Annotated in this window: 55 protein-coding genes and 2 pseudogenes (1 of these 57 cut by a window edge); 30 read left to right on the forward strand and 27 right to left on the reverse strand. The window is 37.5% G+C overall.

Going from position 1 to position 57,671, the window contains the following annotated elements; translation table 11 throughout:
- Nucleotides 1–490 carry the 5' portion of a hypothetical protein gene (locus KYH19_RS06860; protein ID WP_219078097.1) on the reverse strand. Its footprint begins 53 nt before the window's first position, so 490 of the gene's 543 nt are visible here — the first part of the coding sequence; the start codon lies at nt 488–490; its stop codon lies beyond the left edge, outside the window.
- A gap of 271 nt (nt 491–761) precedes the next feature.
- On the opposite strand from KYH19_RS06860, the gene KYH19_RS06865 reads away from it, so the two are divergent.
- Nucleotides 762–1,712 carry a GNAT family N-acetyltransferase gene (locus KYH19_RS06865; protein WP_219078098.1) on the forward strand — a complete coding sequence of 317 codons (951 nt, stop codon included), beginning with the start codon at nt 762–764 and terminating at the stop codon, nt 1,710–1,712.
- Between the two features lie 94 nt (nt 1,713–1,806).
- On the opposite strand, the gene kdsB is transcribed toward KYH19_RS06865, so the two are convergent.
- From kdsB to KYH19_RS06885, 4 genes and pseudogenes are all read right to left on the reverse strand, one after another.
- Nucleotides 1,807–2,586, reverse strand: coding sequence for a 3-deoxy-manno-octulosonate cytidylyltransferase (kdsB, locus tag KYH19_RS06870; protein WP_219078099.1), 780 nt, complete (start codon nt 2,584–2,586; stop codon nt 1,807–1,809).
- An 83-nt stretch (nt 2,587–2,669) separates the two neighbouring features.
- The gene (locus KYH19_RS06875) at nt 2,670–3,284 is read right to left on the reverse strand and encodes a deoxynucleoside kinase (RefSeq protein WP_090500686.1); all 615 of its coding nucleotides are present in this window, start codon (nt 3,282–3,284) and stop codon (nt 2,670–2,672) included.
- Nucleotides 3,285–3,362: 78 nt separating this feature from the next.
- Complete coding sequence (gene trpS, locus KYH19_RS06880; protein ID WP_132397380.1) at nt 3,363–4,361, reverse strand: tryptophan--tRNA ligase; 999 nt, start codon at nt 4,359–4,361, stop codon at nt 3,363–3,365.
- A 270-nt stretch (nt 4,362–4,631) separates the two neighbouring features.
- Nucleotides 4,632–5,989: pseudogene (locus KYH19_RS06885) on the reverse strand (IS3 family transposase).
- 264 nt (nt 5,990–6,253) lie between these two features.
- Here KYH19_RS06885 and KYH19_RS06890 point away from each other — a divergent pair.
- The 6 genes from KYH19_RS06890 to KYH19_RS06915 all read left to right on the forward strand — a co-directional run bounded on the left by KYH19_RS06890 (nt 6,254) and on the right by KYH19_RS06915 (nt 9,442).
- Nucleotides 6,254–6,979 carry a 1-acyl-sn-glycerol-3-phosphate acyltransferase gene (locus KYH19_RS06890; protein ID WP_219078100.1) on the forward strand — a complete coding sequence of 242 codons (726 nt, stop codon included), beginning with the start codon at nt 6,254–6,256 and terminating at the stop codon, nt 6,977–6,979.
- A 3-nt stretch (nt 6,980–6,982) separates the two neighbouring features.
- Entirely contained in the window at nt 6,983–7,273 is a 291-nt protein-coding gene (gatC, locus tag KYH19_RS06895; RefSeq protein WP_116250954.1) for an Asp-tRNA(Asn)/Glu-tRNA(Gln) amidotransferase subunit GatC, read from the forward strand.
- Nucleotides 7,274–7,418: 145 nt separating this feature from the next.
- Nucleotides 7,419–8,177 (forward strand): ABC transporter ATP-binding protein, encoded by a 759-nt coding sequence (locus KYH19_RS06900; RefSeq protein ID WP_121283302.1) that lies wholly within the window; start codon nt 7,419–7,421, stop codon nt 8,175–8,177.
- An 82-nt stretch (nt 8,178–8,259) separates the two neighbouring features.
- Nucleotides 8,260–8,808 carry a cob(I)yrinic acid a,c-diamide adenosyltransferase gene (locus KYH19_RS06905; RefSeq protein WP_219078101.1) on the forward strand — a complete coding sequence of 183 codons (549 nt, stop codon included), beginning with the start codon at nt 8,260–8,262 and terminating at the stop codon, nt 8,806–8,808.
- 85 nt (nt 8,809–8,893) lie between these two features.
- On the forward strand, nt 8,894–9,115 hold the full coding sequence (locus KYH19_RS06910; protein ID WP_010603503.1) for a DUF2795 domain-containing protein: 222 nt from the start codon (nt 8,894–8,896) through the stop codon (nt 9,113–9,115).
- A gap of 168 nt (nt 9,116–9,283) precedes the next feature.
- On the forward strand, nt 9,284–9,442 hold the full coding sequence (locus KYH19_RS06915; RefSeq protein ID WP_109924584.1) for a lmo0937 family membrane protein: 159 nt from the start codon (nt 9,284–9,286) through the stop codon (nt 9,440–9,442).
- Nucleotides 9,443–9,921: 479 nt separating this feature from the next.
- On the opposite strand, the gene KYH19_RS06920 is transcribed toward KYH19_RS06915, so the two are convergent.
- Together KYH19_RS06920 and queA are read right to left on the reverse strand one after the other, a co-directional pair.
- Nucleotides 9,922–10,587, reverse strand: a complete 666-nt coding sequence (locus KYH19_RS06920; protein ID WP_219078102.1) for a 2-C-methyl-D-erythritol 4-phosphate cytidylyltransferase — start codon at nt 10,585–10,587, stop codon at nt 9,922–9,924.
- Between the two features lie 75 nt (nt 10,588–10,662).
- Nucleotides 10,663–11,712, reverse strand: coding sequence for a tRNA preQ1(34) S-adenosylmethionine ribosyltransferase-isomerase QueA (gene queA, locus KYH19_RS06925; RefSeq protein ID WP_219078103.1), 1,050 nt, complete (start codon nt 11,710–11,712; stop codon nt 10,663–10,665).
- Between the two features lie 200 nt (nt 11,713–11,912).
- Between queA and KYH19_RS06930 the strand changes: the two genes are divergently transcribed.
- Together KYH19_RS06930 and KYH19_RS06935 are read left to right on the forward strand one after the other, a co-directional pair.
- Nucleotides 11,913–13,157, forward strand: coding sequence for an ABC transporter permease (locus KYH19_RS06930; protein ID WP_219078104.1), 1,245 nt, complete (start codon nt 11,913–11,915; stop codon nt 13,155–13,157).
- A gap of 368 nt (nt 13,158–13,525) precedes the next feature.
- Nucleotides 13,526–14,883 (forward strand): annotated as a pseudogene (locus KYH19_RS06935) (IS3 family transposase).
- A 321-nt stretch (nt 14,884–15,204) separates the two neighbouring features.
- Here KYH19_RS06935 and KYH19_RS06940 read toward each other — a convergent pair.
- Nucleotides 15,205–16,401: a pyridoxal phosphate-dependent aminotransferase gene (locus KYH19_RS06940; protein WP_219078105.1), complete on the reverse strand. Its 1,197-nt coding sequence runs from the start codon at nt 16,399–16,401 to the stop codon at nt 15,205–15,207.
- A gap of 113 nt (nt 16,402–16,514) precedes the next feature.
- Here KYH19_RS06940 and KYH19_RS06945 point away from each other — a divergent pair, with 113 nt between their 5' ends.
- Genes KYH19_RS06945 through bioA form a run of 3 tightly spaced genes read left to right on the forward strand, consistent with a single transcriptional unit; the run spans nt 16,515 to nt 19,246 of the window.
- Nucleotides 16,515–17,501, forward strand: a complete 987-nt coding sequence (locus KYH19_RS06945; RefSeq protein WP_219078106.1) for a cation diffusion facilitator family transporter — start codon at nt 16,515–16,517, stop codon at nt 17,499–17,501.
- Nucleotides 17,488–17,940 carry an NUDIX domain-containing protein gene (locus tag KYH19_RS06950; protein ID WP_219078107.1) on the forward strand — a complete coding sequence of 151 codons (453 nt, stop codon included), beginning with the start codon at nt 17,488–17,490 and terminating at the stop codon, nt 17,938–17,940. The genes KYH19_RS06945 and KYH19_RS06950 overlap by 14 nt, the downstream gene beginning before the upstream one ends.
- A 1-nt stretch (nt 17,941) precedes the next feature.
- Entirely contained in the window at nt 17,942–19,246 is a 1,305-nt protein-coding gene (bioA, locus tag KYH19_RS06955) for an adenosylmethionine--8-amino-7-oxononanoate transaminase (protein WP_255562577.1), read from the forward strand.
- A gap of 71 nt (nt 19,247–19,317) precedes the next feature.
- Here the strand turns inward: bioA and KYH19_RS06960 are convergent, their stop codons facing one another.
- The 5 genes from KYH19_RS06960 to KYH19_RS06980 form a co-directional block, all read right to left on the reverse strand.
- Nucleotides 19,318–19,734, reverse strand: a complete 417-nt coding sequence (locus KYH19_RS06960) for a VOC family protein (RefSeq protein ID WP_193424397.1) — start codon at nt 19,732–19,734, stop codon at nt 19,318–19,320.
- A gap of 230 nt (nt 19,735–19,964) precedes the next feature.
- Nucleotides 19,965–21,338 (reverse strand): exonuclease domain-containing protein, encoded by a 1,374-nt coding sequence (locus tag KYH19_RS06965; protein ID WP_219078108.1) that lies wholly within the window; start codon nt 21,336–21,338, stop codon nt 19,965–19,967.
- Between the two features lie 126 nt (nt 21,339–21,464).
- The gene (locus tag KYH19_RS06970; RefSeq protein ID WP_219078109.1) at nt 21,465–22,094 is read right to left on the reverse strand and encodes a hypothetical protein; all 630 of its coding nucleotides are present in this window, start codon (nt 22,092–22,094) and stop codon (nt 21,465–21,467) included.
- Nucleotides 22,095–22,104: 10 nt separating this feature from the next.
- On the reverse strand, nt 22,105–22,458 hold the full coding sequence (locus tag KYH19_RS06975; protein WP_255562634.1) for a PleD family two-component system response regulator: 354 nt from the start codon (nt 22,456–22,458) through the stop codon (nt 22,105–22,107).
- Nucleotides 22,459–22,579: 121 nt separating this feature from the next.
- Complete coding sequence (locus tag KYH19_RS06980) at nt 22,580–23,338, reverse strand: LytTR family DNA-binding domain-containing protein (RefSeq protein ID WP_219078111.1); 759 nt, start codon at nt 23,336–23,338, stop codon at nt 22,580–22,582.
- 395 nt (nt 23,339–23,733) lie between these two features.
- Between KYH19_RS06980 and KYH19_RS06985 the strand changes: the two genes are divergently transcribed.
- From KYH19_RS06985 to idi, 4 genes are all read left to right on the forward strand, one after another.
- Nucleotides 23,734–24,009 (forward strand): hypothetical protein, encoded by a 276-nt coding sequence (locus KYH19_RS06985; RefSeq protein ID WP_219078112.1) that lies wholly within the window; start codon nt 23,734–23,736, stop codon nt 24,007–24,009.
- Between the two features lie 760 nt (nt 24,010–24,769).
- Entirely contained in the window at nt 24,770–25,675 is a 906-nt protein-coding gene (locus KYH19_RS06990) for a MerR family transcriptional regulator (RefSeq protein ID WP_219078113.1), read from the forward strand.
- Nucleotides 25,659–26,495 carry a phytoene/squalene synthase family protein gene (locus tag KYH19_RS06995; RefSeq protein ID WP_193424385.1) on the forward strand — a complete coding sequence of 279 codons (837 nt, stop codon included), beginning with the start codon at nt 25,659–25,661 and terminating at the stop codon, nt 26,493–26,495. Before KYH19_RS06990 ends, KYH19_RS06995 begins: the two co-directional genes overlap by 17 nt.
- Nucleotides 26,496–27,038, forward strand: a complete 543-nt coding sequence (idi, locus tag KYH19_RS07000; RefSeq protein ID WP_219078114.1) for an isopentenyl-diphosphate Delta-isomerase — start codon at nt 26,496–26,498, stop codon at nt 27,036–27,038.
- A 197-nt stretch (nt 27,039–27,235) separates the two neighbouring features.
- Here the strand turns inward: idi and KYH19_RS07005 are convergent, their stop codons facing one another.
- The 3 genes from KYH19_RS07005 to KYH19_RS07015 are packed head-to-tail and all read right to left on the reverse strand — an operon-like array spanning nt 27,236 to nt 28,604.
- Nucleotides 27,236–27,973 (reverse strand): DNA-formamidopyrimidine glycosylase family protein, encoded by a 738-nt coding sequence (locus tag KYH19_RS07005; RefSeq protein WP_219078115.1) that lies wholly within the window; start codon nt 27,971–27,973, stop codon nt 27,236–27,238.
- Nucleotide 27,974: 1 nt separating this feature from the next.
- A complete protein-coding gene (locus KYH19_RS07010; protein ID WP_219078116.1) occupies nt 27,975–28,178 on the reverse strand; it encodes a KTSC domain-containing protein in 204 nt (67 codons plus the stop codon).
- 45 nt (nt 28,179–28,223) lie between these two features.
- A complete protein-coding gene (locus KYH19_RS07015) occupies nt 28,224–28,604 on the reverse strand; it encodes a hypothetical protein (RefSeq protein ID WP_193424379.1) in 381 nt (126 codons plus the stop codon).
- A gap of 112 nt (nt 28,605–28,716) precedes the next feature.
- On the opposite strand from KYH19_RS07015, the gene KYH19_RS07020 reads away from it, so the two are divergent.
- The 4 genes from KYH19_RS07020 to KYH19_RS07035 all read left to right on the forward strand — a co-directional run bounded on the left by KYH19_RS07020 (nt 28,717) and on the right by KYH19_RS07035 (nt 32,780).
- Complete coding sequence (locus KYH19_RS07020) at nt 28,717–28,905, forward strand: hypothetical protein (protein ID WP_090987306.1); 189 nt, start codon at nt 28,717–28,719, stop codon at nt 28,903–28,905.
- 621 nt (nt 28,906–29,526) lie between these two features.
- Complete coding sequence (locus KYH19_RS07025) at nt 29,527–30,339, forward strand: HipA family kinase (RefSeq protein WP_370630294.1); 813 nt, start codon at nt 29,527–29,529, stop codon at nt 30,337–30,339.
- Nucleotides 30,317–30,700: a DUF3037 domain-containing protein gene (locus tag KYH19_RS07030; RefSeq protein WP_121283321.1), complete on the forward strand. Its 384-nt coding sequence runs from the start codon at nt 30,317–30,319 to the stop codon at nt 30,698–30,700. Before KYH19_RS07025 ends, KYH19_RS07030 begins: the two co-directional genes overlap by 23 nt.
- A 166-nt stretch (nt 30,701–30,866) precedes the next feature.
- Nucleotides 30,867–32,780, forward strand: a complete 1,914-nt coding sequence (locus KYH19_RS07035) for an AAA domain-containing protein (RefSeq protein ID WP_219078117.1) — start codon at nt 30,867–30,869, stop codon at nt 32,778–32,780.
- Nucleotide 32,781: 1 nt separating this feature from the next.
- On the opposite strand, the gene KYH19_RS07040 is transcribed toward KYH19_RS07035, so the two are convergent.
- On the reverse strand, nt 32,782–34,635 hold the full coding sequence (locus tag KYH19_RS07040; RefSeq protein WP_121283323.1) for a DNA topoisomerase 3: 1,854 nt from the start codon (nt 34,633–34,635) through the stop codon (nt 32,782–32,784).
- A gap of 201 nt (nt 34,636–34,836) precedes the next feature.
- Here KYH19_RS07040 and KYH19_RS07045 point away from each other — a divergent pair, with 201 nt between their 5' ends.
- Nucleotides 34,837–35,289: a hypothetical protein gene (locus KYH19_RS07045; RefSeq protein WP_219078118.1), complete on the forward strand. Its 453-nt coding sequence runs from the start codon at nt 34,837–34,839 to the stop codon at nt 35,287–35,289.
- Here KYH19_RS07045 and KYH19_RS07050 read toward each other — a convergent pair.
- A complete protein-coding gene (locus KYH19_RS07050) occupies nt 35,286–36,071 on the reverse strand; it encodes a murein L,D-transpeptidase catalytic domain family protein (protein WP_219078119.1) in 786 nt (261 codons plus the stop codon). The two genes, KYH19_RS07045 and KYH19_RS07050, sit on opposite strands and share 4 nt — an antisense overlap.
- Before the next feature lie 211 nt (nt 36,072–36,282).
- Between KYH19_RS07050 and KYH19_RS07055 the strand changes: the two genes are divergently transcribed.
- On the forward strand, nt 36,283–37,731 hold the full coding sequence (locus KYH19_RS07055; RefSeq protein ID WP_219078120.1) for an SDR family oxidoreductase: 1,449 nt from the start codon (nt 36,283–36,285) through the stop codon (nt 37,729–37,731).
- 229 nt (nt 37,732–37,960) lie between these two features.
- Here KYH19_RS07055 and KYH19_RS07060 read toward each other — a convergent pair whose 3' ends face one another.
- Together KYH19_RS07060 and KYH19_RS07065 are read right to left on the reverse strand one after the other, a co-directional pair.
- Nucleotides 37,961–39,868 (reverse strand): DUF3857 domain-containing transglutaminase family protein, encoded by a 1,908-nt coding sequence (locus KYH19_RS07060; protein WP_219078121.1) that lies wholly within the window; start codon nt 39,866–39,868, stop codon nt 37,961–37,963.
- Nucleotides 39,869–41,842 (reverse strand): DUF3857 domain-containing protein, encoded by a 1,974-nt coding sequence (locus KYH19_RS07065; protein WP_219078122.1) that lies wholly within the window; start codon nt 41,840–41,842, stop codon nt 39,869–39,871.
- 182 nt (nt 41,843–42,024) lie between these two features.
- Between KYH19_RS07065 and KYH19_RS07070 the strand changes: the two genes are divergently transcribed.
- From KYH19_RS07070 to KYH19_RS07085, 4 genes are all read left to right on the forward strand, one after another.
- Nucleotides 42,025–42,978 (forward strand): 3'-5' exonuclease, encoded by a 954-nt coding sequence (locus KYH19_RS07070; protein WP_219078123.1) that lies wholly within the window; start codon nt 42,025–42,027, stop codon nt 42,976–42,978.
- A 56-nt stretch (nt 42,979–43,034) separates the two neighbouring features.
- Nucleotides 43,035–44,894: a M1 family metallopeptidase gene (locus KYH19_RS07075; RefSeq protein WP_219078124.1), complete on the forward strand. Its 1,860-nt coding sequence runs from the start codon at nt 43,035–43,037 to the stop codon at nt 44,892–44,894.
- 38 nt (nt 44,895–44,932) lie between these two features.
- Nucleotides 44,933–45,757 carry an AraC family transcriptional regulator gene (locus tag KYH19_RS07080; protein WP_219078125.1) on the forward strand — a complete coding sequence of 275 codons (825 nt, stop codon included), beginning with the start codon at nt 44,933–44,935 and terminating at the stop codon, nt 45,755–45,757.
- 69 nt (nt 45,758–45,826) lie between these two features.
- A complete protein-coding gene (locus KYH19_RS07085) occupies nt 45,827–47,512 on the forward strand; it encodes an alpha/beta hydrolase-fold protein (RefSeq protein WP_219078126.1) in 1,686 nt (561 codons plus the stop codon).
- On the opposite strand, the gene queG is transcribed toward KYH19_RS07085, so the two are convergent.
- Complete coding sequence (queG, locus tag KYH19_RS07090) at nt 47,509–48,447, reverse strand: tRNA epoxyqueuosine(34) reductase QueG (RefSeq protein WP_193424403.1); 939 nt, start codon at nt 48,445–48,447, stop codon at nt 47,509–47,511. The genes KYH19_RS07085 and queG overlap by 4 nt on opposite strands.
- Nucleotides 48,448–48,583: 136 nt before the next feature.
- Between queG and KYH19_RS07095 the strand changes: the two genes are divergently transcribed.
- The gene (locus KYH19_RS07095) at nt 48,584–48,790 is read left to right on the forward strand and encodes a hypothetical protein (RefSeq protein ID WP_132397318.1); all 207 of its coding nucleotides are present in this window, start codon (nt 48,584–48,586) and stop codon (nt 48,788–48,790) included.
- Between the two features lie 63 nt (nt 48,791–48,853).
- Here the strand turns inward: KYH19_RS07095 and KYH19_RS07100 are convergent, their stop codons facing one another.
- The gene (locus KYH19_RS07100) at nt 48,854–50,362 is read right to left on the reverse strand and encodes a bifunctional GNAT family N-acetyltransferase/carbon-nitrogen hydrolase family protein (protein ID WP_219078127.1); all 1,509 of its coding nucleotides are present in this window, start codon (nt 50,360–50,362) and stop codon (nt 48,854–48,856) included.
- Between the two features lie 121 nt (nt 50,363–50,483).
- On the opposite strand from KYH19_RS07100, the gene KYH19_RS07105 reads away from it, so the two are divergent.
- Nucleotides 50,484–50,867, forward strand: coding sequence for a GxxExxY protein (locus tag KYH19_RS07105; RefSeq protein WP_132397314.1), 384 nt, complete (start codon nt 50,484–50,486; stop codon nt 50,865–50,867).
- A 143-nt stretch (nt 50,868–51,010) separates the two neighbouring features.
- On the opposite strand, the gene ruvB is transcribed toward KYH19_RS07105, so the two are convergent.
- The 3 genes from ruvB to pdxH all read right to left on the reverse strand — a co-directional run bounded on the left by ruvB (nt 51,011) and on the right by pdxH (nt 53,708).
- On the reverse strand, nt 51,011–52,033 hold the full coding sequence (ruvB, locus tag KYH19_RS07110) for a Holliday junction branch migration DNA helicase RuvB (protein WP_121283333.1): 1,023 nt from the start codon (nt 52,031–52,033) through the stop codon (nt 51,011–51,013).
- A gap of 31 nt (nt 52,034–52,064) precedes the next feature.
- Nucleotides 52,065–52,958 (reverse strand): 3-hydroxyacyl-CoA dehydrogenase family protein, encoded by an 894-nt coding sequence (locus KYH19_RS07115; RefSeq protein WP_219078128.1) that lies wholly within the window; start codon nt 52,956–52,958, stop codon nt 52,065–52,067.
- A 99-nt stretch (nt 52,959–53,057) separates the two neighbouring features.
- A complete protein-coding gene (gene pdxH, locus KYH19_RS07120) occupies nt 53,058–53,708 on the reverse strand; it encodes a pyridoxamine 5'-phosphate oxidase (RefSeq protein ID WP_132397310.1) in 651 nt (216 codons plus the stop codon).
- Nucleotides 53,709–53,754: 46 nt separating this feature from the next.
- Between pdxH and KYH19_RS07125 the strand changes: the two genes are divergently transcribed.
- Entirely contained in the window at nt 53,755–54,318 is a 564-nt protein-coding gene (locus tag KYH19_RS07125) for a YqgE/AlgH family protein (RefSeq protein WP_219078129.1), read from the forward strand.
- 120 nt (nt 54,319–54,438) lie between these two features.
- On the opposite strand, the gene purE is transcribed toward KYH19_RS07125, so the two are convergent.
- Entirely contained in the window at nt 54,439–54,939 is a 501-nt protein-coding gene (purE, locus tag KYH19_RS07130) for a 5-(carboxyamino)imidazole ribonucleotide mutase (RefSeq protein ID WP_132397306.1), read from the reverse strand.
- A 78-nt stretch (nt 54,940–55,017) separates the two neighbouring features.
- Nucleotides 55,018–56,157, reverse strand: a complete 1,140-nt coding sequence (locus tag KYH19_RS07135) for a 5-(carboxyamino)imidazole ribonucleotide synthase (protein ID WP_219078130.1) — start codon at nt 56,155–56,157, stop codon at nt 55,018–55,020.
- A 54-nt stretch (nt 56,158–56,211) separates the two neighbouring features.
- Between KYH19_RS07135 and KYH19_RS07140 the strand changes: the two genes are divergently transcribed.
- The gene (locus KYH19_RS07140; protein WP_219078131.1) at nt 56,212–57,402 is read left to right on the forward strand and encodes an NAD(P)/FAD-dependent oxidoreductase; all 1,191 of its coding nucleotides are present in this window, start codon (nt 56,212–56,214) and stop codon (nt 57,400–57,402) included.
- Nucleotides 57,403–57,671: the final 269 nt, after the last annotated feature.

Below are 57,671 nucleotides of genomic sequence, written 5' to 3' on the forward strand. Positions count from 1 at the left end.
TGTAAATGTTGTTTTCTTTACCTAGACGGTATTTAAAGCCATTTAAACCTGATTTTTTTAGTTCCTCATAAAGGGCTTTATCGGGAGTATATTTATCAGCTTTATCTTCAGGCATTACTGCTGGCTCCAGAAAATTATCATCACTGAAAAAGTCGTCTGCAATGGTTTTTAAGAAAATAACCTGGTCTTTTTCTTTCGAAAGGTCAACATTGGGATCGGTATTGTTAACCAGTTCTGTTCCCTTGATTTTAGCATTGTAAATCTCTTTTCCATCGGCATTTTTGATTGTGAAATTCAATATCATTTCCTCTGGTTTTCTGCCGGTAAGTTCTATCCTAAAAGTGTCCAAACGTTTTAAATCGGAAAAAGATTTAGCCAGACTTTGGTTCACATTTTTAAACTCAATGGCATTGGTCTCTTTTTTGCCATTCGAATTACAGGCAACAAGTGCTAAAAGACAGATAGCAAGGAGGAGCGACGTATTTCTCATATTTCAAAACTACAAATTTTATCATGTGGTTTAAAATTAAAAGGAGTGGCCACCTGACAACCACAATTGAAAATCGAAATATCGATTGTGCAATTTGCTTTTTAAATTATTCTGAACAATAAAATAGTTTCAATAGCCTAAAGGTAATGAAGCGTGTTTGCTTTGTCATAGATAAACTAAAATACAAAAATATTAGCGATGCCATTAAATGTATTGCATTAGATCATTTTGTTATTATATTTGCGTAACTGATTACGTAATTAATATTATTATGGACTTTTTTGAAGAAGTAGGTAAAGTAGCTATTGGTAGCAGGTTAAGGATGTTGACCGATAAGGTGACTGAAGATGCCGCAAAAATTTATAAGTTGTATCATATTGACATGCAGCCCAAGTGGTTTCCTGTATTTTATGCTTTAGTCCGGGAAAAAGAAAAAACTATTACCGAACTGGCTAGAGATATTGGCCATTCCCATCCATCTGTCAGCAAAATTATCAGTGAGATGCTGAAAAAAGGTTATATTAAAGAAAGTAAAGACAAAGCTGACGGACGTAGAAATGTAGTGAGCCTTTCTAAAAAAGGAGTGGAGATCTCGAAAGAAATAAAAGATCAGCTCATTGATGTAAATGCCGCTATTGAAGAGATCTCGGCACAAGCACAGCATAAACTTTGGGAAGCAATAGGCGAATGGGAATTTTTATTGGAGCAAAAAAACTTATTGAGAAGGGTAATCGAAAAGAAAAAGGAAAGAGATAGTTTAAAAGTTGAAATTGTAGATTACCTGCCTAAATACCAGGAAATATTCAGGTCGCTGAATGTAGAATGGATTTCAACGTATTTTACTATGGAAGAATCTGATTATAAAGCTTTGGATGATCCTCAAGGCTATATTTTAGATAAGGGAGGTTTTATTCTTGTTGCGCTTTACGAAGGTGAACCCTTAGGCGTTTGTGCATTAATTAAGATGGATGATGACGAATATGATTTTGAACTGGCCAAAATGGCCGTATCGCCAAAAGCCCAGGGGAAAAATGTTGGGTTTTTACTGGCGAGTGCCATTGTTGAAAAAGCCAGGTCATTAGGTGCCTCTAAAATTTATTTAGAAAGCAATACCATTTTAAAACCAGCCATAAATCTTTATCACAAATTGGGTTTTAAAAAAGTGGCAGGCAAGCCTACGCCTTACGCACGATGTAATATTCAGATGGAACTAGTGCTTTAGTTTGGAGTAGGGCGTTAAGCGTTTGGAGTAATTACTAGCGATGATTTAACTATAAATCAATCTATAAATGAAGGGCTAATGAACTTCAATAACCTTAGTCGTGCTTCAGTGCCTCCAATAGATTATTTAATTTCAATAAGTCTTCAGGGGTATCAATAGCAACAGTTTCAAGGTCGGTAACTTTGGTTTGGATATAAAATCCATTTTCAATCCAGCGCAGCTGTTCCAAACTTTCGGCAATCTCTAAAGAGGATGGAGGAAGTTTGGTAATGACTTTTAACGACTCCGTGCGGTAACCGTAAATCCCGATGTGTTTATAAAACTGGTGTTTCTCTGCCCATACACCCGGTTCACCATTTCTGATAAAAGGGATTGGACTGCGGCTAAAATACATCGCCCTGCCATTCACATCAATCACTACTTTAGGGCTATTGGGATTGTATACACTTTCCTGACTTTGAATAGATTTGATTAATGTTGCTAGCTGTACTTTTTCTTCAATAAAACAGCTTGCCAATAAATCGATCTGGGCAGGTTCGATAAAAGGTTCATCGCCCTGGATATTGATCACGATATCGTATCCCGTTAAAGTTTCAATCACTTCTGCGCACCTGTCCGTTCCGCTTTGGTGATTAGAGGAGGTAAAGATAAATTCTCCACCAAACCTGGTCACTTCATCCGCAATCCGTACATCATCGGTGGCAATTACTACTTTTGATAAGCTTTCGGCTTTCGATGCTTGCTCATAAACCCTTTGGATCATGGTTTTTCCGGCAATATCTACCAAAGGTTTTCCCGGAAAGCGGGTAGAGGCATATCGCGCCGGAATAATGCCTATGATCTTCGCATTTACTGATGAATTTTTATCAATCATATGTTATTCAGGTAAAATTGATGAAAAGTAAATATAAATATTCAACCATTTACCACAATTTAACTCCACTTCAGAGGATTAGATTAAAATAAACCATTAATCTCCGCCTCAATAGATTGGATTACCGTTCCTAAATCTTCCGGATTATTGGTGAAATCTAATTTATCCTTATCTAAAATTAATAATTTTCCGAGTTTATACCCTTTAATCCAGGCTTCGTATTTTTCGTTTAGTTTAGAAAGGTAATCGATACGGATACCTGCTTCGTATTCACGGCCACGGCGCTGGATATTGTTAACCAATGTAGGTACCGATGCACGCAGGTAAACCAATAAATCTGGTGGTTTAATAAAAGAGGTAATATTGTCAAAGATAGCCCTGTAATTATCGTGATCGCGGGTGGTCATTAAGGCCATATCGTGGAGGTTCTCTGCAAAAATATGTGCATCCTCGTAAATGGTTCTGTCCTGGATTACATTACGTTTATTAACCTCAATATCAGTGATTTGCTGAAAGCGGCTGTTCAGGAAATAAATCTGAAGATTAAAGCTCCAACGTTTCATGTCGCTGTAAAAATCTTCCAGGTAAGGGTTATTGTCCACAGCTTCGTATAAAGCTTCCCATCCATAATTCTTAGCCAATAAGCCTGTTAAGGTAGTTTTACCGGCACCTATATTTCCTACAATTGCTATGTGCATATTTTTTTTCGTTTTGCGGTGAGCGTTTTGCGTAAGGCGATTATAGCGCCAACCGCCAGCCGCTTACCGTAATATTAATTAAAAACTTTTAAACCCGATTAAACTGCGAACCTCTCTGATGGTTTTTTGAGCACTTTCACGAGCCTTTAATGCACCATGTTTAGCTACTTGCCTTAAATAAGAATCATCTTTGGCAATGTCCTGAATGCGTTCACGCATAGGCGCAGTAGCAATAATCATGTCTTCTGCCAGTTGTTTTTTGAAATCACCATAACGAATCTGCATTTTGTTGTACAGGTCGTCAAAATGCTGATGAGTATCTACACTCGATACCACTTTCATTAAATCGAAAAGGTTCTGGATCGGTTCAGGTTTTGGTTGGTTTTCTTCCGTCGGACCACCATCACTAACCGCTCTCATTACTTTTTTACGAATGGTTTCAGGGTCATCAGACAGGTATACAGCATTGGCTTCGCCTTCTGATTTGCCCATTTTTCCTTTTCCATCTAAGCCTGGTACTTTAACCAGTTTATCAGAGTAGCTAAAAGCGTATGGTTCAGGGAAATATTCTGTATTATACAATCTGTTGAAACGGTTTCCGAAAGTACGTGCCATCTCTAAATGTTGTTCCTGATCTTTTCCAACAGGTACTTTGGTCGCCTTATGGATTAAAATATCGGCTGCCATTAATACCGGATAGGTTAATAAACCTGCATTTACGTTATCGGGGTTGGCACGTACTTTATCTTTAAAAGAAGTACTACGCTCTAATTCACCCATATAAGCGTTCATATTTAGGTATAAATATAGCTCCGCAATTTCGGGAACATCACTTTGTATATAAATGGTGCTATTTTCTGGATCGATTCCACTTGCCAGGTACTCAACCAAAACATGTTTAATATTTCCATGTAAATCGGCTGGAGTTGGATGTGTAGTTAAAGAATGTAAATCGGCGATAAAAAAGTAGCAGTTATATTCGTTCTGCATTTGAACAAAATTTTTAACTGCACCATAATAATTACCCAAATGTAATTTTCCTGTTGAGCGAATGCCGCTCACCACTGTTTCTTTCATAATGGCACGAAATTAAAAATAAAATACAAGCAAATCATAAATCGCCTCGATTTTAATGATAAGATTTTTAGTGTAGTCGTCCTCTCGACCGTAGCACAGCGCAGAGATTTGCATATTAGGTTTCCCTCTAATGGTTGATGTCTCACCAACCACAAGAATTTATTTAATAGATTTGAAAATGAAAGTCAGCATTTCATCGGGGGTTTCAGTCCTTCTTTCCGTTGCAAGTCCTCGCTGCGTGGACTGCCCCCAAAAAGTTGGACAAACTTATTAATTATTTAAGACTTGTGTCCGGTATTCAACCGGGCTCATTCCATTTAAGTTCAATCTTATCCTTTTATTGTTATAATAACTAATATACTCATCAACATCACCCTTCAGCTCCTCCACCGACAGGTATTTTTTGCGGTAGAACATCTCAGACTTTAGCGTACCAAAAAAGTTTTCCATTACAGCATTATCCAGGCAGTTGCCCTTTCTCGACATACTCTGTATAATTCCATTCTTGAGCAGGATTCCCTGGTAACTCTTCATCTTATATTGCCATCCCTGGTCGGAATGCAGCATGGGTTTGGCATTACCTGGCTTTTTTTTCAATGCCTGGTCCAGCATATCAGTAACCTGCCCGAAGTCCGGCCTTAGGGATTGCGAATAACTTATAATCTCTCCATTGAACAGATCAATTATGGTAGAGAGATACAGTTTCTTACCGGTTACATTGAATTCTGTGACATCGGTCGCCCATTTTTCAAACGGCCTGTCAACGTTAAACTCCCTGTTGAGTATATTTGGGACTGTTTTGTTCTCTTCTTCTTTATATGATCTGTATTTCTTAAGTCTGACGGCACTTTTCAGGCCCATCTCTCCAGTCAGCCTCAATACCGTCTTATGGTTGATGATGTGCCCTTCCTTTTTCAGCTGGAGCAGCATCCGCCTATAGCCATATCTACCTTTATGCTGCTTGTAGAGTTCATTGAGGCGGCCCCTAACCACTCCGTACCTGTCGGCCGTACCATTACATTTCATATGGTAATAAAATGAGCTCCGTGCCATACCGGCCACCTCTAAAAGCACTGGCAGGTCAAACATATTCCTTAATCCGTGAATGATCAGCGCTTTTTGTTTTTCTTTGATTCTTCTTTCTGGATTAAGGCCCGTAACTTTTTTAAAAACGCGACCTCCGCACGTAAACGATTGTTTTCTTCCAGGACCTGTTCATGATCTGTCAACAGGGAAGGTGCTTTTTTCGGAATCTTTGGCTTCATGAGTCGATGTTTTCCTCTTGTTGTTTCAGACAGTCCCTCGGCTCCAGCAGATTCGTATATCCTTAACCAATTGGATAGGACACTGTTACATCTGATGTTAAAATGAAGGCATGCCGCCCTCAAAGATACCTTATTGGAAATAAAGTAACGGATAACCTCAAGTTTGTTTTCCAGTGAATAGTCTGTCGACTGGGGGATTAGTCCGGCCTCGCCAAAACGTTGATAGAACTGTACCCACTGATAGGCCATACGCCGTTCGATACCATTTTCCCTTGAGATTGAAACCAAAGGTTTTTCTCTACTTAAGACCTGGCCGATGATAGCCAGTTTAAATTCAAGGCTATATTTAATTTTTCTGCTCATAAAATGCTCCTCTTAAAGTGTCCAACTTTTTGGGGGCAGTCCATCGCTGTGGGCTTTACACTTCAATAAGGTTTATAAACAGAGGTTTCTGCAAGCATGAGCCGTTTTAACCTGCTAGCATCATGGAATCGAGAATCCTCATCAAGCGGTCGTCCTCTCGATCGCAGTGCAGCGTAGTGGAGAGATCTGTGAATTGGCTGTTCCTCACCGCAATCTTGATCTTTAGTTTGAAATATCAAACTATTTTATATTTTTGGTATAGCTATGACCAACTTTCTAAGGCAAGTACACCGGGTATGGTTTCTATTCTGGATACTGTTTTTTTTCGCACTCTTTTATCCCTTTTACTACATTACTTCACGTAATGAAAAATATTACGGTATTTTAAACTTTTTCCGTAAAGCCAATAGTTTCTTATGCAGTTTGTTCTCAGGTGTTTTTTTTCGTTATCAATATGAAGAAAAGCTTAATCCTAAACAAACTTATATTTATTGTGCCAACCATACCTCTAATCTTGATATTATGATTTTTTGCATCATGGGGCATGGTAAATTCCATTTTATGGGAAAAGATGAGTTATTGAATAATCCTGTATTAGGCATTTTTTTTAAAACCATCGATATTTCTGTAAACCGCGACAGTAAGATTTCTGCTTTTAAAGCATTTAAAAAAGCTGGCGAAAACCTTGAAAAGGGGATGAGTCTGGTCATTTTTCCAGAGGGTAAAATTGATGACCATTATCCACCGAAGTTAGGCGAATTTAAAAATGGTCCGTTTCGTTTAGCCATTGATAAAAATATTCCTCTGGTACCTGTGAGTATTACCAATATTTGGAAAATTAATTGGGATGATGGCGCAAAGTATGGAAGTAAGCCGGGAATTTGCGATATTTACGTTCACAAACCCATAAACACCTCAACTTTGGCTGATGTTGATTCTGATGTATTGAAAGAAAGGGTTCACAGTTTGATTGAGAGCAAGTTAATTTAGAATATGAATTTAGACGCAAAAACCATCCATAAAATAGCCGATCTGGCCCGAATTCATATTGATGAAAAGCAGGTGGATACACTGATTCCTGAAATGAATAAAATTTTATCATTCATGGAAAAGTTAAATGAATTGGATACTTCGAATGTAAAACCTTTGGTTTATATGAACGAATCGGTAAATGTTTGGAGGGAAGATGTAGTTAAGCAGGAAATAACTACAGCTGATGGTCTGAAAAATGCAGCAAAGCATACTGACCAATTTTTTATGGTACCAAAAATTATTGAAAAGTAATGGTGTAATCGTCATGCTGACCTGTAGCGCAGCGGAAAGCTACGCAGTAAATTTAATTCAGCATTTTTAAGCTTAACATTTGTGTGGTAATTTTTATCCCTCTTGTAACATCTTACCCTTTACGCTTGTCTAAAAAAGAAAAAACATGGAGAAACCACTCATCACTATAAAAGAAATTGGCCGTAAATATGTTATTGGATCTGAAGTGATTCACGCTTTAAAATCAGTTTCTTTAGATATCAATAAAGGCGAATTCGTAGCATTGATGGGCCCGTCTGGTTCTGGTAAATCAACCCTGATGAATATTTTAGGCTGTTTGGATACGCCGTCAAGCGGAACATATATTTTAAATGGAACGAATGTAAGTCAAATGAGTGATGATGCCTTGGCAGAAGTACGCAACCAGGAAATTGGCTTCGTTTTCCAAACTTTTAACTTATTGCCACGATCAACATCTCTTGATAATGTTGCTTTACCTTTAATTTATGCCGGAACAAGTAAAAAGGATCGGGATGCGAGGGCAGCTAAAGCATTGGAAAATGTTGGTTTAGGCAATCGTATGGATCATAAACCCAATGAACTTTCAGGTGGTCAACGTCAGCGTGTGGCAGTGGCCAGGGCTTTAATCAATAATCCTTCTATTATTCTGGCCGATGAGCCTACCGGTAACTTAGATACCAAAACATCAATAGAAATTATGGGACTGCTTGAAGAAATTCACAGTAAAGGAAATACCATTATTTTGGTTACGCATGAGGAAGATATTGCGCAGCATGCCCACCGCATTGTACGTATGCGCGATGGTTTGATTGAAAATGATTATTTAAACACTGATATAAAAAATGTATCTCCACGCTTGCAGGCATTGAAAGATAACGGCAGCGATTGGGAGAAAATAAACTAGCATTAAGGTGTAAGGCTTAGGGCGTAAGGTTTAAGGCTTTTAAAACCCTATACCTTAAACCTTTTGCCTTTAACCTTTCTAAATGAAAATCTACACTAAAACTGGCGATAAGGGCCAAACATCACTTATTGGTGGTACGCGTGTACCTAAATATCATTTACGTATCGAAACCTATGGTACTGTTGACGAGTTAAATTCGCACATCGGTTTAATTATGTGTCAGGATATTGAGGCGTACGACCAGAAACTGCTAAAAGAGATTCAGGATAGGTTATTTACCATTGGTTCATCGCTGGCTGCAGACCCGGAAACATCTAAAATGAAGATCCCCGATCTGCACGATACTGATATTACCCTGTTGGAAAATGAGATGGACCTGATGAACGAAAAGTTGCCTGCCTTAAAACATTTTGTGTTACCTGGTGGAAATACTGTTGTTTCTTACTGTCATATTGCACGCTGTGTTTGCAGAAGGGCAGAACGTTTGACAGTCGCGCTTGCAGAAAATAGCTTTGTGGATGAGCGGGTAACAGTTTATCTGAACCGTTTAAGTGATTATTTATTCGTTTTGGCACGAAAACTGACAGTCTATTTTGAAGCTGAAGAAAACATTTGGATTCCTCGGGTATAATAGTGGAAAAATAAGTTTGTTTTGCTCAAAAATTTTAATATACTTTGCGCAATAATAAGAATAGGAATTTAATTGAATTGACGATATGTATTGGACATTAGAATTAGCATCGCACTTGGAAGACGCACCATGGCCTGCAACTAAAGACGAATTAATTGATTATGGTATCCGCTCTGGTGCCCCGGTAGAAGTAATTGAAAACTTACAGGCATTAGAAGATGATGGCGAGCCTTATGAAACTATTGAGGAAATTTGGCCTGACTACCCAACTAAAGAAGATTTCTTCTTTAACGAGGACGAATACTAGGATTTTAAAACAGATAAAAGAACCTTTCAGTAAAACTGGAAGGTTTTTTTGTTTATTATTTTAATGGTGTAAATCAGTTGGATAAGCAAAATATTTACATTTTTTAAACAAAATCTAAAAGCCGTGTGTTAATAATGCAAAATGTAACTTACTAAAAAAATTAACACTATGGGAAATTTATTGTATTTAGTCGCAGTAGTATTGGTAATACTATGGGTGATCGGATTTGTATTTCATGGCTTCGGCGATGTTGGTGGTATCATCCACGTATTATTGGTAATCGCAGTAATTGCCATCTTATTAAAAGTAATTGGCAGGGCGGCGTAAAAATATATCGCACCGACATTCATTCGTTCAGAAGTAGGGAACACTTTGAAAATAGATGGATTAAAAAAAGGAGTTTCATTTTTGGAACTCCTTTTTTTTGCGATCATCATTCTAGTTCCTACAAGTTAAAAATATTGTTATCAATTGGATTGTATCTACTGCATGGTCACGTATTTTTTATATAATAGACCCTGAAATGAATTACCTTTGGTAGACCGCTAAAGTTCTGCTATTAATGACAGATTTAAAAAATCGCCGTCATTTCGACTGAAGCGCAGCGAAATGGAGAAATCTTTAACATAGTTCAAAGATTTCTCCACTACGGTCGAAATGACGATACTTTGGAGCTGTTTATCTCCTTAAAATCCACTATTATTTATATTGATTTTTACAAAATAAATTATTCACCGTGGTTAGGGCAAGTGTTTAAAATAACAGCAGAACTTCTCTTTAAGGGTATGCTTTTTCGAACTTAAACTTTAACTCTTCAATAACAGTTCTGCCAGCTCAAGATCAATTGGGTAGGTGATTTTAATATTTCCTCTTTCTCCTTCAATGATATTAATCTCATACCCGATAGATTCTACCACACTTGCATCGTCGGTGAAATGAGCTTTAAACTCCTGGTTGTAGGCTTCTTTAAGAATATGATGACTAAAAGTTTGAGGTGTTTGAACCAGAAAGATTTCATCACGATTTAATGCCGTTGTTTTGTCGTTTCTAAGCAAGCGTACGCTATCGCTGGATTGTACTGCGGCAATAACATTTCCCTGTAGCTCTGCTGCTTTAAAACAGGCATCTATAAGAGATTTGGAAACGAGTGGACGCACAGCATCGTGAATGGCAACATAACTTTCCTCTTCAATAGCAGAGATTGCATTTTTTACAGAGTAAAAACGTTCTGTTCCGCCGTCAATAACCTGGTGCGGAATATGGAAGTTAAATTCTTCGCATAACCTGGACCAGTAAGCCTGTTGATCTTTGTTTAGAACTAATAAAATTTTAGGTTGAGTATCGCTTTGTGCAAAAGCTTTTATGGTATGCATTAAAACCGGAAGGTTTTTGAGCAGTAGAAATTGTTTTGGGGTTTCTGTTTGCATCCGATTGCCAGAACCGCCTGCTACAATTATAGCGTAGTATTTCATTTTTGAAGATATGAGATGATAGATTTGAGATATGAGACTTGATTTAACTCAAATCTCATATCTCAATACTCAAATCTATATAATTAGCATGGCATCGCCATAGCTGTAAAATTTATATTTTTCTTTTACTGCAACTTCGTAAGCATTCATCACATTCTCATATCCGCCAAATGCACTAACCATCATCAATAAAGTAGATTCCGGGGTGTGGAAATTGGTAATCATTGAGTTAGCAATACTAAAGTCGTAAGGAGGGAAGATGAACTTACTGGTCCAGTCGTTAGCTGCTTTTAAGGTTCTGTTAGCAGAAACAGCCGATTCGATAGCACGCATTGAAGTTGTTCCTACCGCACATATTTTTCTTTTCTCCTCTAAAGCTTTGTTTACAATGTTCGCATCTTTTGGTTCGATGATAAACTGCTCTGAATCCATTTTATGTTTGGTCAGGTCTTCAACCTCAACCGTTCTGAAAGTTCCTAAACCAACATGCAAAGTTACTTCTGCAAATTCTACACCTTTAAGCTCAAGGCGTTTCATTAGCTCACGACTAAAGTGTAAACCAGCAGTTGGAGCTGCTACTGCACCCTCGTGTTTAGCGAAAATAGTTTGATAACGTTCTTTATCCTCGGCGGTAGCTTTACGTTTGATATACTTAGGAAGAGGAGTTTCACCTAAAATTTCAACGTTTTTTCTGAATTCTTCGTCAGTTCCTTCAAATAAGAAACGGATAGTACGACCACGTGATGTGGTATTATCTACAACTTCGGCAACCAATAAATCGTCGTCGCCAAAGTATAATTTATTGCCTACGCGGATTTTACGTGCCGGATCTACTAAAACATCCCATAAACGTAATTCCTTGTTTAATTCACGTAGTAAGAAAACCTCGATGGTTGCACCGGTTTTTTCTTTATTACCATATAAACGGGCTGGGAAAACCTTGGTGTTGTTTAATATCATTACGTCTTTGTCATCGAAATAACCTAAAACGTCTTTGAAAATTTTATGTTCAATTTTACCGCTGTCTTTGTGTAAAACCATCAGGCGAGCTTCATCGCGTTGTTCTGCCGGATTGTTGGCAACTAATGATTCAGGTAAGTTGAATTTGAATTGTGATAATTTCATTCTTGATGAATTTTTTGAGGTGCAAAAATACGAATTTAATTTTTCTTTTTCGTATTTTATCAAACGCAATTTGTGTATATTATGTTTTGAACATTTTAAATCAAATAATACAGTGCGATTAATGCATTGTAGACGTAAAATTAATTAGTTTTGAAGATAAGCTGTAACCTTTTGAGAGGCTTTGCATCTAACCTTTAATTATGATAATCTTTAGGCTAATAGGCGAGAGTTTCCGTTTTGCATTTGATGCATTGCGCCAGAATAAATTACGCACCATGTTATCGCTTTTGGCTATAACAATTGGCATTTTTACCATTATTGCCGTATTTTCTGCAGTAGATACTTTTCGTGGTAAATTGCAGGCCAGTGTAGATAAATTAGGTTCTAACACGATTTATGTTCAAAAATGGCCCTGGAGTTTTGGTGATAATTACCCTTGGTGGAAATATATGAACCGTCCTCAGCCTTCGTTACGCGATTTTGAAGCCCTGCGGGAACGAATTGAAAATGCACAAGGCGTTACCTTCGAAATATCGACCAGCGATAGAACCATCAAATATAGAAGTAGTTCGGTTGAAGGGATTTCAGTATGGGCGGCGTCTCACGATTTTAATAAAACCTGGAATTTCGAGCTTCAGGATGGCCGGTATTTTACTGAAAATGAAAGTAAAAACGGATCTCCGGTTTGTATTTTAGGTTCTGATATCGCCGACGGACTTTTTGATGGAGATGCGGCGGTAGGTAAACAGGTTCAGATTTTAGGAAGAAGATTGACTGTTGTTGGCGTTTTTAAAAAAGAAGGGGAAGATATGTTGGGTACTTCTCTTGATAAAAATGTAAATATTCCCATTGCTTTTGCAAAAGGTATTTTAGATATCCAGAGTGAACGTTATGGTCCGCAAATTACCGTTCGTGGTAAGGATAATGTGAGTTTAGAAGAAGTGGAAAGCGAATTGAAAGGCTTAATGCGCTCCATCCATAGAATTAAACCTGGCCAGGAAGAAGATTTTGCGTTAAATAAAACGACCATTATTTCCAACCAGTTAGATTCGATGTTTAAAATGGTAAATATTGCCGGTTGGGTTATTGGTGGGTTTTCGATTTTGGTTGGTGGTTTTAGTATCGCCAATATCATGTTTGTATCAGTTAAGGAGCGTACTAATATTATCGGTATCCAGAAATCATTGGGTGCGAAAAATTATTTCATCCTGCTTCAATTCATATTCGAATCCATCTCGTTATGTATTTTAGGTGGTTTGCTGGGTTTGTTACTGGTCTTTCTACTCTCGCTGGGGATTGGTGCAGCCACAGATTTCCATATTATATTGGGCTTGAATAATATTGCCTTAGGTATTGGAATATCGATCATTATTGGCACTATCTCTGGCTTTTGGCCTGCATATTCAGCATCAAGATTAGATCCTGTGGAGGCGATTAGAAGTTAATTCAGTTGGCAATTTTTAGTTCGCAATTTGCAGTTATCTGCACTTACCGTAGTGAATAAACCTTATTGAAGTGGAAGCCCGCAGCATAGCGAGGAATATAACGGAAAGAAGGACTGGATTCTCCGATGGGATGCTTGCTTTCATTTTCAAAGTATAAAGAAATACTCTTATGAGGTCTGAATTAAATAAGAAGATTTCTGGCGATAAAATCGCCTTTCTCATTAATCCTCGTTACAAACGAGGACTATAGTAGTTGACAGTTTTTAGTTTTCAGTTGCAATGCCCATTGTTCATAAACCTTATTGCAGTGGAAAGCCCACAGCGTTGGACTGCCCCCAAAAAGTTGGACACTTTAAGAGGAGCATTTTATGAGCAGAAAAATTAAGTATAGCCTGGAATTTAAACTGGCTATCATCGGTCAGGTCTTAAGTAGAGAGAAACCTTTGGATTCAATCTCAAGGGAAAATGGTATCGAACGGCGTATGGTCTATCAGTGGGTACAGTTCTATAAACGTTTTGGAGAGGCCGGACTAATCCCCCAGTCGACAGTCTATTCATTGGAAAACAAACTTGAGGTTATCCGTTACTTTATCTCCAATAAGGTATCTTTGAGGGAGGCATGCCTTCAATTTAACATCAGATGTAACAGTGTCCTATCAAATTGGTTAAGGATATACGAATCTGCTGGCGCCGAGGGGCTGTCTGAAACAACAAGGAAAAAACATCATCCCATGAATCCAAAGATTCCGAAAAAAGCACCTTCCCTCCTGACAGATCATGAACAGGTCCTGGAAGAAAACAATCGTTTACGTGCGGAGGTCGCGTTTTTAAAAAAGTTACGGGCCTTAATCCAGAAAGAAGAATCAAAGAAAAACAAAAAGCGCTGATCATTCACGGATTAAGGAATATGTTTGACCTATCAGTGCTTTTAGGAGTGGCCGGTATGGCGCGGAGTTCATTTTATTACTGTATAAAATGCAGTGGTACAGACGACAAGTATGGAGTGGTCAGGAACCGCCTGAATGCGCTCTACAAGCAGCATAAAGGCAGATATGGCTATAGGCGGATGCTGCTCCAGCTAAAAAAGGAAGGGCACACCATCAACCATAAGACAGTATTGAGGCTTACTGGAGAGATGGGCCTGAAAAGTGCCGTCAGGCTTAAGAGATACAGGTCGTATAAAGCAGAAGAGGGCAAAACAGTCCCCAATATACTCAATAGGGAGTTTAATGTTGACAGGCCGTTTGAAAAATGGGCAACCGATGTCACAGAATTCAATGTAACTGGCAAGAAACTGTATCTCTCTACCATAATTGATATGTTCAATGGAGAGATTATAAGTTATTCGCAATCCCTAAGGCCGGACTTCGAGCAGGTCACCGATATGCTGGACCGGGCATTGAAAAAAAAACCAGGTAATGCCAAACTCATACTGCATTCCGACCAGGGTTGGCAATACAAGATGAAGAGTTATCAGGTTATCCTGCACAAGAATGGAATTACACAGAGCATGTCCAGAAAGGGCAACTGCCTGGATAATGCTGTAATGGAAAACTTTTTTGGTACGCTAAAGTCTGAGATGTTCTACCGCAAAAAATACCTGTCGGTGGAGGAGCTGAAGGGTGATGTTGATGAGTATATTAGTTATTATAACAATAAAAGGATAAGATTGAACTTAAATGGAATGAGCCCGGTTGAATACCGGACACAAGTCTTAAATAATTAATAAGTTTGTCCAACTTTTTGGGGGCAGTCCACGCAGCGAGGACTTGCAACGGAAAGAAGGGCTGAAACCTCCGATGAAATGCTGGCTTTCATTTTCAAATCAAAAATATTATTCTAGTGGTCAGTGAGGAACCAAACACAAAGGGATTTGTTGTTATAGATCTCTCTACTACGCTGTGCTCCTGTCGAGATGACGGCCTGGAGATGGGGAATGCATTCAAGATGATGATCATACTATAGAAAATAAAACCCCTCGCTAAATTTAATAACGAGGGGTTTCTGTTTACATAACTCTTAACTGAAAACAGCCAATTGCAAAAGACTAGGCTAATTTACCTAAAGCTTCTTTAATTCTTCTTAATGCTTCAACTAAACTTTCGTCGGATGCTGCATAAGATAAACGGATGTAGTTATTGTTTCCAAACGAATCGCCACCAACGGTTGCTACGTGGCCAACATTTAATAAATATAGAGCTAAATCTGATGAGTCTTTAATTACGTTTCCATCTGCATCTTTTTTACCAAAGAAAGAACTGATTTCAGGGAAGAAGTAAAATGCCCCATCCGGAAGATTTGTTTTTACCCCTGGGATTTCGTTTAACAAATTGTAAACCAATTCTCTACGACGCAAAAATGCTTCTTTCATTTCCAAAACACTTGCTAAACCTTGCTCGTAAGCAACAATTCCGGCTCTTTGTGCAATAGAACATGTTCCGGAAGTTGTTTGTCCTTGCAATTTATCGTTAGCGGCTGCAATTTCCTTATTGGCTGCAATGTAACCTAATCTCCAGCCTGTCATGGCGAAAGCTTTAGAGAAACCATTAACAATGATTACGCGGTCTTTAATGCTGTCGAATTGAGCAATAGACTCATGTTTATCAACAAAGTTGATGTGCTCATAAATCTCATCAGATAAGATGTAGATATTTGGATGTTTTTCGAACACGGCAACCAGTGCTGCTAATTCTTCTTTGCTGTAAACTGATCCTGTTGGGTTACAAGGCGAAGAAAACATAAATAATTTCGATTTCGGCGTAATGGCTGCTTCTAATTGTGCAGGAGTAATTTTGAAATTACTTTCGATATCCGTATCAATAAAAACAGATTTTCCTTCTGCCAACGTTACCATTTCTGAGTAAGAAACCCAGTAAGGTGTCGGGATAATTACTTCATCTTCCGGATCAATCAAAGTCAGAATAACATTTGATAAAGATTGTTTTGCACCTGTTGAAACAACGATCTGCGAAATATCATAATCCAGGTTGTTTTCTGTTTTTAACTTGTTTACGATTGCCTGGCGCAGGTCTGGATAGCCCGGTACCGGCGAATAACGTGTATAATTTTCGTCTAATGCCTGTTTAGCAGCATTTTTGACGTGATCGGGTGTGTTGAAATCGGGTTCGCCAACGCTTAAACTAATGATGTTAATGCCCTTAGACGCTAATTCGCGACCAAGTTTAGTCATTTTAAGGGTTGCAGATTCGGAAAGGTTGTTGATTCTTTTGGATAAGGTGCTCATGGTTAATTACTTTGAGCGCAAATATATAAACCAAATATTATTCTGCACTAAAAAAGACATAGTTTTTCTTATTTAATTTATTCGATAAGCGTATTTTTGAAAAAAATATCCTTGTGTCGGTAAAAAAGAAAGCGATAATAATTTCTCTGGTGGTGAGTGTGGTACTGATGCTGGCCAAGTTTGCAGCGTATTTTATTACGGGATCAAATGCAATCTTAACAGATGCAGCAGAAAGCATTGTAAATGTAATAGCCGGGAGTTTTGCTTTTTACAGCATCTACCTGAGTACCCGACCCCGCGACGAAAATCATCCTTACGGACATGGTAAAGTTGAATTTTTCTCGGCTTTTGTTGAAGGAATATTGATTTTGATAGCTGGAGTGGTTATTATTTTCAAATCGTCGTATAACCTGATTTATCCTCATGTAGTAGGTGAGCTTTTAACCGGAACGCTGATCATTGGCATTACGGGCTTGATTAATCTGATTGTTGGCTTGTACCTTGTAAACGTAGGTAAAAATGAGCATTCGGTTACTTTGCAGGCTGATGGCGAACATTTATTGACGGATACGTATACCAGTGGAGCGATTGTGATTGGATTGATCTTAATTCAGTTGACAAATATTATTTGGCTGGATAGCTTACTCTCTTGTTTAGTAGGCTTTTACATTATTTATTCTGGTTATAAACTCACGCGTGGTTCGGTGGGTGGTTTAATGGATGAAAGCGATTTTACACTGGTTGAAGAGGTCGTTGAAGTGTTGCAAAAGAACAGACATAATCCCTGGATTGATGTACATAATTTACGTACTCAGCAATATGGTCCTGAATTTCATATCGATTGCCACGTAACGTTGCCTTACTATTTTGATTTAAATAAAGTTCACCGCGAAATCTCTCAGATTGACGAACTGATCAATAAAAATGGCTTTCGTAAAGCAGAGCTTTTTATACATGCAGATCCATGTTTACCTGAATGCTGTAATTATTGCCACATGAGCGAATGTCCGGTAAGGGCAGAGGCCTTTAAAAAAGAAATTGTGTGGACGCCTGAAATAGTAATCAAAAATAAAAAGCATTTCGAAAATGAGCTACTTTAATGTTAGGGTTTATGGTTTGTTAGTTAACCAGCATAATGAGGTTTTGGTGAGTGATGAAGAAGAATATGGTTTTCGTTTCAGTAAGTTTCCTGGTGGTGGTTTAGAGTTTGGTGAAGGCTTAATTGATGGATTAAAACGTGAGTTTATGGAAGAGTGTAATGCTGAAATTGAAGTATTGTCTCATTTTTATACCACAGATTTTTTTGAAAAATCTTCATTTAATGATAGCCAGGTGATTAGCGTGTATTATCTCGTTAAAGAAAATGCTCCCTTGCAGCTGGCCTTTAAGGATACAATTTATGATTTCGATGGATCAGGCGAAATTCTTCAGGCTTTCAGGTGGGTGAAAATTGAAGATTTAAACATTGAAGATATCACCTTTAAAACAGATAAAACTGTAGCTCAGCTTTTAAAAAATCAATATTCAGTAAAAGTATAATATGATGCCCGATAATTCTCAAGTTTCCACTTCTTTCTCCGAACTTAATCTAACAGAACGCGATAAAAAGGTAATCTGGCATCCTTATACCCAAATGAAGAATGCGCTGCCACACATCCCGATTGTGAGGGGTGAAGGGGTGTACGTTTTTGATGAGAATGGAAAACGGTATATCGATGCGGTTTCATCCTGGTGGGTGAATATTCATGGCCATTCGCATCCTCACATCGCACAAAAAGTAGCCGAACAGCTCACTATACTCGAACATGTAATTTTTGCAGGTTTTACACATGAGCCCGCTGTACTACTTGCAGAAAGGCTTTTACCCATATTGCCTGGCAAACAAGATAAAGTTTTTTATACGGATAACGGATCGACAGCAGTAGAGGTAGCCTTAAAAATGTGCCTGCAGTACTGGGACAATAAAGGCACTCCAAAAACGAAGATTTTAGCTTTTAAAAATGCCTATCATGGCGATACCTTCGGCGCTATGTCGGTAAGTGGCCGCAGTATTTTTACAGATGCTTTTAATAGTTTATTATTCGATGTAGAGTTTATCGATCTGCCTGATGAGAGCAATATCTCAAATTTAACCTCCCATATCTCAAATCTTACAGATACCGCTTGTTTTATCTTCGAACCACTAATTTTAGGTTCAGGTGGTATGTTGATGTACGAGGCGAAATACCTTGATGAATTGGTTGCTGCCTGTAAAAAAGCAGGTATCTTGATTATTGCTGATGAGATAATGACGGGCTTTGGCCGGACAGGCACTTACTTCGCCTGTGAGAAATTAGACCATAAACCTGATATTATTTGTTTGAGTAAAGGTTTAACCGGCGGAACAATGCCTTTAGGCGTAACTACTTGTACGGACGAGATTTTTGAAGCCTTTTTAAGTGACGATAAATTAAAAACATTATACCACGGGCATTCTTTTACTGCGAACCCAATTGCTTGTGTTGCTTCTTTAGCAAGTTTAGATATTTTATTGCAGGCAGAAACACTGGCCAATATTAAAAGGATAGAGGCTAAACATGCTTTGTTTTTACAGGAAATTAAATCGCATCCTAAAGTTAAAGCGGTTAGGCAAACCGGCACCATTATCGCTATTGAGTGGGAAACAGGAAATGAAACTTCTTATTTAAGTAATCTGCGTAATTTGTTGTATGCGTACTTTTTAGATAAGGGGATTATATTAAGACCACTCGGTAATATTATCTATATTCTTCCACCATATGTAATCAGTGATGAAGATCTGGATTATATTTATACAGCCATAAAATCTGCTTTAGAAGAAGTATAGGTGTTTTTAGGTCGTAGCGAGAAGCTACGACCAGTATTAAGCTTTAGTTTATTTTCTTTTTTAAAAAAAAACTAACCCAAAGGCATTTTGCTCATGTCCATATAAAGAATACTCCATCTTTGTCCATCCAGGTCAATAAAACCACAGCCATACATCCAGCCATCTTTGTAGCCTGGCTCACCATAAAGTGTACCACCGGCAGCTACTACTTTTTGAGCAAGGTCATCTACTTCTTCCGGACTTTCTGCATCAAAGGAGAATAATACTTCGCCGCCATTTCGTTTATCGGCAATACTGGTTCCTGCAAAACCCTCGTACAAAGCTTCTTCGAAAAGCATAATGGCTAAATTACTTTCTCCTACTAAAAAGCAGGCCGAATCTTCACGGGCACCATACTGTAGATTAAGCGTGAAACCAAGTTGCGTAAAGAATACTTTAGACTTGTTAATGTCTTTTACCGGAAGGTTTATCCAAAGTGATTTTGTCATAACGTTTTGTATTTTGTTGTAAGTAAAGATAGGTAAGGAATAATAGAGTTGTCCTTGCTAAAGGCGAAAAATTACAGGGGTATTTGAGACAATTTAGGCTATTATGGTTAGCTTATTTCTTATGGTTAAAGTATTGCTGCAATGTTGTGCGTTATGTGGCGATTCAATAACTTCGTCAAAAGATAAGCAATGAGCTATGAAAGTTGATGAATCCATGGTGTATGATAATACTACAATTTATACAATTTCTGTGGATGTTGCTCTGCGTAATTCAGAATTAAATTTAAAATATAACTATTGGATTGATAGGTAGAAAGATCATTTTTGATTGGAGCTAATCCATCCGACAAGTAATTTTTGTCTGTAAAATAACCCATTCCATAAAATTTCCCGTTTTCTACTACCAGGCAACTAAATTCTTCCTCTTTTCGGCCTTCATCTACCAATGCGAAACTTGGTTGCTGATTCTGAACATCAATTAATGCAGCATTTAGTTTTTTGTTGTAAACGGCTACAGTTTCTATTCCACTGCAGGCGCCAAAACACTGGCCATTTTCGTGCGCATAACATTTTGTAGCTGTTTTTTGTAAATAACAGAGCTTTGCACAAAGCTGGTATTTATTAACCAGTTGATTTAAGAAATTATAACCTTCCAATAAACTGTTAAAACTTTGCAGGGCATTATTGTTCTTCTTATGTTTATCTATTGCTAAACGTAAATAACCGTTTTGATCTTCGAAAACATATAAATCATATTTATGCTCATAACGTTTCATTGCACGGTTATTTTCGGGCCATAAGCGCTTAATTTCATTGGCTTCTAAAATTAAAGCCATGAGTTCGGTGCCGCATGTTACATAGTCTACATGATGGATGGTGCGTAAAAAATCCTGGCGCTGGCGGTTGGGTGTATTACCGGTAAAATGACTGGTTACACGTTTCTTAAGGTCTTTAGCTTTTCCAACATAAATAATTTTGCCTTTGCTGTCCTTAAAATAATATACGCCAGGCTGGCTGGGCAACCTCAAAATAGAAGCTTTATCTAAGTGCGGCGGTAAAACCTGCTCTTTTGAAGTTTTCTTCAGCATTTCTGCTATAATGCCTTCCTGATCATACTCCAGTAATAAATTGAATAGGATACTGGTAGCGTCTGCATCTCCTGCTGCCCTGTGCCGGTTCTGAATCGGTATCTGCAAGGCGGTACAAAGTTTCCCTAAACTATAAGATGATTTACCAGGAATTAGTTTTCTGCTTAAGCGTACCGTACAAAGTTTTTTGCATTGTAAATCATATCCTGAGGCTGCCAGATGATGCTTCAAAAAGGAATAATCGAAGTTTACATTGTGTGCTACAAAAACCTTATCGCTTAAGAGTTCATAGATTTGTAAAGCAACGTCATCAAAAGCTGGTGCATCCATCAACATGCCATCATCAATACCGGTAAGTGCGGTAATGTAATCGGGTACAGGCTGTTTAGGATTAATGAGGGTAGTGTAAGATTCAACGATTTTGTTGCCATCATGAATGTTAATAGCAACCTCGGTAATGCCATTTGCTGAGGCATGACCACCAGTGGTTTCGATATCTACAACTGCGTATAACATTAAATTAATTTGAAATACAAATCTATGCTAAAATAATTAGTATAAAAATAATTTTGATTATTTCTTTAGCACAAAAAAAGCGGTTACATATTTAACGTAACCGCTCCCGTATTTTGTATGTAGCTGTTATTTAAGTTTATTGAGCAGTTTACTTAAATTAGGTTTAATGCCTACAGAGATTGGCACAGTATTAAAAGCCCTGTTCTGGATCTTACTAAAGCCATACATGTAACTGGCCTCTACAAACAAATTAGCGCCACCAATATTGTATTCAATTCCGCCACCACCTTCGGCAATGCCTAAACCATTTGATTTATTATCTTGCGTAACCTGCAAAGTTGATGCATTAACCGCTGCCTGTGGGGTAAGGATAATTCCACCACCTGCACCAGCAAAACCATAAAAGGCCCATTTATTTACAATTTTACGGTAACCCAATGCCACATTTAATAAATAGGTGGTAGCTCTTCCTTTTTGAAGGGTATAGGTATATCCTGCATCTGGCGTAATCTGATTAAAAGTAAAGGCATGTAAACTTACTTTAGGGTAAAGGAATAAACCGCCATCTCCTAAGCCCAGGTTTAAACCTAATGATGTTGAAAATTTAGGCTTAAAATAATCGGAAGTTTCACCCATGGGGAGTGCAAAACCAATTCCACTCATTGAATAGAGTTTGTCAGGCCTGTTTTGTGCCATTACTTTGGTTGATACCATGGTAGCCAGCAATAGAAGCGGTGTTAGTAGTTTTAATTTCATATCTGATTTTTTAATTTTCGGTTAAAGCAACTACTTTTCTGAGTAGGTCTGCTATATTAAAAGGTTTTTCTAAATAATCATCGGGTTGGTATTTTTGTGATGTGATGTAGTTTTCATCATATCTCGCCGATGCCATTATAATTGGTATATGCGCTGTTTCGGTATTTAACTTTAACTCTTTAAATACGGCACGGCCATCCATTCCATTTAACATGATATCCAAAATGATCAGATCGGGTCTAAAATCTCTTATCGTTTTAAAAATATACCGTGGGGAAAGTAGTGGATAAACTTTATAATGTTCGGTTTCTAATACTTCCTGGAAAACTTCTAACACATCTGGATCATCATCCACAATCAGCACTCTTTTCAAAACAGATAATCAATTAAACAATAAATAGATTATCCTAATACAAAGTTTTGGACGTAATGTTTTGAATATGTATTAAAATGAATTGGCAATGCTGAAGATGGGCGATTAAAGACTATATAATGTCATCAGGACGGGGTTTTTCTTGTGGCAAATTGTTTTTGATAAAATTCGCGAAAAGTTCTATAAAGATGTCTGAAATGGTAAAAGATATTTCGCCCGAGAGCAGTATTTTATTGTTAAGTACACTTTTGATATGCTGTTTTGCAATCACGACAGAAGGGGTAATCTGAATAAATGCGGAATGCTCTTTTAGCATTTTCAAGGTCTTGGTAAAATTAGATTTCGAACTCAAAAAAGCATTTTTTGTGGTTTTAAACTGGATATCGTCTCCTATTTCTTCAATAGCAATTAACTCATTCAGGTCTATTCTTACCAGGTCGCCGTTTTCTCCATGCAAAGGGATATAAAAGAAATGATCGTCTAAAATGGAAAAAGGATGTTGTGCTTTTTTTCCTGTTGGGTAAAGGTTATTTATCGTTTTGGCTAAATGTAAAATAGAGTAGGGCTTAAGCAAATAGGCATCCGCCTCTACTTTAAAGGCATCAATGGCATACCTTGGGTGCGCAGTAGTAAAAACGAGGTATGTGGTTTTTTGCCTTAACAAGCTTGCAAGTTCGATTCCGGATAATGAGGGCATTTCGATATCCATAAAGATAATATCAACAGGATTAGACGCCGATATCTCTGTCAGGGCCTGGAGCGGTTCAGTGAAAATTTTGATAAGCTCTAAATCAGGCAGCTTTTCCATATATGCCGTCAAGCTCTCTAGCGAATGAGGATCGTCATCAATAGCAATACAACTTATCGACATTTCTTATAGTTTAGTTGATGCAAATTACAATTTCGAGCAGTAAAACGAAAAAAAAACATGTTTACAATGTGTTTTTATGTATTCGGCAAGGAAAAATAGCTTTTTTTTGAGATGATGTATGTTTTAATAATTTTAATTAAAATTAGTAAAACAGTTCCTTATTCATCGTATAACCATATTACTTCGAAATATTTGTTTAACGGGCAACAGGTAGAATTAGGGAAAATGTTGAAGCTAAACGCTTGCAGGAAGATAATAGTACAAAAATAAAAGTCGAAATTCAATAAAAAAATATTTAATTACTTGTATCATAATATATTGTATTTTGAAACGTATTAATTTATAGATATATTTAATAACAGAATAGTTATCCTTAATTATTAAAACAATATCACATGGAAAATAGAATCCGCAACCTCAATAGATTAAACGTATCTATCACAAAAAAGGTTATCGAACTGCAGGAACAAGGTTACGACTGTGATTTTCTTTTGCTGGCCAATGGTAGTTTGCAATGTATGCAAACAAATTTAAATTATCCGTTGAGTACAGTAGCTATTAAACAGAGAGAACATGGCTACGATTTATTCAGCCAATCTTATAAAAATGTTCATACCATAGAAACTGGTAACGGTGAAAAAGGTGTGTTACTTACCGAAAAGCTATTTTAACTTACTGTTTTCTGGCCTTCTGATTATTCATTTAAATGATCATGCTGTCCAAGGTGTGTCTTAATGCCATCTGGTTCGTTTCAATATTTCTTTTAGCAGGGGTATAACCTGAGTCTAACGTGATAAAATTTAAGGAAACTTGTTTTTTTATACACCTTATAGAATCAAAGTGTTTTAACCATTTAGCTCAGCGCCATGGGTCAAGTCTTTCTGTATTCTCTTAAATAAATTTACTGCATGTTTAGAGGATATTTAAACTTATAGAGTATTACATTGCCTATTGCTGTCACACTCAGGGTTAATTAATTGTTTAAAATCAATATGAATGATTTACAATTATTTTTTCTCTTGTCCTACGCGCAGTCCTGCCTCGGCTCGCCGCCGCCGAAGGGCTCTTTCTTTTTGGCATCAAAAAGAAACAAAAAATGCCGGCTGAAAATTTTTCTTTTAAAGGCACTTCTGTAGCAAGAACAGTGCAGCCCGAAAAATTTGTTAGGCCGGATTTAAGTAGAACGGGGATACTGTGCTATGGCCTAGCTGCATGGAAATGCGAAATTAGTTAAAATGCTGATTAATATAATTTATAAAATAACGTCAATCGTAGCGAATGGTCTTGCTTTTATTAATGCGCTGAAATGGTCTTTTATCCGCTCAGACTGGCAAAGGAAATATTTTTATTTAATTTTTAAACAGGCTCTTGGTAAAAAACTTTTCCTTCTCTTTTTTGTTTAAGTTTTATTGAATATATTTAAACAAAATAATGACTTACTCAATTGCAGATCTTGAACAGCTTTCGGGCGTCCACTCTCACACCATCAGGATCTGGGAGCAACGTTATAATGCGTTGAGTCCGTCGCGATCTGAAGGCAATACGCGTTTATATGATGATCAGCAGCTTGTAAAACTATTAAACATTGTAACCTTAAATAAAAGCGGATTAAAAATTTCTAAAATCTGCAGTCTCTCAGATGAACAGATTGATGAACTTCTAGACCAACAATTTTCTCGTCTTGCTGATGATAAACAAGATGATTATTATATTTATCAACTTATAAAGTATGGTTTGGCTTTTGACGAATCCTCTTTTAATCATTTAATTGATCAATGCATCGATCAATTTGGCCTTTCTGACTGTTATCGGAAAATAATATATCCTTTGCTATTACGCCTGGGTTTAATGTGGCGAAAAGACGATATTTGTCCTGCACACGAGCATTTTTTATCAAATATTATCCGTCAAAAAATATTTTCCCATATTAATAATATTCCTTTAACTAATCAATCAGGTCAGTGCTGGCTGCTTTTTTTACCGGAAGACGAAGATCATGATATTGGGTTGCTTTTTGCCAATTATATGCTGCGAATGCAGGGTCATCAGGTTATTTTTTTAGGTAGCAAAGTCCCGCTGGATTCGATTAACCGAATATTTTCAACCTTAAATGTTAGCAATGTTCTGCTTTTTATAATAAAATCCCAATTAGCGTCTGCAGCACAACAATATATCGATCAATTGTCTGAAATATGCTCAGCCACTAAAATCCACCTTGCTGGAAATAGTGAGGTTATCGGTAAATTAAACCATATCGATCACATCAACTGGATTAAAACGCTTGATAAATTTGAAAAAACAATAGAATACCCTGTTTTACATGAAAGAAATTTTTGATCAACTATCTGCCGATTGTAGCAGGCTTACCACTAAATCATATAGTACGAGCTTTTCGTTTGGAATTTATTTTCTTGGTAAAGAACTACGCCAACCCATACATGCTATTTACGGCTTTGTACGTTTAGCAGATGAAATTGTAGATAGCTTTCATCATTATGACAAGAAATTTTTATTAGCAAAATTTAAGGAGGATACTTTTGAAGCCATTAACCTGGGCATAAGTTTAAACCCTATCTTAAATTCATTTCAAAAGGTTGTGAATCAATACCAGATAGATATGGAATTGATTGTTCTTTTTCTAAGAAGTATGGAAATGGATCTTTCCACACAGAAATATACTCCTGAACTTTACAACGAATACATTTTAGGTTCTGCAGAAGTAGTAGGCTTGATGTGCCTAAAAGTTTTTACCCATGGTAGCGATGTAGGTTATGAACAGTTGAAACCTTATGCCATGAAATTAGGTTCTGCATTTCAGAAGGTTAATTTTTTAAGGGATGTTAAAGCTGATCATCAAACACTTAGCCGGAATTATTTTCCTAATGTTAATTTGGCAGCATTTTGTGATAATCAAAAAAGAGAAATCGAAGAAGAAATTGAAACAGAATTTGCGATGGCACTAACTGGTATTAAGCTATTACCTGCTGCTTCCAGAAATGGCGTATATTTGTCGTACATTTATTATAAAAAACTATTTGCAAAGATAAAGCGCTTAAGTGCTGAAAAAATCATGACTGAACGGATCAGGATTTCGAACACCCATAAGGTTGGTTTGATGTTTGATTCGATTATCCGTAATAAGTTAAATGTAATTTAAATGGAAGAGCAAGTTATTCTGGTTGACCTTGATGATGTGCCTAGAGGGCAGATGGGTAAGATGGAAGCGCATGAAAAAGGTATGTTACACCGTGCTTTTTCTGTTTTTATTTTTAATTCTAAATGCGAACTGCTGCTGCAGCAAAGAGCACTGCACAAATACCATTCGATGGGTTTATGGACGAACACCTGCTGCAGTCATCAGCGGATTGGAGAAAGTAATATCCGCGCGGCTAAGAGGAGGTTGATGGAAGAAATGGGGATCGATTGCGAATTAAGCTTTTTGTTTAAATTTACTTATAAAGCAATATTTGAAAATGGCTTAACGGAACATGAGATAGACCATGTTTTTTTTGGCATGAGCGATAAATTACCCGTTATAAATCTGGATGAAGTAGTATCCTTTAAGTATGTGGATTTGGAAACTTTAACAAAGGATATTGAGGTTAATCCAAATGCCTATACACCATGGTTGAGAATCTCTTTAGATCAAGTGATCGCACATGCATCAACAGCTAAAACAAAAAACGGGCATACAGCCTAAGCCATATACCCGTATCTAAATTAACGCTCTCGAGGACAAATATAAGGCTACTTTTGAAAATTCCTAAAATTTAATATTTCTTTTACTTTAAGATTATAGTTGGATGTAACGTAAAAGGTTTTACTATAATTTAAGTGCTTAATATTTAGTATTTTATGTTTTTTGCTAAAAAAATTAAGCTAAAGAATATTTTTTAGCTAGAGGTATAGTTTTTGGCATTTTTCGCAAAAGTAAGTCTGACGATGTGTTTTGCCAAGTTCCTTTTTCTCTATTTTGTGTTTAAGCGGACACTCCTTCTGATTGTATATCTCCCAATGTTTACTTAATGTATTTTCCTTTTTCCATTTTAAAAAATCGAAACTATAATTCCTGGCCTCCTTAACCAATGCCTTTAATTTTGCAGGTGGTAAATTTTCAATTTTGGTAAGGGGATGTATGCGAGTACGGTATAAAACCTCATTTTTAATAATATTACCCACTCCACTAAAAATTTGCTGATTGAGCAATATGTCGCAAACCGTTACCTGGGGGTTTTCTTTCAATGTTTTAATAGCTGCGCTACTGCTCCATTCATCAGCCATCACATCGTTTTCCCAATTGTAATGTTTTTTAACATTTCCTTCTAATAGATCAACTTTGCAGGTATAGAAATTTAATTCATCTTTTTTGAAGATCAGTCCTAGTTTTAATGGCGTTTTTTTGCGCTCGTTAATTAAATAACTGCCAAACAGCATAAAATGAATACGGATGGTGAAATCGTTAAAACAGATCAGAAAATGTTTACCCCAGCTTTTAAAATCCTGTATTTTTTGATGGAGCAATCTATCTTTGTCGAAATCTTTTACATTACCTGCCACTTCCAGCACTTCAGGTCTACCCAGATGAAGCTCCTTGATTAAATCTTTTAATATTACGATTGATGGACCTTCAGGCATATTATTCTTCTCCTAGTTTCTGGAATTTATATTTGTCTTTAATATTGCTGTTAAAATATCTCCCTTTTGATCCGGATACTTTTAACATCTTGTAAATCTTTCCGGGAACATTCTTGTAGAGATAAACCATGCCGGTTACAAAAATGATTTTTAAGGTTTCCGTAGCCTTATCATAACTAAAATATTTGATTACTGATGATGGCATAATATCAGGTTATCCCTTAAAAACAACTACCATTTGCAAATGGTTTCAATCATTCTTAAGTGTTGCTTCTTCTTTCTGAGCTTTGATTTTCTCTTTCTTCAAATCGATACGGATAATGTTGTATAAGCTCATATACACGTTTGCTATCCATACTATCGAAAAAAAAGAAATAATATAGCCACGCCAATCCGGATAAATCAATGTGAATTTGGTAATAAAGAGCAATATTAAGGTTACATAGTGACTAAAGCAGTATTCACATGTAAATACATAAAAAAATTTCCTTTTTACCAGTTGATTGCAGTTTTTAGAGCGATTTACGCAGAATTCACGTGCTTCTCTGAAAATCTCTTCTTTAGTAACTGTCCACGCAATGCAAGCTACAGGCAAGGCCATAATAAAGAGATAATAAAGGTGTGTTTCCATAGTAATCAAATCGGATTATAAATACAACCTTTAACACTTGAAAATGTTTAATTAAGCAACGAACATTTTAATCACATTTATGTTAAATAAAATATAGCTAATTATTTATTTTATGGAAAGATCAGAAATTATATCTCTATTAGAGGTAATTAACCAACAGGTAAGTTCTTCAGTTTTAGGTGGCATGGAAGAAGAATATGAAGAGTTGGAAAGCATGGGGCTGATTAAAATTAACCGCGAATCGGTGCAATGGTCGTCTGCCATAACTCCTGCTGGGATTGCTTATTTAGGGCATGATTAGAGCAGATTGGAATGTTTTTTACCACAGAGAACGCAGAGTGAAAAGCGCGGAGACCACAAAGCTGACAGTGGCTGTCGATACTGGAAATAATCATCAATGAATCGCCATTCCCAACTTGATTGGGAATCGTAATGCAAGTTCTTTAAGATTCCCGCCTGCGCGGGAATGACGAACGTGCTAATGGATTCTATCCTATGGTAGGGTAGTCGGAGACCATTTAAATAAATTAAATTCTTGACCATATAAGAAATATAAGGTCATGTAAGGTTACATGTTTTTGTATGGTTAAAATGATTTGGAATCTGTGTAATCATTCAATATCAAGATTATTTTAATTTGACTACTATTAGTGCCCAATAGCCCTGATGGCAATGGAAATCCCATTTGGATGATTGTTGAATTGTCTGATTTAATGATTTTAACCAAAAGGATTGAAATGTACAGCAGGACTGAACCCTTGATAATGGTTACTGGTATTGTGCTTCAAAAAAATGACTGTCTATTGTAACGATTGATCTGAAGACCTCCTACCAGGATCTTTACGACTAAACTTTGACTAATTTATTGTTGGAATTCTGTTAAATTTGCAGCAAGTTTAGAATTGTGCCCTAAATAAAATAAATGGCTATTCTATCTGCAGATATGAACGATTTACAACTTAGAACGGTAAATGTAACCAGATACGTTACACCTTTGCGCGAGGGTGGCTCTATGCCTGCCATTGCGGAGGCTGATGATAACTTTTTATATGTACTGAAATTTAGAGGGGCAGGACAGGGTACCCGGGCTTTAATTGCCGAACTAATTGGTGGCGAAATTGCCCGTAATTTAGGTTTGCGCGTACCTGAGTTGGTTTTTGCCAATTTAGATGAAGCTTTTGGGAGAACAGAGCCTGATGAAGAAATTCAGGATCTGCTAAAAGCCAGTGTGGGTTTAAATTTGGCATTGCACTATTTATCTGGTGCAATAACGTTCGACCCGACTGTAACTACTGTAGACGCTAAACTCGCCTCGCAGATTGTATGGCTTGATTGTTTTTTAACCAACATGGACCGTACCTGCAGAAACACCAATATGTTGGTGTGGCATAAGGAACTTTGGCTAATTGACCATGGTGCTGCATTATATTTTCATCATTCCTGGCAAAATTGGGAAGAGCAGGCTATTAAACCTTTCTTTTTGTTAAAAGACCATGTATTGTTGCCATGGGCTACTGAACTGGAAAGTGTAAATGAAGAATTTAGTAAACGACTTAATGCTGAGAAGATCGAAGCGGTTATTAATTTAATTCCTGATGACTGGTTGGAAGGCGAAACGAACTTCGAAAGTAAGGCAGAGCACCGTAATGCCTATACGCATTTTCTTACTACCCGATTAGCTCATTCAACTATATTTTTAAAAGAAGCACAGCATGCAAGGGAAATTCTTATTTGAGTATGCTGTGATTCGCGTAATGCCAAGGGTAGAACGTGAAGAGTTTATTAACGTGGGAATTATTTTGTTTTGCGCCAGGCAAAAATTTCTAAAAAGTGTTTTTTTTCTGGATGAGAAAAGAGTAAAGGCTTTTTCTGCAGAGATAGATTTAGAAGAGTTAAAAGAGAATTTATGTGCTTTTGAGAGAATAAGTACATCTGCGAAAGGATCAGGTCCCATCGGCCAATATGACCAGGCTTCCCGGTTCAGGTGGCTTACCGCAACCAGAAGTACGGTAGTGCAGTGCTCAAAAGTACACCCAGGCTTTTGCGATGATGCGGAAGAGACTTTATTGAGGTTGCACCAGGAGCTGGTTCTGTAGCGCCATGCGTATGGCGCTAAGCGTTTGAATTAACTTCATGAACAACTATTTTCTGTTCCTGAACAATCTATCAATCTAACAATTAATCAGTTTACAATTGGCAGTTTTTAGTTAACAATCAAGCAATTCAACAATTAAAGAGTTTCCACAATTAACACATCTACCCTTGCCAAAAGAATATTTCAAAAAACTTCAGGATCTGCTCGATACCGAACGCAACGAAGATTTACAATCATACCTAAAACTTACTGAAAATACTTCGGCTGCCGATAGGAGGGCCCTGGGGCTGACCTGGTATCCTATTGCAATCAGGAATACAGAAATAGGCCGTGGCGATTATTTAACCGTTGAACTGGAAAGAACTACCCATCAGGATTTTTCCCATCAGTTCCGTTTTGGTTCTGCTGTGGTATTATTTTCTAATCACGATGCTAAAGAAGATCGGATAGAGGGAATTATAACGCATCAAAGTGGTATCCGGATGAAAATCAGCTTCCGTGTTGATGAACTACCAGATTGGACCAGAGATGGCAAACTCGGCGTAGATCTACTTTTTGATAATAACAGTTACGACGAAATGCAGAGCGCCCTTAAACAGGCTACACATCTGGCAGAAAATGAATCAGAAAATAAACTGATCCGCATTTTAACAGCAGGAGAAAAACCATCATTTCAGGGAGAAGAGAAATTTATCATTCCCAATACACTAAACGACTCGCAGCAATTAGCGGTGAATAAAATTATAGCAGCCGATCATCTGGCTGTGGTTCATGGTCCGCCAGGTACCGGAAAGACAACGACGCTTGTTCATGCAATAAAATCTTTGATTAAACACAGCGATCAAAAAATCCTGGTGGTAGCGCCAAGTAATACCGCTGTTGATTTACTTACGGAGAAGTTAGCTGCTGAAGGGTTAAAAGTAATCCGTGTGGGCAACCCGGCAAGGGTTTCAGAAAGATTGCTTGCGGCAACTCTGGATCATCAAATGGCCGACCATCCGGAGATGAAAACCATTAAAGCTTTAAAAAAACAGGCCAGTGAATATAAAAACATGGCCCATAAATACAAACGGAGTTTTGGTAAAGCAGAACGCGACCAGCGCAAAGCACTGTTTGATGAAGCACATAAAATTGGAAAAGAAGTAGAAAAAACAGAACAGTATATTATGGATAATCTGTTTGCCAAAGCACAGATTATCACAGCCACATTGGTAGGCGCTAACCATTATACCGTTCGAAATTTGAAATATAATACAATTGTGATTGATGAGGCTGGCCAGGCCTTAGAACCAGCTTGCTGGATACCAATTTTAAAGGCGCAAAAAGTAATATTGGCTGGAGACCATTTTCAACTTTCGCCAACTATAAAATCTAATGAAGCAGCCAGAAATGGTTTAAGTAATACTTTATTAGAGAAAGCAGTAAATCTTCATCCAGAATCAGTTGTGTTGCTAAATGAACAATACAGGATGAATAAAGATATTATGGGTTATTCATCCCAGGTATTTTACAAAAATGCATTAAAAGCCCATCAGTCTGTTGCCGATCATTTATTATTTGCTGGCGATGAACCGATCCAGTTTATCGATACGGCAGGTTGTAGTTTCGACGAAAAGTTAGATGGAACCAGTACAACCAATCCTGATGAAGCTGCGTTTTTGGTTAAACATTTAACACACCTGGTTGGCAATTTATCTGCTATTTCTACAATAGATGCCTTTCCATCCATTGCAATTGTTTCGCCTTATAAACAGCAAGTTCAGATTTTAAATTCCCTGGTTCAGGAACATGAAATTTTAATTCCATATCGACATAAAATTGCGGTAAATACCATTGATAGCTTTCAGGGGCAGGAGCGTGATGTGGTTTATATCAGCCTGACCAGGAGTAATGGCGATGGAAGTATCGGGTTTTTATCAGATACGAGGAGAATGAATGTGGCCATGACGAGGGCCAGGAAAAAGCTGGTTGTGATTGGCGATAGCGCTACCTTATCGAAATCTAATTTTTATGCGGAGTTTATCCAATATGCAGAAAAACTGAATGCCTACCACAGCGCCTGGGAATTTATAGACATTTAGGCTAAACCTTTTCCAGTTTCTTTTCTTCTGCGAGTTTGCCCGATATACTTGCCCCTGCAATTAATAGTTCGTGCGTAATGGTTTTAGTGTATTCTGTAATTTCAGATTTAAAATCTTTTACTGATGAACCAGAACGGATTTCTTCCAGTCTTTTTTCCCATTGTCCGGTAAGTTCTGCCTGCGCAATCTGTTTATCTTTAACCACTTCGTAAACAGCCAAACCTTTATTGGTAGGTACGAGATTTCGCTTTTCCCTTGTAATATATTCTCTGGTAATTAACGTTTCTATAATGGAGGCACGTGTTGCCGGTGTACCTAAACCACTATCTTTCATGGCATAACGTAATTCTTCATCTTCAATCTCTTTGCCACAGGTTTCAAGCGCTTTTAATAACGAAGCCTCGTTATACATTGGCTTTGGTTTAGTCTGTTTTTCTAAAAGAGATTTTTCAGTAATAGGCAATTGTTCGCCAACAGCAACTTTTGGTAATGCTGCATTGTCTTCATCTTTTTTATCATCTTCAGGATCGTTAAAAACAGCCCGCCAGCCTGCAGAACGGATTACCGTTCCATTAGCCACAAAAGTAACTCCCGATTGAATGGTTATTTTGGTTAATTCTTTGATACATTCCTGGTGAAATGCCTCAATCATACGTCCAACAACCATATCGTATACCGCTTGTTTATCCGGACTCAATCCATAAGCCTGCTCGCCAGTCGGTAAAACAGCATGGTGATCGGTTACTTTTTTAGCGTTAACACTTCGTTTATTTAAAGCAATGGTTTGCAGAAACTGTGCTTGTTTTCCAAAATCAGCATGATCGGTGAATTTTGCAATCAGATCCGGAACGCCGGCAAAAACATCATCGCCAATATAGCGCGATCCGGTACGCGGGTAAGAAACCAATTTGCTTTCATACAGGTTCTGCAAGATATTAAGTGTTTGATCAGCAGTATATCCTTTTTTCTTATTGGCTTCCTGCTGCAAACTGCTTAAGTCGTGCAGTAGTGGAGGGGGTTCTTTTCTTGGTTTAGCTTCTACAGCTGTAATGTTTCCACCTGTTGGAAAGCCAGAGGCCACATCCTCTACAAGTGCAAATAACTTTTCTACCTCTTCCTTTTCCTTATAATTCGAGGTTGAGATAGCCTTAAAAACCTGTTCATCTTTAGCCAGTAAAATGCTGATTTGGTAATAGGTTTGAGGAACGAAATTTTTAATCTCTAAAAAACGGGCACAAATCATCGCGAGGGTAGGTGTTTGTACGCGACCCAGCGAAAGGACTGTTCTATTGCCTGCAGAAATACTTAGTGCCTGTGTAGCATTCATTCCCACAAGCCAATCCGATTCAGAGCGACAATGAGCCGAATTAAATAAAGTATCGTAATCTGTTCCGGGTTTTAAATTTCTGAATCCATCTTTTATCGCTTCATCTGTTTGCGAAGAGATCCAAAGGCGTTTAAATGGTTTTTTGCATTTCAGGTAATAATAAATGTACCTGAAAATCAATTCACCCTCACGCCCCGCATCCGTTGCTACAATAATTTCGCTCGCCTCATCAAAAAGTTTTTTTATCGTATCTAATTGTTTGCGAACGGCCGGATCTTCAACAAAACCATCTTTCGTTTTAATTTTCCTGACGGCCAGTTTGAACTTTTGTGGAAGCATAGGTAAATGTTGCTTCCTCCAGCCAATAAAACCATAATCCTGAGGAGGAGCCAATTGTAATAAATGCCCAAATGCCCAGGTAAAAGAATATCCTTTACCTTCAATGTATCCATCTTTTCTGGTGGTTGCTCCGAAAACTTTAGCAAGTTCACGACCAACAGAAGGCTTTTCTGCAATTACAATCTTCATGAATGGGCTTATCTTCTCAAGCGCAAAGATGATTAAAATATTGGCAACAGATTAAAAAAATTACTCACAATGCCTTTTAATACTCATTTTAGTAAACAATTATCAGATAACTTTGTCCATCACTTGAATCGTTAATTTTTATATCGGATTGATTAACAATTTAATAATATCACGATCTAACTGCTGCAATTATTTTAATGAATGGATAAAATTTACGAACTGAAAGGAAATAAAATTAAAGTTGGACTCGAGCATCAGTTAATCCGTGTGTACAGCAATGCTCAACTTTGGGCTTATCTGGCGGGAAAAGCAGATGTAAGGCTTGAGCGGTTCGAGCTTTTGGTAAATACAATTAAAGCCGATTATGAACAGCATTTCGGTAAAAAACTTGTTATTTCTAACGCTTCGCTTATTGTAGAAATTCTGGTACACGTGTACTGCGATTACCTGGGTTTATACTTTAACCGTATTGTACAAATAAGATGGATCCAGGATTTCGTTAAAAAACTGCTCAAGCGGGCCGAGGTTGTAGATTGTGGCGAAAAAGAGGTAGACAGCAACCGTTGGGTTTGGGATTTGCTTGCAGGCAGCAAATCACTTTTCATTAGCATCCTGCCGAAAAAACTAAATGCCAAAAATATTAAGCACCATTAATCCATTTGAGCTGCTAAAATCTGTTCCTGATTTAGTATAACACTTGCAGCAAGTGTTTCATTTAAAAATGATGAATTGTATTGCTGGTCTGAATTATTGATAAACAGCACTGTCCGGTCTGAAATGGTATTGATGACCTGATCGGCGAGCTTGGCAGGAACAGCGGGGCAACCCTGGCTTCTGCCCAATCTACCCAATTCATCTATACTTTTCTGGCTTACATAACTTGCACCATGAACCACAATTGATCGTTCTCTGGCATTGCTGTTAAAACCTTGATCCATGCCATCCAACTTGATCGAACGACCGTGTTTACCACTATAAATTTCACCGGTTAAATAGAAGCCTAAACTACTCTGGTTTGAGTTGATGTTATTCGAGAAAGATGAAGGCTTATCGCCACCACTGTTTTGCCCATGAGCTACCCAGGTATTTAATACCAGTTTTTTGCTTGCAAGATCGATAATGTATAAACGTTTTTTAGTGCTTTCCTGATCGAAATCAGCAATTGTTAAAATAGATTTAGCATGTAATAAACCAGAATACTTCATGTTATAAAACCCGGTTAATGCCTTTTCGAAAACCTGTTCATTTAATCCGGCAGAATCTAAATGAATTTGGTGGTATATATTTAAGATGTATTGATTGTACAGACTGTCTGCCGCTATATTTTTAATCGTATCTTGTTGTGTTTGGGGGCGATCTATCGCTTTCCAACTTGTTCCGACAATGCTCATGCCCACTAAAAAAATCGTAGCAATGTCCAGGATGTATTTCTTCATTCAGTATGGTTTAGTTTGATGTTGAGTTATTTATACGGTTGTTTTGCTTAAATGTTGCCCAAATCAATCTGTAGTGCTACAATTACATTTGGTTTTACATTCTCGTGACTTAAGGTATGAGCATATAGCTTTTAGGAATTTCAATTTAAATGCTGAAAATGAATATCGCTAACAATCGCTTTTATTTTGTGTTATGTATTAAACCTGTATTATGAAAATTTTATTAACCGGAGCGAACGGTTATATTGGCACCAGACTAATCCCTTTATTGTTAGAAGAAAAGCATGAAATCGTTTGTATGGTTAGGGATAAGCGAAGGTTTGTTTCAGCTTCTGATTTAAGTGATCAGGTGACGGTTATTACAGGTGATTTACTGGATGCAGAAAGCTTAAACGAAATTCCAAAGGATATTGATGCTGCATATTACCTGGTCCATTCCATGTCTTCAAGTCAAACAGGTTTTTCTGATATGGAGAAAGCTTCTTCCGAAAACTTTTCGGCAGCCATACGAAAAACCAATTGCAGGCAGATTATTTATTTAACTGGCATTGCAAATGACGAACATCTATCTAAACATCTGGGATCAAGGTTAGCGGTAGAGGAAGAACTTAAATCATCAGGAAAAGCCTGCACCATTTTAAGAGCGGCTATTATTATCGGCTCTGGAAGTGCCTCATTTGAAATTATTAGAGATTTAACTGAAAAAATTCCTTTCATGATTACGCCCAAATGGGTTGAAACGCTTTGTCAGCCGATTGGTATTCGCGATGTATTGGCTTATTTGGTAGGTGTTTTGCATCATGAGAAAGCATTTAATCAGACATTCGATATTGGCGGACCTGATGTGCTAACCTACAGGCAAATGCTTTTGGGCTATGCTAAAGAACGTGGGTTGAAACGATGGATCATTACTGTTCCGGTACTAACACCCCGACTATCTTCCTTATGGTTGAATATGATTACACCTGTACCTTATTCGTTAGCCCGTAGTTTGGTAGATAGCATGAAGAATGAAGTAATATGTAAAGATAACCGTATCCAGGAAGTTGTACCAATAAAATGTTTAAGTTATGCAGAAGCTTTGCACTTAGCTTTCGAAAAGATAGACCAGAATTCTATTGTTTCGAGTTGGAAAGATGCCCTGAACCGTGGTTATTTAAATTCTAATTTTATGGATCAGATTAAGGTGCCACAAAATGGAACCTTAGAATATAAAGTGAAAATGCCATTCGAACGTAAAGCAGAAGAGGTATTTGAAAATATCTGGAGTATTGGAGGGAATAGGGGTTGGTATTTCATGGATTGGTTGTGGCATTTGCGTGGCTTTTTAGATAAAATGTTTGGTGGGGTAGGTACCAGAAGAGGCAGGACCAGCAATACCGATTTACAGGCCGGTGATGTGCTCGATTTCTGGCGTGTATTGCTTGCCGATAAAAAGAGTAAAAGATTGTTACTGTATGCTGAAATGAAAGTGCCTGGTGAGGCATGGCTTGAATTAAAGCTGGTAGAGTTTCATGGAAAAGCTTTTTTATCACAAATCGCTACTTTCAGACCAAAGGGTTTATGGGGTAGAATGTATTGGTATGCCATGTGGCCATTCCATATTGTTTTATTTAAGGGGATGGCCAGGGAGATTACCACTTACAGGCCCGATAATTAAATCTATTTGCCTATTTTTGCTGCATAAAGAATGTAAAATGCCAAACGAAGAAAATGATTACTCTTTCTGGACCAAATACAAGAGATTTGCTTCAACAGAAATTTTGATGTACCTAATCATGATTATTGGTATTGGCCTCGGGATTATTTTTTTAAGCTAAGGGCGCTTTATTTCCCACAGATTAAGCAGAAAAGAAGCGCAGATTTTTACTAATGATTAAAAAAGTGGTCTATTTCTTTAAGCTAAGGGCAAGTTTTAAATAATCAGCCGAATTTACATCGTTAATAAATTTCGAGAAGTCCGCATATTTTTCTGCAGGAAATATTCCATCGTTTAAAATAAACTTTCTATAGTAGATTAATTTCTTGCCTTCTGCAGATATTTTACACGCATATTGCCCAAAATCGCTTTGAAACGTTTTATCCTGTCCTATAATTAATTTGGTATCTACATTATCAGGTAGGGTATATACAATGGTATCTTCATCTGTATACCCGCGGTTAATGTAAACAGGGAGCGTTCTGTTCTTTATTTCAGGAATTGATCTCTTTAGATTAAAGGCATTGAGCTGCAAAAACATTTTATTTCCGTTAACCGGGGCATAATTTCTGATATTAATGCTTACTTCCTCTGTTAATTTCGGCGATATATCTTTTTTCTGCGCAAGGGAAACTGCCTCGAAATCGATATTATCAATGTTATAGGCTTCTTTTAATAATTTATGTTGTTCGGTTATCGATTTCCCAATTAAAGATTCCTGATTTTCATATTGTGAACCCGAATAAACAGTATTCATTTTTCCAGATATGCTGCCGTCTAACTGAACCATTAAGTCAGCCCTACGGATCTGCAGGTTCTCGGCGGTTGTTAATTTTGGCGTATGCAATAGTTTGCCTCCATCGGCAGTACAGGCCAGTACCAATCTATCATCAGTAAAATCGCTTAAAAAGCCGAAGGGGATTTTTTGGCTCGTGCATTCTAACCAGGTAGTATCACCCTTTAGTGGCATACATAGGATAATATGATTGCCTTGCACCATACTGGCATATGTTGGGTCCATACTTTTCTTTTCAGAACCAGCTGATACTACACAGTAATAAGAATCTATATTTGCAGCATTGAGCAGGCTTTGCATGTAATTTACCAAAGCTTTACAGTCACCATAGCCCAAACGGTCTATTTCACTTGCTGCAATAGGTTGAAAACCACCGATACCAATCTGTACGCTGATATACCTTGTTTTATCTTGTAAATACTGATAGATTTTACGCGCCTTATCTTTGTCCGTTTTTTCATTTTTTACCAGATCTTTTACCATTTCAATGGTTGCAGGTGGCAGGGCTTTGCGTGCTGCTAACAAATCATCGTAAATCCATTTACCCAGCTCTTTCCAGTTGGTATAACTGCCTTTATGGTTGTAATAATAAAACGTTTGCGGGGCAATCTGGATGTTGGTGGCATAGGTTTCGTGTGCCGGGCTATAGGGTTCAGTTCTAATGGCCAGGATATTATTTGCTTTCCAGATTGTTTTTTTCTGCTTTTCATCAGTTAAAACTTCTGGTGTTCCGTTATAATTCTGGGTTTTAATTCTTACCTGGTCTGTCGGCTTACAAATAAAAGTATAGGTACTTTTTTCCACTGAAACATCATCTGCTGGTTTAGGGTTCCAATCAGGGATAATCAGATTTTGCTTATTTCTAATTTCATAATTGTAAACCAGGGTGTAAGGATATTGGTTTACTGATGGCAGGTAGTGTTTTACGCGGCTATCAACAAATAAGGAGAACCCATCGGCCGCACTCATATCAGCAAAATCATTCTGAGAAAACTTGTTCGTCAGTTTGCCTACGCTATTGTAAACTTCTCCCTTTATGCTTTTAATCGAAATATTTTTATCGTAATAGATGGCCAAACGGGCCTCATCCTCTCCATTTTGGTTAAAAACGGTAATCGCTTTTTTTACATTGAGCATTACGTTATCAGGTGAGCGCATGTCGACAGTTATTTCCTCATTGCGGATACAGGCGTTAGCACGGTTACGGAGGTTCGATGGAATTAAATCAACATCATAATTGTCTTGTGCAAAGCCAGCAAAAGAAATTAAAAGGAAGGAAAACACGGTAAATAGGAATCTCATTTAATTCGCCTTTTTTAATAAAAACTCTGTTTTCTGGTTTTGAATGATTTTGCTATAGAATTCTTTTAAGAAAAGATATTCTTCTGGCTGATAAATAGCATTGTTAAACTGTAAAATCTGACTTATTGAAATGGTGTTTTCATCTAAACCCGTTTGCAATAAATACCTTCCGCCACCATTAGGTAGTGCTATGGCCATGTCTTTTGGTTTTTCCAGCAATTGATATTTTTCTGGTAAAAGCACATTGATGATAATCCGTTCATCGGATGCTGCACCTAAATCAACAGGGTAGGTACGTTCATTTAAATTAAACGGATTTTTTGAAATGGTATTGATAAAAAATGGACTGAAATAAAACTGGTCTTTATTGGTGCCATCGTTTACGGTAAATTCTACCTCGTATTTCTCTACCAAAGAATTTTCTACACTATCAAGGTTCGAAATTTGATGATCCAGGATCTTAATTCGGGTTAACCGTTCATCCAGTTTTTCTACATATTCATCCGGAGAACTGTAACGCAGAATATCTTTACGTTTGCTATATGCCGCATAACCCATTGTATGGGTGGTTAAAGTACCAATAATTTTTCCATCGGTAGTCATTTTTCCTGTAAGGATATAACTGGTGATTGCTTTCTGGCTCGCCGTTAAATCGATCCAGTAAGATGGTTTTTTTAAGTTGATTACCCTGCCTTGATCGTTAATACACCGTAACGGCAATAATCCAAAGGGTAGAAGTGGTTCCGTAGCATCCAATAAATAACTTTTATCGGCAATATTTACTTTGGCTACCAGGTAATTAAAATCACTCATAACCGGGTAAAGCTTGTTTACTGTTCCATTATCACGGGTAGAAAGGATAACAGCCTCTGCATCTAAACCAGCTGCAGAAAGTGCTGCAATTAAGCTCAGGTTAACATCTGCTACGTTGCCTGATCGGTTTTCTAATGCCTTTTTGATGTTATCTTCTGCGTACTTTCCGTAATAATTATTCCACTTAATCTGTTTTTTAATGTAATTATAAATGGCTTTTGCTTTATCCAAATCGGTAGTAGTTCCTTTTGTGATTTCTGGAATGAGCTCTTTAAAAACGTCTTTTCTTTTCATCTGGTCGCCCAGTGTTTTATAGGATGACAGCTCATAATCAATATCTTTCCAAGTTTTAGTATAAGACGTTTTACTACCATTTAAATTCTGAACATCAGAAAGCTCAAAATAGATGGCCGATTTGAAGTTACTCGGAGCAGTCATGTTATCTTCCTCAATAAATGCCGGAATATTTTTCATCACGTAGGTGATTTTTGAGCAATCGATAGCAACGCCTGAAAGCCTTAAACATTCTTTGCTCAATTCTGATTTTTGATCAGTCAGTTTTTGAAATCCGCGTAAAGAAACGTTATAGTTGTAAATCCCTGGAATATAAACCAAATACTCGCTAATCACCTTTGGAATGTCGCCTTGAAACTCCCATGTTCTGAAATTAAATAAGTTGGGCGATTTTAACCTGTAACTATATTCAATTATTGAGCCTTCTTTGAGGTTCGGAAGGGTAAACTTGGTCAGTCGGGTGTATTTTGACCGGTTTTCGGTGAAAATGGCCTTCCTGTCCATAATGGTTTCAACAAAATTATTGTCTACATAATTAAAGGTAGAAGCTTTTAAATCACTGATCGTCTCTTCGCGAGATTCATCTTTATAGGTTGGAATAACAATATTAGCTTCTTTAAAGCCTTCTTTATTGTAGATTTTAATTTTTACATGCTGTTCAAAAATCAACTCTAAACTGCCTGTAATGTCGTCGCGTTGAATTGATGCGGTACCAAATTCTTTTAAAACAATGGCATTTGCATTACTGTCTAATTTTTTTCTGTCGAATTCGTAATCATCATAGGTAATTGCTCCGAAGTTAAAGTTTTGAGCATAAGTGGTTAACGATAAAGAAAGGAGGAATAGTATGGGGAATATTTTATTCATTTGAGCGTGTATAAATTGTCGCAATTTAACCCTACAAAGTAACATTCTAAAATAATTTGAAAATTAAATTTATAATTAATAAAGCTGTTTTACAGAACTAATGAAACCTTTTTAGCATTTTTGAAAAAAAGAATTTGACATTCCGATTCAAATCTAATGTCGCCAATCTCACATCATAAGAAATGAAATTAAATTTAAAGCGCCCTTTAGCATTTTTTGATTTAGAAGCTACTGGAGTTAATGTTGGAGCTGACAGGATCGTTGAAATAGCGATTTTAAAAGCCATGCCAGATGGTTCTGAACTTGTTAAAACCTGGCGCGTAAATCCGGAAATGCCAATCCCTTTGCAAACTTCATTGATACACGGTATTTATGATGAAGATATTGCAAACGAGCCTACCTTTAAAACTTTAGCTGCAGAAATTGCTGAATTTATTGGAGAAAGTGATCTGGCAGGATACAATTCAAACAAATTTGATATCCCTATGCTTTTAGAAGAATTTTTAAGAGCTGAGGTGGATTTTGATATGAACAACCGCAAGTTTGTTGATGTACAGAATATTTTCCACCAAATGGAGCAACGTACCTTAAAAGCAGCTTATAAATTCTATTGTCAGGAAGATTTAATTAATGCGCATGCTGCAGAAGCAGATGTTATAGCAACCTATAAAGTTTTACTTGGACAATTAGAAATGTACAAGGAAACCGAGTTCGAAAGCAAACAGGGCGTAAAAAGTATTCCGGTTGTAAACGACATCGATGCATTACATATCTTCACCAACATTAATAAACCTGTAGATTTTGCTGGCCGGTTGGTTTACAATGATAATAATGAGGTATGTTTTAACTTTGGTAAACACAAAGGTAAAACCACTGCTCAGGTATTTTCTGTAGAGCCTAGCTATTATGCCTGGATGAAGAATGGCGATTTCCCCTTGTATACAAAAAAGAAATTAGACGAGGAGTGGGCAAAGTTCAATGCGAAGAAAAACGAGAACAGGGCAGCACGACCTCAAAATAACACACCTGCCAATAAGCCTCAATTTCAACAGAAACCTCAGCCGAAGCCAGAAAAACCTGCAAAGCCGATCGATACGGATATGTTGGAACAATTGAAGATGAAATTTGGTAAGTAGCAGACTGGATAATTGTTAAACGCCATGCGCATTGCGCCAGGCCCTAAGCTAAAAAAATGAAATCTATAAAAATATTTAGCCTTTTATTGTGTGTAGCATTTTACGCCAGCGCGCAGACTACTTTACCGATAGCACCTGTATTTCAGAAAACCTATCAAAGGGAAACCAGAAATGCGAATGGGAAACCCGGTAAGCATTATTGGCAAAATACTTCAAAGTACGATTTGAATGTAGACTTTAATCCTGGCAGCAGATTATTAAAGGGTAAGGTTCAGGTAACTTACACCAATAACAGTCCTGATACTTTGAAAGAAATCTGGTTTAAACTTTATCCAAATCTGTACAAAAAAGGGACACCAAGAAAATCAAACCTGGCAGAGTCTGATCTTGGTAATGGGGTTGCGATAGAAAAAATGGTTGCGAACGGAAAATCAATCACCGATTTTAAAATTGATGGAACAAATATGACCGTTAACGTTCCTGCAGTTGTGCCAGGCAAAACCATTAGCTTTTCTATCGATTACAGCTATACTTTAAATAAGGGGTCACATGTGCGTACAGGTCAAGTAGATGAGGATTCTCATTTTGTAGCCTACTTTTTTCCGCGGATAGCAGTTTACGATGATGTTGATGGTTGGAATAAATTTCCTTACACAGGCGCAGAAGAATTTTACAATGATTTCGACCAGTTTAATGCTTCAATTACGGTACCGGGAGGTTACGGTGTTTGGGCAACAGGAGATCTGAAAAACCCTTCGGAAGTTTTCCAGAAAGATATTGTTTCGAGAATGTTAGTTGCTGAAAAGAACGATGCTGTAATTGATGTGATTACCGATAAAGATTTAGCCGATAAAAAAGTAACGCAACCTAATGCTTATAACACTTTTAAGTTTGAAGCCAAAAATGTAACCGATTTTGTATTTGCTTTGAGTGATCATTACTTATGGAAATCGAGCAGTTTAGTGGTTGATCCTAAAACGAAAAGAAGAACCCGTGTGGATGCTGTTTTTAACCCAAAACATAAAGATTATTATGAAGTGATTGATTTCGCCCGTAAAACGGTGGAATCGATGAGCTATACTTTTCCGAAATGGCCTTTCCCCTATAATCATGAAACGATATTTGACGGTTTAGACCAGATGGAATATCCAATGATGGTAAATGATAATCCGGTTGATAATCGTACAGATGCCATTACCTTAACCGATCATGAAATTTTCCATACCATGTTTCCATTTTATATGGGTATAAACGAAACCAAGTATGGCTGGATGGACGAGGGCTGGGCTACAATAGGCGAGTGGCTGATATCGCCAATGATTGATGCTACTATTCTTGATGAATATGGCGTACAACCTACCGCGTCCTCATCTGGCGGGAAAGACGATACGCCAATTATGACCCTGACACCTGATTTAAAAGGATCAGGCTCTTTTACCAACTCTTATCCTAAACCTGGGTTAGCTTATTTGTATGTTAAAGATTATCTGGGAGATGAATTGTTTACTAAAGCTTTACACACTTATATTCAAAACTGGAATGGCAAACACCCAATGCCATACGATTTCTTTAACAGCATAAATGAGGGTAGTGGTAAAAATTTAAACTGGTTTTGGAAAGCCTGGTTTTTCGAAGGTGGTGTTACTGATATGGCCGTTAAAGCTGTAGATAAAACTTCAGGTGGATATACAGTAAGCATTGAGAATAAAAGTGTTAAGCCTTTGCCTATTGATTTAACGCTAACTTATGAGGATGGTTCTGTTGAAAAGAAACACAGTACCATCGGCGTTTGGGAAAAAGGCGACAGGTTGGTTAAAATTGAAGTAAAGACTTCCAAAAAATTAGCTAAAGTTGTGATGGGAAATCCACATACGCCTGATAAGGTTAAAAGTGATAATAGCTTTTCTGTAAATTAAAACAGGTACAGTGAATTGATATTTAATGAGCTTGTTTAATGCGTATATTCGAAACTTTTAAGCCAGAAAGTGAACTAATAAGGAAATATGTAAGTTATTATTACCTACACATCACCGATGATCAATATGAGGAAAATGAGTATATCTGTTACCCTCATTATAACAATACCATCTCGTTATACAGCAGTCATCGTTTTAAATACGAACCAGACCATTCCATTTTGGAATTCGATATTGAGTCGGAACCTCTTCAAATTTATACCCCGATCAGAGAACGGCCATTAAAGGTTACGCAAACTGGAGCTGTTTGTAAAATAGCCATTGTTTTTAACCCCTTTGGAATTAATCAATTTTTAAATGGTTCATCATTATTGGCATTCGATCAAAATTTTTCGTTTTTTGAGGAGGAAGAAATTAAGCAGTTATTCGGAACAAATAATATTGAAAAACTTGTTACTTTAATTGATCATTCGCTTATTAAGAGATATACTAAAGTTGAGAACTTATACATCGAAAAAGCAATAGACTTATTTCGCGATAATGTTAATGATATTTCAATTGATTTGATTGCTGAAAATAAACTAGGCATCAGCAGAAAACATTTAAACCGCTTATTTCATAAATATCTTAATATCAGTCCACAGAAATACAGGTCGATTGTGCGTTTTAGAGAATTAATGTCGAATAAGTTAAGTAGTAACAATGATCAGAATCTATCTGATCTTTCTCATCAGGCAAATTATACCGATCAATCTCATTTTATTAAAGCTTGCAAATTGCTCACAGGTGTTGCGCCGGCCAGGTTTTTTAATGATGGAAAGATTATCGGTAAAGAAGATACCTTCTGGAAGTTTAGCAGTTAGCCAAATGTCCCAATTTTACAATTATAGCATTCAATTCTCTCTTAAATTTGAGGATCTAAATCAATGGTAATGAAGAAAATTGTGATCTTGTTTTTATTTTTAAGTATTGTTTTAAAACTAAATGCCCAAACCTATACCAAGTTAACCGATAGTGCATTAAACCTGATGTCGGATGCAAAGGATACTGTAGATTATAGGAAATCTCTAAACTTATACAAAAAGGCATTTATACTATTCCCAAAAGAGGTAAGCGACCAGTCTCTTTATAAAGCATCTGTTTTAGCTTCAGAACTTAAAGATAATAATGATGCAATCGAATATCTAAATCATTTACTGGCGCTCAATAATGATGAAAGAACTACATGGGATTATTTAACTTTTGAATATCCTCAAAATGAATATAAAAATCTTTTTAATGATGGCAGATGGCCGGTCGTATTGGCGAAAGCTCAAAAGATGAAGGCGACTTTTTTTAAAAAGCTGCACGATCGGCAGGACGAATTCCAGGCTGGCCCCTTAAAACAGGATACTTATTTTAAAGCTAAGAATGGCAAACAAGTATATCAGGAGATTAAATCGTTCAATGCCTATCAGGCAAAAAAGGACATTGGTTATTCCATAGAATTTAAAGTGACAGATAGCTTAATTACCTCATATTATGTTAGTTTACCATCACGCTATAATCCTAAAAAAAGCTACCCTGTATTGTTTTTTCTTCATGGAGCGGTAAGTGGTAATAGCCTTTCGAGTTTTCAAAATGCATCCTGGGTTATGGATGGCTGGAACAGATATTATACTAAATATGCTGCTGTAAATGAGGTAATAATGGTTTATCCAAAAGGTTCAAAGAAATTTAACTGGATGAAACCTGATGATGGTTTCTTCATGGTACCAGCAATGCTAAGGGAAATTAAAAAATCTATCAATGTAGATGATGATAAAGTTTTTATCACCGGGCATTCAAATGGAGCAACAGGTTCTTTTTCTTATTTAATGAAGCAACAAAGTCCCTTTGCCGGCTTTTATGGATTTAATACGCAGCCAAGAGTTAGAACCGGAGGTACATTTGTGCGCAATATTTTAAACAGATCGTTTTTTAATGTGTCTACGGATGAAGATTACTACTTTCCACCAGATGCAAATGATTCTTTAAATGTAATAATGAAAAAAATGGGGGCAGATTATCAGGATCACCGATATAACGGGTGGCCTCACTGGTTTCCGCAATTTGATGAATCTGAGCCTGCTTACCAGTTATTATTTAAGGATTTAAAAAGCAGAAGCAGAAATCCATTTCAAAAATCCATTTATTGGGAATGCGATGATGTGAAATATGGTAAAACAGATTGGATCCAGATTACTGCATTGGATACGGCCAATAAACAGGCAAACTGGCACAAAAGAATAAATTTCGATATATATAAAGTGGTTGACTATGATGAATCAAAAGATACAGTTATTACAACCGATACATTATTTAAAGCATTTAACTTTCCAAGAAAATCGGCTGCAGTCAGGGCTACTTTTAGCAATAATGAATTTCATATAGAAACATCACGGGTTAAATCGCTGACCATCTTTCTATCACCAGAAATGATTGATGTAAGTAAACCGGTATCTGTTTTTATAAATGGAATTAAACGGATTGAAAAAATGGCTGTTTATGACAAAAAAATTATACTGGATAATTTTAATAAAACTTACGATCGTAAGGCAGTTTGGATTGATCAGATAGAACTTTTAATATCAAACTAATTTTCTGGTTTCAGAAAATTGATATTTCTTTTTAGTCCGGTAAATTTGGTGCGTTTAACTGCCGAGCCTTTAAAAACCTTTCTAAAAACATCATCTGTAATTTCGGTCAGGTCTTTTGCGTTCAAATCCAGTAAGCCATTCTCAGGCTTAAAGGCTTCTTCATTGTGTGCTTTAGAGAAACGGTTCCATGGGCAAACATCCTGACAGATATCGCAGCCAAACATCCAGTTGCTCATTTTATCTTTAAACTCATTTGGGATCTCATTTTTGAGCTCAATGGTGAGGTAGGAGATGCATTTCGTTCCATCTACAACCTGTGGTGCAATAATGGCATCAGTAGGGCAGGCATCTAAACATCGGGTGCAGCTTCCACAGTAATCGGCCTGGTATGGATGATCGTAACCCAATTCCAGATCAACAATCAATTCAGCAAGGAAGAAAAAAGAACCATCGGTTTTACTGATCAGGTTAGAATTTTTACCAATCCAGCCAATTCCCGATTTTTTTGCCCAGGCACGGTCTAAAACCGGGGCAGAATCAACAAATGCTCTTCCAGAAACTTCTCCAATATTTTCTTCTATAAAATAAGTCAGTTCTTTTAATTTTTCTTTGATTACGGTGTGGTAATCCTGTCCGTAAGCATACTTAGAAATTTTTGGCGCATTGGGATCAGATTGTTTTTCTTCGGTATAATAATTTAGCGACAAGGAAATTACAGATTTAGCGCCATCAACCAGTAATCTGGGATCGAGGCGTTTATCGAAATAATTTTCCATGTATTTCATTTCTCCATGACGGTTCTGGTTGAGCCAGTTTTCGAGTCTGGGTGCTTCCTCTTCAAGAAATTCAGCTTTGGAAATACCACAGGCCATAAAACCCAAACGCAGGGCTTCATCTTTGATCAATTGGCTATATTTCGCATAATTGTTATACACCGGTCTGCAAAGATAAGGCTTAGGAATTAAAACATTTTCATTAATCACTTGTTCTAATCATAGAAACTAAATTAATTAATTATGGTTCGTCCTGATCTGGATTTCAGCTATAAGGAAGGGCTTTTAAAGATAAGACATGGAAAACATCGATCCACAACATACGGAATCAGGAGCAGCTCCTAAACCGATTGAAAAAGATTACGAAAGTCATAAAGAAGATCCGGGACCGGCAAAACCAGCGGTTACCGAGAAAGATGAAAACGGCGCAGGACAAGCCCTGAAATGGGTATTGCCCATAGCGGTTATCATTGGACTAATTATCTGGTTTGTGATGAGAAAATAATTAGCTTTAGATTAAAAATGAAATGCCGGTACATTAATTTGACCGGCATTTTTTATATTGTAATTATTTTAAAAGTTTAACCTGGTAAAGATCTTTCCGCCTGTCTTTTAGCACTTTTACCGTTCCGTAATGATGTAGTTCATCTAACAAATGTAAGTCAACGTCTACTACCAGCACCATTTCGGTATTTGGCGTTGCCTCTGCTTTAATCGCGTTGGTTGGAAAGGCGAAATCGGACGGAGTAAACACTGCTGATTGAGCAAACTGAATATCCATATTATTCACCTTCGGTAAATTACCTACACAACCTGCAATGGCAACGTAACATTCGTTTTCTATTGCCCTTGCCTGCGCGCAGTGGCGAACACGGGTATAACCGTTCTGTGTATCGGTTAAAAATGGTACAAATAAAATCTGCATGCCCTGCTCGGCATAAATGCGGCTTAATTCAGGGAATTCTACATCATAACAAATCAAAATGCCTACTTTACCACAATCAGTATCAAAAACCTGCACCTTATCGCCACCAATCATGCCGTAATATTTTTGCTCATTTGGTGTGATGTGGATTTTTCTATACTCATCTATTTTGCCAGTACGGTGACAAAGGTAAGTAGCATTATATAGTTTACCATCCTCAATAAGCGGCATACTCCCGGTAATGATGTTTGTATTGTAGCTCAATGAATATTCATGCATTTTTTGTACAATCTCTTTCGTTTTTTCGGCAAGCTTGCGCATCGCCTCAATTTCTGGTAAGTGATTGTATGGTTGCAGCAGGGGCGTATTAAACAGCTCGGGGAACATCACAAAATCTGATTTGTAACCGCTCAAAGCATCAACAAAAAATTCTACCTGTTCGTAAAATGCTTCCATATTTGGGAACAAACGCATTTCCCATTGTACTAAACCTAATCGAATGGTCATCGCCGAACGAGCCGAGGCATCAATACCCTGGTAATAAATATTATTCCACTCAATTAAGGTGGCATATTCTTTTGATTCTTTATCCCCTGGTAGATAATTCTTTAATACTTTTCTGACGTGAAAATCATTCGAAATCTGAAAAGTTAATGTAGGATCGTAGATCTCTTTTGCCTTTACCTTATCTATATATTGTCTCGGGCTTAACTTCTCTGCATACTCATGGTAACCAGGAATTCTTCCGCCGGCAATAATGCTTTTGAGGTTAAGGCTTTCACAGAGTTCTTTCCTGGCTTCGTATAATCTTCTGCCTAAACGCAGGCCCCGGTAATCGGGGTGAACGAAAATTTCGATGCCGTACAGGGTATCGCCATTTGGATCGTGTGTTGTAAAAGAATAATCACCTGTGATTAATTTATAGGTGTGCCGATCGCCATATTCGTCGTATTCTACTATAATAGCCAATGAACAGGCCACAACTGTATCATCAACTGCGATACAGAGCTGTCCTTCAGGGAAAATATTTAAAAGTTTCGCAATACTCGATTTCGGCCAGATGGAACCACCCATACTGTCGTAGGCTTGTAGCATTGATTCTTTAAGATCTTCGTAATCTTCGAGCGTTAGTTTACGTAATTCAATATTCATAATGTTTGATTTGTAGCTATTGAACACAAAAGCTGCGTTAATGTTTTCTTGAAAATGTTAATAGGTTGTGAGGTTGTATTTTTGAGTATTCTTTTCTGGAATAAATTATTAAATTTAAGTAATGACGGAAAATGAAGTATCATATATCATTCGAGGAAGTATTTTTAGAGTTTATAATACGCTTGGACCGGGCTTACTCGAATCTGCTTATGAAGCCGCCTTAAAATATGAAATAGAAAAGGCAGGGTTATTTGTGCAAAGACAGGTTTCATTGCCCATGCACTATGAGGAAATTACCGTTGATGTTGGATATAGATTAGATCTTTTAGTAGAAAAAAAGGTGGTCGTTGAATTAAAATCAGTGGAGTTTATTATGAATGTTCATCATAAACAATTGCTTACTTATTTAAAGTTATCGGGTTATAAATTGGGATTATTAGTCAATTTTAATACTGATAATATTGCTGATAGTATTTTCAGAAAAGCTTATCGTTTAGATCTTTAACAACCTTGTGGCACTTTTCACACAGATTTAGCAGATCAAGCCCGCAGATTTAAAATGATTTTTTTTGATCTGTAGGCTACGTGCGCTATCTGTGATGATCTGTGTTTTTTATCATTTGGATCTGCGGGAAACAGTATATAGCATTAAAACAACTTCCCGGTTTGGCCTGGATAATTTTTCTTTAAGTGCTTGTAAGCCGCTTCGGTAACCTCTCTACCGCGTGAAGTACGCATGATATATCCTTCCTGGATTAAAAACGGTTCATAAACTTCCTCAATAGTACCTTCATCTTCTCCAACAGCCGTCGCAATGGTTTTTAAACCTACCGGACCACCCTTAAATTTGTCGATAATGGTAACCAGAATCCTGTTATCCATCTCATCTAAGCCATGTTCATCCACATTTAGTGCATTTAAGGCATAGCGGGCTATTTCGGTATCGATATTTCCATTTCCCTTAATCTGCGCAAAATCTCTTGTTCTTCGTAAAAGTGCATTTGCTATACGGGGCGTGCCACGGCTACGGCGGGCAATTTCATAGGCACCTTCGTCACTTATAGGTGTTTTTAATATATCAGAAGAGCGTAGCACAATTGTAGTGAGTAACTTAGCATCGTAGTAAGCCAAACGGGCATTAATTCCGAAACGGGCTCTTAAAGGCGCAGTTAGCAGGCCCGAACGCGTAGTGGCGCCAACCAACGTAAAAGGATTAAGCGATATCTGTACCGAACGGGCATTCGGACCAGTTTCGAGCATAATATCAATTTTAAAATCTTCCATGGCAGAATACAGGTATTCTTCCACAAGCGGAGATAAACGATGGATCTCATCAATAAAAAGGATATCGCCTTCATCAAGGCCAGTTAATAAACCAGCGAGGTCGCCAGGTTTATCCAATACCGGACCAGAGGTTACTTTGATACCGGTAGCCATTTCATTGGCAATGATATGAGAAAGAGTGGTTTTGCCTAATCCGGGAGGACCATGCAAAAGAACATGATCTAAAGCCTCGCCACGGAGTTTCGCCGCCTGAACAAAAATCTTCAGGTTTTCCATCACTTTTTCCTGCCCCGTAAAATCTTCAAAAGCCTGTGGCCTCAAAACCCTTTCAATATCGCGATCGGTAGGGGTAAGGTTGCTTGCTTCAGGATCCAGGTTCTCATTCATACGGCAAATATAAAATTAAATGCTAAAAAAATTAGGATTTTTTAAATTTATCAGAAATGACTAGTTCTTTTGATCCCGCGATATATTGATAAAAGCCTTCGCCGCTTTTGGCTCCTTTTTTACCTGCGGCAACCATATTTACCAGTAAAGGGCATGGAGCGTATTTTGGATTACCAAAACCATCGTTCAATACTTTTAAAATAGCCAAACAGACGTCCAAACCGATGAAATCGGCCAATTGCAATGGACCCATTGGATGAGCCATCCCTAATTTCATTACGGTATCAATCTCATACACACCAGCTACGCCTTCGTACAGGGTGTAAATGGCCTCATTAATCATGGGCATTAAAATGCGGTTAGCCACAAAACCCGGATAATCATTTACCTCAACAGGAATCTTTCCCAAACTTTGCGATAACGACATAATGGTACTGGTTGTTTCATCACTGGTGGCATAACCTCTTATTACTTCTAATAACTTCATTACCGGAACAGGGTTCATAAAGTGCATTCCGATTACCTGATCACCTCTTCCAGTTACGGCAGCAATTTGTGTAATGGAAATAGAGGAAGTATTGGAAGCGAGAATAGCATGTGCGGGCGCATACTCATCTAAATCCTTAAAAATTTTCAATTTTAAGTCTACATTTTCGGTAGCGGCTTCTACAATTAAATCAGAACTTTGAACACCATCCTTAATTGATGTGGAGGTAGAGATGTTATTCAGAGTGACCGCTTTCTGATCTTCTGTTAAGGTTCCTTTGGCAACCTGCCTGTCTAAATTTTTGGTAATGGTTTGTATAGCCTTATCCAATGCAGTTTGATTGATATCAATCAGATTGACTTTATAATTGAACTGTGCAAAGGTATGAGCAATGCCATTTCCCATTGTACCGGACCCTATAACTGCGATTTGTTTCATCCTTTATGAGATTAGAAAAAAGAGAATTTACGAGTAAACGATTAGTTGAAATAAAGATCTTGCTGTAAAGCCGATCTATTTTGATTTTTATAAACAACCTTATGGTGCTAACCTGGTTTTAGTCCAGATTCCATTAGCCTTTTCGAAATTTATCCTATCGTGTAACCTGCTTCTTCTTCCTTGCCAAAACTCTATTCTTGTCGGTTTTACAATATAACCTCCCCAGTGTGCCGGTTTCGCAATGCTTTTATCGGAACTTTTAGCTTTAAGCTCTTCAACTTTTTCTTCCAAAAATGTCCTGTCCGGAATAATCTGGCTTTGTGGTGAAACTACCGCTCCAATCTGACTGGCAATCGGTCTGGTGTTGAAATAGGCTTCCGATGTTTCTTTATCCAATTTTTCTACTGTTCCTTCAATTCTCACCTGTCTTTCAAGCTCCGGCCAGAAAAACACCAAAGCTGCATAAGGATTGCGTTTTAGTTCTTTTCCTTTGGCACTCAGGTAATTGGTAAAAAACCTGAAACCGTCTCCATCAACCCCTTTTAACAGCACAATACGGGCATCTGGCCGGCCAGCTTTATCAGCCGTAGCTAAAGTCATTACATTAGGCTCATATATCTGGGCATCAACTGCGTGTTGAAACCATTTTTGAAACTGGACAATCGGATCTTGGTCAACGTCAGATTCGTCCAGCGAAGCGCTTTTGTAATCTTGGCGCAGGTTTTGTAGAAATTCATTTGTAACTTGCATTTAACAAAAATAGGCATCTTTTACGGTGTAACAAATGATTATCATCATGCTGAACAATATAAAACCAAAAACTGGCCGCTTGCTCATCTCAGAACCATTTATGGCCGATCCGAATTTTAAAAGATCCGTTGTGTTGTTAACCGAACATGGTGATGATGGAACAGTAGGTTACATTCTTAACCAGGTAGGGAATCTGATGTTGAACGACGTAATTCAGGACTTATGGGATGCAAAAAATTACATTTATTTCGGCGGACCTGTTGCTGCAGATACTTTGCATTTTATTCATAGGTGTTACGATAAATTACAGAGTGGGGAGCCAATTGGGAATGGATTGTATTGGGGAGGTAATTTTGAAACCCTTAAAATCCTGTTAAATACCAATGCCATAAGCCAGGAGGAGGTGAAGTTTTTTATGGGGTATTCAGGTTGGGATCATGGACAACTTGATCGTGAAATAGAGCAGAATGCCTGGATGGTGAGCGACACCTTTAACCCTTATCTCATTTTTAGTAATGATGATGAAAAACTTTGGCGGGATGTAATTGTAAACCTAGGCCCGAAATATGCACACATTAGTAATTTTCCGGTAGATCCTAGTTTGAATTAGTTTGGAGGGTTAGGCGGAGCGTCATTCCCAACTTGATTGGGAATCGTAATGCAATAAGCTTTAAGATTCCCGCCTGCGCGGGAATGACGCCTCTTTTTAAGAATTTGTCTTAGTACTTTATTACATTGTTTCTGCGCTTTCTTCAACTTTTCTTCTCAACTCATCTTTATAAGCCTGCATTTTAACTGTTAAAGATTCATCAGCAGTTGCTAAGATTTGAGTAGCTAATAAACCTGCATTTTTAGCAGCATTTAAGGCAACTGTGGCAACCGGAATACCATTCGGCATTTGTAAAATCGATAAAATACTGTCCCAGCCATCAATAGAGTTTGATGATTTAACCGGAACACCGATTACGGGTAAAGTAGTGATAGAAGCCACCATCCCAGGTAGGTGAGCAGCACCGCCAGCTCCTGCAATAATCACTTTTAAACCACGGCCTTGTGCTTCTTTAGCGTAATTAAACATGCGTTCTGGTGTTCTGTGCGCAGAAACAACCGTAATTTCATAGTTTATTCCAAATTCTTTTAATACATCAGCAGCATCTTGCATTACAGGTAAATCTGATTTGCTACCCATTATAATGCCTACTAATGCCGAATTTGAATTTCCTTGACTCATATCTATTTCTTTTTTAACTTCTTTTAAAATTTTGTATTTCCACCTCGCTATTAGTTCTCCCTTTAGGGGGCTAGAGGCTTATGCGATTACCTTCAATGTTTTTTGTACAAACCTTGCTTTTTCGATTGCTTTTTCCCTGTCAATATCTACAATGGTTACATGCCCCATCTTGCGGAAAGGTTTAGTGTATTTTTTGCCATATAGGTGAACATAAACACCATCGATAGCTAATATTTTTTCCAGATTTTCATATTTGGCTACACCTTCAAAACCTTTTTCTCCAAGTAGATTAATCATAATGGCATTGGTAATGCTACTGGTATCGCCTAATGGTAAGTTATAAATTGAGCGTAAATGCTGTTCAAATTGAGAAACATAGTTACCTTCAATAGTCTGATGACCGCTATTGTGCGGACGAGGGGCTACCTCATTAACCAATAACTCTCCATCTTTGCAAACAAACATCTCAACCGCTAAGATTCCGGTAATATTCATCGCAGAAGCTATGTTTTTGGCAATATTTTCGGCTTTTTGCTGCAAACTTTCAGCAAAAGTTGAAGGGGAAATTAAAAATTCTACCAGGTTGGCTTCAGGATTAAATTCCATCTCAACCATTGGGAAGGTTTTCATATCGCCATTGGCATTACGGGCTACAATTACCGCAACTTCTTTATCAAAATCGACCAGTTTTTCAATAATACAAGGCGCATCAAAAGCATTCTCAAGATCGGTGGCATTGTTGATTTTCATTACGCCTTTACCATCATAACCATCTTTCCTCAATTTCAAAATGTATGGAAAATGGAAAGGACTGTTCTCCATATCTTCCTTGGTATTTACAATCTGAAAAGGGGAGGTAGGAATGTCATTTTCTTTGAAAAACTGTTTCTGTACGCCTTTATCCTGAATTAAACGGATTACCCTTGATTGCGGAAAAACCTTTTTACCTTCTTTTTCCAATTGCTCAAGCGCATCAATATTTACCTTTTCAATTTCAATGGTAATAATATCAGCTTTCTTTCCAAAGTTGTAAACGGTGTCAAAATCGGTAATTGAGCCATTTTCGAAATAATTTGAAATGTGTTTGCAGGGAGCATCAGGATCAGGGTCTAAAACTAATGTAGTTACATTGTAATTGATTGCTTGTTGAATGAGCATTCTACCCAATTGTCCGCCACCTAAAATACCTAATTTTAATTCGCTAATCTGTTTTGCCATGCGCTTGAAAATAATGCTACTTTTGTGCAAAAGTAACCATAATAAATTTTATTGATGAATGCTGATGCAATAATTATTGGTGCAGGTGCCTGCGGATTGATGTGTGCCGTGCAGGCAGGCTATTTGGGTAAGAAAGTAATTGTGCTTGAGAAAAACGAAAAACCTGGGGCCAAAATTTTAATTTCTGGTGGCGGCCGCTGCAATTATACCAATCAATTCACATCAGCTGAGCAGTTTATATCTGCCAATCCACATTTTGTAAAATCGACCTTTACCCAGTGGACGGTTGACGATACCATTGGCTTTTTCGAGACTTATGGCATAGCAGGCAAAGAAAAAACTTTGGGTCAATTATTTCCTGATGATAAAAATGCGAAAGATGTTGTTCAGGTTTTTACTTCCATTTGCGAAGATTTCGGACAAGAAATCAGGTGTAATGCCGATGTAAAGGACATTGAAATACTGCCTGAAGGCTTTAAAGTAACTTACGAGAAAAATGGTAGAAAGGTAATCATTAGCGCTGAAAAGCTGGTGGTTGCCACCGGAGGCTTGCCTATCCCAAAAATGGGCGCTACCGATTTTGCTTTACGTTTCGCCAGAAAAAATGATCTAAAAATAATTGAAACTGCTCCGGCTTTGGTTCCCTTAACCATTACTGGTAAGGATGAAGAGTGGTTTGCCCAGCTTTCGGGCAATTCTGTTTTTTGCGAAGTTAGCAACGATGAAATTTCGTTCGAAGAGAATATCCTCTTTACCCATTGGGGATTAAGTGGACCTGCTATTTTGCAAATCTCTTCTTTTTGGAGAAGAGGTGAAACGGTTAACCTTAATCTGTTGCCACATCAACATATTGTTGCACTATTGGATGAAGAAAGAAAAAACAATGGTAAAACTTTATTATCTACGCTGTTAAACCGGATTTATACTAAGAAGTTTACCGATGCCTTAGGTAAGTTTTTGCCTTTAAATAAGCCTGTTGCTGCATTAACCAAAACAGAACTCGATTTAATTGAACAAACGATCCATCATTTTAAGGTTAAACCCGCTGGCGATAAAGGTTACGACAAAGCCGAGGTGATGCGCGGTGGGATAGATACGAATGAAATCTCTTCTAAAACCCTGGAATGTAAAAGAATACCCAACCTGTTTTTTGGTGGTGAATGTTTAGATGTTACAGGTTGGCTGGGTGGTTATAACTTTCAATGGGCCTGGGCCAGTGGCTTCGTAATTGCGCAGAATTTATAATATCCGTCACCCTGTTCCGATTTTTCATCGGGATCAGGGTCTATCCAGCCTCTCGTGTTTTTAAACGGCGTAGCTTTCAATGAGGTAGATGAAACCAGAAATACCCCGGATAGAACCTGATAGCTTTGTAAGTCGCGCTACTTAGATGTCCTCAGGTGGCTAAGGTGGTCAATATTATTTTGGAAATGAGCGGCTGTAATACTTCGGATTTGCAGCCCTGCTATCGTTCCAAGTCCTCACGAGTTGGACTGCCCCAAAAAGTTGGACAA

The organism is Pedobacter sp. D749 (assembly GCF_019317285.1).
GTDB lineage: Bacteria > Bacteroidota > Bacteroidia > Sphingobacteriales > Sphingobacteriaceae > Pedobacter.

Coding starts and splice junctions, on each gene's coding strand:
- KYH19_RS06865 (WP_219078098.1), top strand. CDS start 762: ATGGACTTTTTTGAAGAAGTAGGTAAAGTAGCTATTGGTAGCAGGTTA.
- kdsB (WP_219078099.1), bottom strand. CDS start 2,586: ATGATTGATAAAAATTCATCAGTAAATGCGAAGATCATAGGCATTATT.
- KYH19_RS06875 (WP_090500686.1), bottom strand. CDS start 3,284: ATGCACATAGCAATTGTAGGAAATATAGGTGCCGGTAAAACTACCTTA.
- trpS (WP_132397380.1), bottom strand. CDS start 4,361: ATGAAAGAAACAGTGGTGAGCGGCATTCGCTCAACAGGAAAATTACAT.
- KYH19_RS06890 (WP_219078100.1), top strand. CDS start 6,254: ATGACCAACTTTCTAAGGCAAGTACACCGGGTATGGTTTCTATTCTGG.
- gatC (WP_116250954.1), top strand. CDS start 6,983: ATGAATTTAGACGCAAAAACCATCCATAAAATAGCCGATCTGGCCCGA.
- KYH19_RS06900 (WP_121283302.1), top strand. CDS start 7,419: ATGGAGAAACCACTCATCACTATAAAAGAAATTGGCCGTAAATATGTT.
- KYH19_RS06905 (WP_219078101.1), top strand. CDS start 8,260: ATGAAAATCTACACTAAAACTGGCGATAAGGGCCAAACATCACTTATT.
- KYH19_RS06910 (WP_010603503.1), top strand. CDS start 8,894: ATGTATTGGACATTAGAATTAGCATCGCACTTGGAAGACGCACCATGG.
- KYH19_RS06915 (WP_109924584.1), top strand. CDS start 9,284: ATGGGAAATTTATTGTATTTAGTCGCAGTAGTATTGGTAATACTATGG.
- KYH19_RS06920 (WP_219078102.1), bottom strand. CDS start 10,587: ATGAAATACTACGCTATAATTGTAGCAGGCGGTTCTGGCAATCGGATG.
- queA (WP_219078103.1), bottom strand. CDS start 11,712: ATGAAATTATCACAATTCAAATTCAACTTACCTGAATCATTAGTTGCC.
- KYH19_RS06930 (WP_219078104.1), top strand. CDS start 11,913: ATGATAATCTTTAGGCTAATAGGCGAGAGTTTCCGTTTTGCATTTGAT.
- KYH19_RS06940 (WP_219078105.1), bottom strand. CDS start 16,401: ATGAGCACCTTATCCAAAAGAATCAACAACCTTTCCGAATCTGCAACC.
- KYH19_RS06950 (WP_219078107.1), top strand. CDS start 17,488: ATGAGCTACTTTAATGTTAGGGTTTATGGTTTGTTAGTTAACCAGCAT.
- bioA (WP_255562577.1), top strand. CDS start 17,942: ATGATGCCCGATAATTCTCAAGTTTCCACTTCTTTCTCCGAACTTAAT.
- KYH19_RS06960 (WP_193424397.1), bottom strand. CDS start 19,734: ATGACAAAATCACTTTGGATAAACCTTCCGGTAAAAGACATTAACAAG.
- KYH19_RS06965 (WP_219078108.1), bottom strand. CDS start 21,338: ATGTTATACGCAGTTGTAGATATCGAAACCACTGGTGGTCATGCCTCA.
- KYH19_RS06970 (WP_219078109.1), bottom strand. CDS start 22,094: ATGAAATTAAAACTACTAACACCGCTTCTATTGCTGGCTACCATGGTA.
- KYH19_RS06980 (WP_219078111.1), bottom strand. CDS start 23,338: ATGTCGATAAGTTGTATTGCTATTGATGACGATCCTCATTCGCTAGAG.
- KYH19_RS06985 (WP_219078112.1), top strand. CDS start 23,734: ATGGAAAATAGAATCCGCAACCTCAATAGATTAAACGTATCTATCACA.
- KYH19_RS06990 (WP_219078113.1), top strand. CDS start 24,770: ATGACTTACTCAATTGCAGATCTTGAACAGCTTTCGGGCGTCCACTCT.
- KYH19_RS06995 (WP_193424385.1), top strand. CDS start 25,659: ATGAAAGAAATTTTTGATCAACTATCTGCCGATTGTAGCAGGCTTACC.
- idi (WP_219078114.1), top strand. CDS start 26,496: ATGGAAGAGCAAGTTATTCTGGTTGACCTTGATGATGTGCCTAGAGGG.
- KYH19_RS07005 (WP_219078115.1), bottom strand. CDS start 27,973: ATGCCTGAAGGTCCATCAATCGTAATATTAAAAGATTTAATCAAGGAG.
- KYH19_RS07010 (WP_219078116.1), bottom strand. CDS start 28,178: ATGCCATCATCAGTAATCAAATATTTTAGTTATGATAAGGCTACGGAA.
- KYH19_RS07015 (WP_193424379.1), bottom strand. CDS start 28,604: ATGGAAACACACCTTTATTATCTCTTTATTATGGCCTTGCCTGTAGCT.
- KYH19_RS07020 (WP_090987306.1), top strand. CDS start 28,717: ATGGAAAGATCAGAAATTATATCTCTATTAGAGGTAATTAACCAACAG.
- KYH19_RS07025 (WP_370630294.1), top strand. CDS start 29,527: ATGGCTATTCTATCTGCAGATATGAACGATTTACAACTTAGAACGGTA.
- KYH19_RS07030 (WP_121283321.1), top strand. CDS start 30,317: ATGCAAGGGAAATTCTTATTTGAGTATGCTGTGATTCGCGTAATGCCA.
- KYH19_RS07040 (WP_121283323.1), bottom strand. CDS start 34,635: ATGAAGATTGTAATTGCAGAAAAGCCTTCTGTTGGTCGTGAACTTGCT.
- KYH19_RS07045 (WP_219078118.1), top strand. CDS start 34,837: ATGGATAAAATTTACGAACTGAAAGGAAATAAAATTAAAGTTGGACTC.
- KYH19_RS07050 (WP_219078119.1), bottom strand. CDS start 36,071: ATGAAGAAATACATCCTGGACATTGCTACGATTTTTTTAGTGGGCATG.
- KYH19_RS07055 (WP_219078120.1), top strand. CDS start 36,283: ATGAAAATTTTATTAACCGGAGCGAACGGTTATATTGGCACCAGACTA.
- KYH19_RS07060 (WP_219078121.1), bottom strand. CDS start 39,868: ATGAGATTCCTATTTACCGTGTTTTCCTTCCTTTTAATTTCTTTTGCT.
- KYH19_RS07065 (WP_219078122.1), bottom strand. CDS start 41,842: ATGAATAAAATATTCCCCATACTATTCCTCCTTTCTTTATCGTTAACC.
- KYH19_RS07070 (WP_219078123.1), top strand. CDS start 42,025: ATGAAATTAAATTTAAAGCGCCCTTTAGCATTTTTTGATTTAGAAGCT.
- KYH19_RS07075 (WP_219078124.1), top strand. CDS start 43,035: ATGAAATCTATAAAAATATTTAGCCTTTTATTGTGTGTAGCATTTTAC.
- KYH19_RS07080 (WP_219078125.1), top strand. CDS start 44,933: ATGCGTATATTCGAAACTTTTAAGCCAGAAAGTGAACTAATAAGGAAA.
- KYH19_RS07085 (WP_219078126.1), top strand. CDS start 45,827: ATGAAGAAAATTGTGATCTTGTTTTTATTTTTAAGTATTGTTTTAAAA.
- KYH19_RS07095 (WP_132397318.1), top strand. CDS start 48,584: ATGGAAAACATCGATCCACAACATACGGAATCAGGAGCAGCTCCTAAA.
- KYH19_RS07100 (WP_219078127.1), bottom strand. CDS start 50,362: ATGAATATTGAATTACGTAAACTAACGCTCGAAGATTACGAAGATCTT.
- KYH19_RS07105 (WP_132397314.1), top strand. CDS start 50,484: ATGACGGAAAATGAAGTATCATATATCATTCGAGGAAGTATTTTTAGA.
- ruvB (WP_121283333.1), bottom strand. CDS start 52,033: ATGAATGAGAACCTGGATCCTGAAGCAAGCAACCTTACCCCTACCGAT.
- KYH19_RS07115 (WP_219078128.1), bottom strand. CDS start 52,958: ATGAAACAAATCGCAGTTATAGGGTCCGGTACAATGGGAAATGGCATT.
- pdxH (WP_132397310.1), bottom strand. CDS start 53,708: ATGCAAGTTACAAATGAATTTCTACAAAACCTGCGCCAAGATTACAAA.
- KYH19_RS07125 (WP_219078129.1), top strand. CDS start 53,755: ATGCTGAACAATATAAAACCAAAAACTGGCCGCTTGCTCATCTCAGAA.
- purE (WP_132397306.1), bottom strand. CDS start 54,939: ATGAGTCAAGGAAATTCAAATTCGGCATTAGTAGGCATTATAATGGGT.
- KYH19_RS07135 (WP_219078130.1), bottom strand. CDS start 56,157: ATGGCAAAACAGATTAGCGAATTAAAATTAGGTATTTTAGGTGGCGGA.
- KYH19_RS07140 (WP_219078131.1), top strand. CDS start 56,212: ATGAATGCTGATGCAATAATTATTGGTGCAGGTGCCTGCGGATTGATG.